This is a genomic window from Marinimicrobium sp. ARAG 43.8 (genome assembly GCF_050113635.1).
Classification (GTDB): Bacteria; Pseudomonadota; Gammaproteobacteria; order Pseudomonadales; family Cellvibrionaceae; genus Marinimicrobium.
This window is the reverse complement of sequence record NZ_JBNJLT010000001.1, coordinates 484,623-542,293: the sequence shown is the minus strand read 5'-3', so window position 1 is coordinate 542,293 and position 57,671 is coordinate 484,623. Positions and strand designations below refer to the sequence as shown.

The window sequence follows — 57,671 nt, the reverse complement described above, 5'->3', positions numbered from 1 at the left end:
GGCGGTGCGCTGGTTTTGCCATTGACTGAACGGCACATAGAAACTGAACAGGCCGACTACAGCGGAAGTGGCCAGCACCGAGACACGCCGACCTTCGGGCTTGCTCCAGAGCGCATAGCCGATAATCAGCGGAACGCTCAGCAACCCGAGGGTGGCGCCCGTTTTCAACAGCAGGAGAGCGGCGGGCCAATCGAGCCAGCCAAGGCGGTAGCCGGGGCCACTTGCAATAATGAGCAACAAGGCCAGAAAACCGCTGGATAACGCAAAAACACCGAGAAACTTTTTCATAGTGATGACTGACGTGATCGGGTGGAACGACAGGGGGTATTGTCGATCACAACGCGGCTCGCGTCTATCGCCGGATAAATAGCGCCCGATGAACCGGGGCAAGAGGCGGGGATAAAAAAGCGGGCTTTGCGTTAGGGGCAACGCAAAGCCCGCCAGGACGATCATGACGGTGGGAGTTACAGTTCCAGGGTCACCAGAGACTTGGCCGGCATCTCCACGATCAACTTGCCATTGTCTACCCGCGCCCCGTTGAACTCGGTGGGGTGCAGCTGGTTTGGCGCATCAAAGGTGTTGCGGGCGTTCATCTCGTTCGCGGTCAGGATACGGCCTGAGCGCACGCCTTCCACATTCAAGTCTTTCAGCGAAATTTCCACGGTGCGCGCCTGGTTGGGATCAATGTTGGTCAGGCTGATGTGCACGCGCTGGTTGTTGTCGACAGAGGCCGTGGCGCTGATCGCAGGCAAGGTGCCGCCGTCATAGCGGTATTTGCCGCGGTTTAGTTTGAACTTGAGCGCGGTGGCATCGCGGTGCACCTTGTACATATCAAACACGTGATAGGTCGGGGTCAGCAGCATGCGCTCGCCATCGGTCAGAATCATCGCCTGCAACACGTTGACGGTTTGTGCGATGTTGGCCATTTTTACGCGGTCCAGATGCTGGTGGAAAATATCCAGCGTCACGGAGGCGGTCAACGCGTCACGCAGCGTATTCTGCTGGTACAGGAAGCCGGGAATGGAGCCTTCTTCCTGTTCGTGCCAGGTGCCCCACTCACCCACGATCAGCCATACCCGCTGCTCCGGGTCGTACTTATCCATAATCTTGATGTGGCGGGTAAGCAGTTCGTCCATTTCCATGGCGCGGTCCATCAGCTCGTACCAGTCGCTTTCATCAAAGTCGACCGCCTGGCCTTTGTGCGTCTCCCAGGAGCCTTGGATGGTGTAATGGTGGAGGTCCAGTGCGTCCAGTTGATCGCCGGCACGCTCCATCATTACTTCTGTCCAATGATAGTCGGCCGCCGCCGCACCTGCGGCAATTCGGAAAGGCTTCACGTTTTCGTAACCGTGCAGGAAGGTGGCGTACTGGCGGTACAGGTCGGCGTAGTATTCCGGGCGCATGTTGCCGCCGCAGCCCCAGCTTTCATTGCCCACGCCCCAGTATTTGACGTTCCAGGGTTCTTCCCGACCATTTTCGGCACGCAATTTGGACATGGGGCTTTCGCCGGGGTGGTTGATGTACTGCCACCAGTTGGCCATTTGCTCCACGGTGCCACTGCCGACATTGCCGACCACGACCGGTTCGGTGTTCAGCTCGTCCACCAGATCCATGAATTCGTGAGTGCCGACCGAGTTGTCTTCGGTCACACCGCCCCACAGGTTGTTGACCACGGTGGGGCGATCCTCTTTGGGACCGATGCCGTGTTCCCAGAAGTAGTAATCGGCGAAACAGCCACCGGGCCAGCGCAGGTTCGGCACGCCCAGCTCATTGAGTGCGTCGATCACATCGTCGCGGATAATGTAATCGCCATTGCTGTCTTTTTTCCACAGGCCGTCGTAGATGCCACGCCCGAGGTGCTCGGCGAAATGCCCATAGATGTGACGGCTGATGGTGCCGTTGCTCTCATCGCCTTCGATGGTCATTTTGTGGGTGGGGGCTGCCAGCGCTGTCGGTGCCGCTATTGCCGCGGATAACAGAAGGGAACTCAGCAATCTCATAGCAGGGGTCCTTTAACGTCTATTATTGGAGGGTGCTCATTTTTTGGAGGAATAAAATATCATACTACAAATGAGGTTGGCGAGTATTTACGCTCTTTTACCCTGCTCGCTGGACGGAAGGCGGCCCGGCTTTTGCTAGGCACCTGTGTATTGATTTGTGGTTGCTGAGGGGTGGTTGCTGAATGTGTCGTTTCGGATGTTAGGGGCTACTGTTAGGGGCCGCTGTTAGGGGCTAGCGAACCTGGATTTGATGACCGACCCGCTCTAGAGCCGACACCGGGCCGCCGGGCACCAGCTTGTAGATCAGCGGTGAAGCATCCTGCGCGGCGGGCTGCTTGAGAGCCACCGACAGACAGTAATCGTCGTCCAGTTCAAAGTAGTGGAACTGCCATTCATCCGGGGCCTCGTTGAGAACCGGGTCAAAGGAGGCGGTGATCAGCCCGTTGTTGTCGATGTCAAAACACGCTTTGTCCAGCCCCTCGGCAATGCCCAGGCCCCGGGCTTTCAGGTAGGCCTCTTTCAGGGTCCAGAGTTGGAAAAAGTAAGCCTCCTGTCGCTCTGCGGGCAAGTCGAGCAAGGTTTGGGCTTCTTCCGGGCTGAAAAAGCGCTCGGCGAGTTCTGTCACAGGCTTGTTGTGATCGCGTCGCTGGAGGTCGACGCCAATCGGCAGGTCCACGCTAACTCCGAGCGCAAGCCAGTCTCCGCTGTGGCTGAGATTAAAGCTCAGTTCGGGAATCGGACCATCACCCGCGACGGCGGGCTTGCCCCGCTCACTGATCTCGAACGCCCAGTGCACGGGCTGCACACTGTCGGAGTATTCGGACAGGGCCGCGCGCACACCGGCTCGCGTAATCAGCTGCTGGTCGCGCAGAGCCGGGCGGGAATAACGTGCTAATTTTTCCCGCTCGTCGTCGCTCAACCACTGCTCGAAGTTGTCGCGCTGATCGTCCAGATCAACGGTTCGATAGTCAATTAGCCACAGGTGGATGCTTTGGTTGGGCAGTAAAATCATAGGCGCCTTTTTCCGGTCGAATTTCGTAAACTCTGGTAAGGTTATAGGTACGTTTGCGGTGAATATCAACCGCTCCTGGAATTATCCAAGGGGTCCGTGTGGCCATCCCCTTGTGAGTTATGTAAGTTATGTAAGTTATGTAGGTTATGTAAGTTATTGGAGGTAAACATGATCAAATCCCGCGCAGCTGTGGCCTGGGGGCCGGGCAAGCCGCTTAGTATCGAAGAAGTGGATGTTATGCCACCCAAGGCGGGCGAAGTGCTGGTTCGGATTGTCGCCACTGGTGTTTGCCACACCGATGCGTTCACGCTCTCCGGGGATGATCCCGAGGGTAACTGGCCCGCCATTCTCGGGCACGAAGGGGGTGGCATCGTGGAGCAGGTCGGCGAAGGCGTAACGGGCCTGGCCGTGGGGGATCACGTGATTCCGCTGTACACGCCCGAGTGCGGCGAGTGCAAATTCTGTCGCTCCGGCAAAACCAACCTGTGTGGAAAAATCCGTGCAACCCAGGGTAAAGGGGTGATGCCCGACGGCACCTCCCGCTTCTATAAAGACGGCCAGCCGATTCATCACTACATGGGGTGTTCCACCTTCTCGGAGTACACGGTGCTGCCCGAAATTTCCTTGGCCAAGGTCAATAAAGAGGCTCCGTTGGAAGAAGTGTGCCTGCTTGGCTGCGGGGTGACCACCGGCATGGGCGCCGTGCTGAACACGGCCAACGTGGAGCCGGGCGCGACGGTGGCGATTTTTGGGCTGGGCGGCATTGGACTGTCGGCCATTATCGGGGCCACCATGGCCAAAGCGGGACGCATTCTGGTGATCGATATTAACGAACGCAAGTTCGACCTGGCGAAAAAGCTCGGCGCTACCGATTGCATCAACCCCAAACATTACGACAAACCGATTCAGGAAGTGATTGTCGATCTGACCGACGGTGGCGTTGACTACTCGTTCGAGTGCATCGGCAATGTCAACGTCATGCGCTCAGCACTGGAGTGCTGCCATAAAGGCTGGGGAGAATCCGTGATCATTGGTGTGGCGGGTGCCGGGCAGGAAATCAGTACGCGCCCGTTCCAGCTGGTGACGGGTCGTGTGTGGCGTGGCACGGCCTTCGGTGGTGTGAAAGGGCGCAGTGAACTGCCGGGTATTGTTGATCAATATCTGCGGGGAGACTTCAAGCTGGATGATTTTATTACCCACACCATGCCGTTGGAGAACATTAACGAAGCCTTTGATTTGATGCACAAGGGTGAAAGTATTCGCAGTGTCGTGCATTTTTAAGGAGGCGTGTAATGTCGCTGGAAATTCAAAACAGCAATCGGTGTTTTGGCGGTTGGCATCGTCAGTACACGCATTTTTCCGAGGTGCTTAATTGCACCATGCGGTTTGCGGTTTACTTGCCGCCGCAGGCGGAAACACGGTCGGTGCCCGTGGTGTACTGGCTCTCGGGGCTGACCTGCACGGATGAGAACTTTATGCAGAAAGCCGGGGCGCAGCGCGTGGCGGCGGAACTGGGGGTGGCGCTGGTCGCCCCCGATACCAGCCCGCGCGGAGAGGGTGTGCCGGATGACCCGGGCGGAGCCTATGACTTTGGTCTGGGTGCCGGTTTTTATGTGAACGCCACCCAGAGCCCCTGGGACACGCACTACCACATGTACGATTATGTGGTGCGTGAGTTACCGCAGCTGATTGAGCGGGAGTTTCCCGTGAACCGGCAGCGGGCCATTGCCGGTCACTCCATGGGCGGGCACGGCGCGCTGGTGATTGGTTTACGCAATGAAGACCTGTACACCTCGGTGTCCGCGTTCAGCCCGATTTGCCACCCTATCGATTGTCCTTGGGGGCAAAAGGCGTTCAGCCATTATCTCGGCGATGATGACCCGGGGCTCTGGCGCGAATATGACGCCAGCGAGCTGTTGCGGGCCAGTCGTTCGGCACCGCCCATTCTGGTGGACCAGGGCGAAGAGGACGGTTTCCTAGAGGAACAATTAAAGCCCGAAACGCTGGAAGCGGCCGCTCAGGCAGCCGGGCGGGATATCACTCTGCGCCGCCAGCCCGGCTACGATCACAGCTATTACTTCATCGCATCGTTCATTGAAGAGCACCTTCGCTTTCATGCTCAACATCTGAACGAGGCCTGAGCGGGTTTTGGCCGATATGCTGTATTTAACAGGCCAGTTCCTCGGGCTGGTCAGTTATGCAATTGGAGTCTACTGTTTTTTCCAGAAAGACGATCGCCAACTGAAAATTTTCATGTTTGTCCTGCAGTTCAATAACTGCCTGCACTTTGCGTTATTAAATGCGCCGACGGCGGTGTTGAGTTCGCTGTTGTCCGTCGTGCGTACAGGACTTTCTTTGAAAACCAGCTCGAAGATTGTGGCCTGGCTGTTCATCGCCCTCAGCGCGGCGTTGGGCCTTTGGCTGGCGGAGCGATGGCTGGATCTGTTGCCAATAGTCGGCTCTTGCATCGGCACCTATGCACTGTTCTGTCTGACCGGTATCCGCATGAGGCTGGCCTTTTTGGTGGGCGCCTGTTTTTGGCTGGCGAACAATATTGTGGTGGGCTCCATCGGTGGAACGCTGCTGGAACTGACCTTAATCTCCGTCAATTCCAGCACGATTTTCCGGATGTGGCGCGGTGGCCAGCGCGCTCAATAAGCGCACGTAATGATGTTGATCGTTATCGTCGGCGCTTATGGCGTCGTCTCTTAGGGATAAAAACGGGACTGCTCTTTAAGCGCTTGTGAAATTACATCAACCGGTAACGATTGTCCTTTCGCCGGTTGCAGCTCAGGCGTCAGGACATCCACACCGCCGCCAGGATACGTCACCATTTGCAAGTGATCGGTTAGCAGCGCCGAGTTCATATAGCTGTGGGCAATACTCCAGGTGCGCTGCGGCTTGGCCAGCAAACCCTCTCCGGTGGCGTAAGTGGAGGGCGTGGTTCCCTCGCAACCCAACAGGCCTGCCATCAGAGTCGGCGCGACATCAAAGTGCTCTGTGGGCGTATCGATGTGGGCTGGTGCCTTGCCGGGCCAGTGAACTACCATCGGTACCTGCAACTGGTACTTGGAGAAGTTGCTGCCATGCCCCCAGTAATTCTGCCCGTTGTCATTGAACTCCTGCCCGTGATCCGAGGTGATCACCACGACGGTGCTGTCCAGTAGCTGGCGCTGCTCCAGATCGGCGAGCACTTGCTGGACTTGCTCGTCGGTAAATCGCACCGTGGTTTTGTACACATTGAAGTAAGGCTCCGGATCGAAATCCTCATCCAGCGCCAGTTGGTTAACGGTCTCCCAGAAGGGCTCAATGCGCGGATAGTCCGGAGGTACATCGTAGGAGTGGGGTGCGTCGTAAAACAGAAAGCCGAAGAAAGGCTTATCACCGTTCCCGGTTTGGGCCTGATGTTGGTCGAGAAATCGGAGCCACTCCGCCGTGATGTTCTGATCCCGTTGCCAGGAGTGTTCCCCTGGCGTTTTCAGGCGCAGGTCAGGAATCGAGGAAAATACGTTGCGGTCAAAGGCCGGGCTGACCAGCGTGGCCGAGCTGAACACGCCCGTGTCGTAGCCGAGCGCTTGCAGGCGCTCGATCAGTACCGGCGGTTGCCGGTGGGCGCTGAACGCGTCCCAATAGCTGGCGGGTAGCCCGTAGAACAGCGTGAAAATACCCGGCTTGGTGGCGTTGCCGTTGCTGTAATGCTGGTTGAACACCAGCGCCTGCTGTTGGGCGAACGTATAGGTATTGGGCATCCAGCGAGGATCGAGCATATCGGCGCGCAGCGCATCCACGGCGATCACCAGTAAATTGTAGGGATGCTCCGGCGTGTGGCATTGCAGCGGTGCCTGCGGATAGTTCAGCGCACCATTGCCGGAGATATTGCCCAGCTTCTGTGCCAGTTGGTTATCGCGCACTTTCTGCGGGTCCACCAGGCCGTGCTCTGCCATAAAGCGCTTGGCCGTGGCGGCGTGGTACAGCGGCAGGTGACGGGCAACACTGGTAATGCGGGTATCGTAATTCGCATCGGCCCAGGCGTTCCAGCCGTGAGCGATGAGTTGGCTGGCGAACAGCACCGTCAGCGGAACCCAGAGCCCGCGCTGCGGCAGGTGACGACGCAGCCGCCGGGCCAGGTCGCGCTGTAGGAGGACGATGGCCAGAATCGCCAACAGGCCCACCGTCCAGGTTAACCAGGAAAAGGAGAATATTTCCGAGCCGGCGCCGAGCAGCAGCTCCAGCACAAAGCCGGATAAATGGAATCGATACTGGTGATATACCACGGTATCCAACAGCAGCAGCGAGATGGCCAGAGTGGCGCCGAGTACGGCAATGGGTAAGAGTACCCGACGTGGCAGAATCAGCGCCAGCAATAGCAGAGGGACTCCTAACAGCCAGGCGAGCAAGGAGAACTGCGCCACGTAGGCGGTGGCGACGTAAACGCCTGTACTGATGTCCGGAACATCGATCCAATGCAGATAACGAATGCCGATCAGCAGCGCGATGAAACTGTTTACGGTGATAAACCAGCCCATCCAGCGGAGCCGCTGGCGGGCAGTCAGGACTTGAGGCACTTGAAGACTCCTTGCGAACACAACGACGGATCTGGCCGACCTTTCTCGTGGCGGAGTGGTCGGTGTCATCATTGAGATCGATTAACCGGCAAGGGCCGGAGGCGCGCCCTTGCCGACGGTATTAAGCGTAGACCTCAGGCGCGCGCAAATGTAACAAAATCGTCAAATGCCGAACGTAAAATTTTGTATAGCGGTTTTGTAGACTGGCGATTGTTATGTCTTGCTATTCGCTCTCGCTTTCTCGTTCGCTTTCCTCCTGCCCATTCCAGCCACCGCCCATGGCTTTGAACAGCGTGGCCGTGGCTGAAAGCCGGTCACTCACCGCCTGGCTGAGAGACAGTTCCGCCTCCAGCAGGCCGCGCCGGGCGTCGAGCAGCTCATAAAAACCGATGCGACCGGCATCGTACTGTAGCTGCGCCAGCTCCACGGTTTCTTCAATGGCGTCGACCTGGCGTCGAATGGCTTCCACGCGACGATCCGAGGTGCGGTATAACGCCAGGGCATCGCGGGCGTCCCGAAACGCACTGGCCACCGCCAACTGATATTCCGCCTCTGCCTGGCCGACCGCCGCTTCGGCGCTCAGCACGGCGGCCCGGGTCCGACCAAAATCCAGAAGCGGAGCGGCCAGGCTGGCACCGACGCTCCAGGTTTCGGCGGCGGCGGTGAACAGATCGTCTGCTTCCAGGGCAGCGCTGCCCCCCATGGCCGTCAGGTTGAAGCTGGGAAAGCGGGAGGCTTCCGCTACACCAATTTGAGCGGTGGCCGCGATCAGTGCGGATTCAGAGGCGCGAATGTCCGGACGGCGTTGCAGCAGCTCGGACGGCAGCACGGTTGGAATCTGATCGGGTAAGCGAATATCGGTTAATTTGCCGTCCCCAAAATCCCATTCGCTCAGCAGCTCCCGTGGGCTGTACCCCACCAGCATCGCGAGTGCACTGCGCAGCTCGTTTACCTGTTGCTCCTGTTGCGGCAGGCGGGCACGAGTGCCCTCAAGTTCCGCGCGGGCCTGTCGCACCTGAAGCGGAGAGCTGGCGCCTCCCTCGGCACGGATCTCCTCCAGTGCCAGCGTTTGCTCACGGGACTCCACGGTTTCGCGAGTGATGGCCAATTGTTGCTCCGCTGCTCGCAGGTTGAAGTACGTGGTCACCACATCGGCAACCAGGTTCAACCGCACGGCTTCGGTGCCGTATTGGGTCTGGGCGAGCAGGGCCACGGCGGCTTCCCGCTGTCGGCGCAACGAACCCCACAAGTCCAGCTCATAGCTGAGTACACCGGACACTGAGAATTGATTGCGAATCTGACCGCCGCCCAGTTCCGGGGGCATGGTCGCGGCGGAGCCCTGCTCACGGGAGGCGTCGGCCTGGGCGCTGAGGGTCGGCCAGCGGTCCGCGTTAATCAGCCCAAGTTCGGCGCGCGCCTGCTCAATGCGCTGGAGTTGCACACGCAGTTCCAGACTGTCGTCCAGAGCCCGCTCCACCAATTGGTTGAGCGTGGGGTCATTGAATCGTGTCCACCACTGCGCCCAGTCTTCCGTATCGGCTTCCTGGGTAAGCCGCTCTTGGTCGGGCCACTGCTCCGGCAGATCGGCGGTTTGCGGGGTGTAATCCGGCCCCATGACGCAGCCGCTCAGCAGCGTCAGGCTGGCGGCCCATAGAGTCAATTTACGCATGCTGATCTCCTCCCTTGCGTTGGCGGTTCCAGGTCACAAAATCCTCCATCACCTTATAGGTCAAGGGCACGAACAGCAGGGCCAACGAACTGGCCAGTACCATGCCACCGACCACCACGGTGCCGATTTCCTGCCGGCTGGCGGCGCCGGCACCCGTGGCGAAGACCAGTGGCAATGAACCAATGATAAAAGTTGCTGCCGTCATAATGATGGCGCGGAAGCGCTGCCGTGCCGCCGTGAGAGCGGCTTCGGTGGAGCTCATGCCCTCGCGCCGGTTTTGCGCGGCAAACTCCACGATCAGAATGGCGTTCTTCGCCGCCAGTCCAATTAGCACGAGCAGCCCCACCTGGAAGTAAATATCATTGGGGTAACCGCGCAGCAACGATGACAGCGCGGCGCCCAGCACACCGAACGGAATGGCAGTGGCGACCGCGATGGGCAGCGTCAGGCGCTCGTATTGCGCGGCCAGAATCAGAAACACCATCAGCAGACCCATGCCGAACGCGGCGGTGCCCGCGCCAGCGGCGGCGTCCAATTGATACGCCTCACCGGTCCAGCCCATTTGAATGTTGCCGTTGTCGCTTTGCTCGGCGACGACGGCCTCCAGCGCGGCTTTGGCCTGCCCGGTGGTGTAACCCGGTGCGGGGTCGGCCATCAGTTTGGCGGCGGGGTAAATGTTGAAGCGGTTGATAATGTCGGCGCCGGCTGTGCGCTCCAGTGTGATCAGCGAACTGAGAGGAATGAGTTCACCGTTGTTGGAACGCACGAACACCTGGCGAAGATCATCGGGGTGATCCCGGTACTCGCCATCGGCCTGCATATTGACGCGCCAGAGGCGGCCCTGATAGGAAAAGTCATTCAGGTATTGCGAGCCAAACGTGGCTTGCAGCGTACTGAACACCTGATTGATGGGCACGTCCATGGCCTTGGCTTTTTCCCGGTCCACTTCGGCGTGAAACCTGGGGATGCCGGTGTCCAGCGTGGTGCGGACATTGGTCAGCTCCGGCCGCTCACTGGCGGCCCCTACGACCCGCTGGGCCATCTCACTAACGTGTTGAGGGTCCGAGCTATCGCGTACCTGCAAGTACCCTTCAACACCGCCAGTGAGTGACAGCCCTTGAATAGGCGGCGGTGTAAACGCCATGACGTTGGCTTCCTGAATGCCCATCCCCATGCCCATCACACGCTGAGCGATGGCGGCGGCACTTTGGCCCTCGCCACCGCGCTCATCCCAGTCGGCGAGGTTGATAAAACCGGCCATCGCGTTACTGCGCAAGGAGCTGGCTACCATATCGAAACCGGCGAACGAGGTGAACTGCTGCACTTCTTCCAGTTCCAGCAGGCGTTTCGCCAGATCATCACGCACGGTTTCGGTTCGGCCCAGCGCCGAGGTGGGCGGCAAATGGGCAATGGCCAACGCGACGCCCTGGTCTTCCTGCGGCACCAGCCCCGAGGGGAGACGGCTGATGGCCAGCACCGTGCCAATACAAAACAATGCCAGCAGCGCCAGCCCGATGATCCAGTGCCGAACCAGTTTGTCCACGACATTAACAAAGCCGCTGGTGAGCGATTCGAACGCGTTGTTGAAAATCCGGAAGGGTTTGCTGACATCGTGCGGGGCTTTATCCAGCAACAGGGCACACATGGCCGGTGTCAGCGTCAGGGCCACGACACCGGACACTACGACCGACACGGCAATGGTGACAGCGAACTGTCGGTAAAGCTCACCGCTCAACCCACCGAGGAAGGCCACCGGCGCAAACACTGCCACCAGTACCAGAGTGGAGGAGACCACCGCGCCGGAGACCTGCTTCATGGTTTCCACTGACGCATCCCGAGCCTTCATGTTCTGCTCGGTGATCAGGCGCTCGACGTTTTCCATCACGATGATCGCGTTGTCCACCACGATACCGATGGCCAGCACCAGGCCGAACAGGGTGAGCATGTTGACCGAGAAACCCAGTGCCTGCATTCCGGCAAAGGTGCCGATCAGTGACACGGGAATAGCGGCCACCGGGATTAACGTGGCGCGGATGTGCTGTAGGAACAGGAAGGTCACCAGTACGACCAGTACCACGGCGACCAGCAAGGTGATAACGACCTCGTTGATCGAGACTTCCACAAACTCCGTGGTGTCGTAGGGCACTTTGTAATCCATGCCGGGCGGGAAACGCTCGGCCATATCCTCCAGCGTTTGGTGGACCAGCTCGGCGGTGCTCAAGGCATTGGCGCCGGGTTGTAGATACACGCCCATCGGTACGGCAGATTCGCCGTTATAGGTCGCCGAGAAATCGTAACGTTCGGAACCCAATTCCACCCGGGCCACGTCTTTCAAGCGCAGACTGCTGCCCTGATTATCGGTCCGGATAATGATTTGTTCGAACGCTTCGGGTTCCGCCAATTGGCCGCGCGTGGTCACGCTGAAGGTAAAGGCCTGATCTTTGGGGGCGGGTTCGGCGCCAATGCGACCAGCGGCGTACTGGGCATTTTGCTCTTGCACGGCGGTCGCGACATCGTTGGGTGTCAGGTCATACTGGGCGAGCTTCGCCGGGTCCAGCCAAATTCGCATGGAATAATCTTGCGCACCAAACAACGACGCATCCCCGACGCCTTCCAGGCGAACGAGTTCATCCAGAACGTTCAGCAGGGCATAGTTACTGATGTCCAGCGTACTTTGGCTGCCGCCAGGTGAGTACAGCACTGGCACCATCAAAATATTGGTCGAGCGGGATTCCACCCGCAAACCCAGATCGCGCACCACTTGCGGCAGGCGCGGAGTAGCGGCTTGCACCCGGTTGTTGACGTTAATGGCCGCCTGGTCGGGGTTGGTGCCCATCGCAAATGAAATGGAAATTTGCAGGGTACCGGCATCGGTGCTGGTGGACTCCATGTAAATCATGTCGTCCACGCCGTTAATTTCCTGCTCCAGTGGCGCGGCCACCGACTCGGCCAGCACTTCCGCGCTGGCGCCGGGGTAAGTCGCGCTCACCACCACTTGCGGCGGCACCACGTTCGGGTACTGCTCAACCGGCAAAACGCGCAGCGAGACAATGCCTGCCAGCATAATGATGACGGAAATGACCGACGCAAAAATAGGGCGGTCAATAAAAAATCGGAACATCCTCAGCCTCCCTGGTTTTCACCGTTGGTGACTTGAACGGGCGCTTCATCGCGGAGAGCGACTTGGCCGTTGATGACCAGTTGGTCGCCTTCATTCAGTCCGTCGAGGATCAGTTGCTGATCGCCGATCATTGGGCCGAGGGTGACCTTTCTGGCTTGCGCGGTGTTGTCGCTGCTGACAGTGAACACTTGCGGCCCTTCGGCGCCTTCACCCACGGCGGTCGGTTGTACCAGAATGGCGTTTTCATAGGTTTTCAGCGTGAGCCGGACACGCACGAACTGCCCGGGAATCAATTCGCCATCGGGGTTGGGGAAGGTCGCACGCATCTGTACGCTGCCGGTCATCGGATCAATGCGGCGGTCGGCAAAATCCACGACGCCGCCCTGTTCGTACTCGCTGCCATCGCGGCGGATGAGGGTGGCTTCCCGCTCGCTATCGGCGTCGTCATCTTTCTGGGCTTTCCGTGCCAGACGCTGAGCAGTGGCATCTTCCTCCGGCAGTGAAAAGTACACCTGCACGGGATCGTGTTGCACCACATGTGTCAGCACGGTGCCCATATCGACAAGGTTGCCTTCGGTGATGGCTTCCATGCTGGTAATGCCGGATACCGGTGCTTCTACACGGGTGTAGCGCAACTCCCGGCGAGCATTGCTGAGCGCGGATTCGGCCGCCTCAAGCCGGGCTACAGCCGCTCGGTGGTCCGCCCGGGCTTGATCCCGCTCGCGTTCGCTGACGGCGTCGCGCTCAAACAGGCCTGAGACGCGCTCCCATTCACGCTCGGTGCGCAGCGTTTGCGCCTGCGCACTGGCCAGCTCCGCTTCGGCGGACTTGACCTGATCCTCGTAGGGGCCGGGCTCGATCTGGAACAGCGTCTGCCCGGCTTCTACCGCGGTGCCCTCTTCGTACTCCCGAGACTCCAGAATGCCGGACACTCGCGCTCGCACGGCCACTTCCGTCGCGCCGTGTAAGCGGCCCGGATACTCCACCCGGTGCGCGGCGCGTTCGGTTTCCACGGTGGCGGTGGTCACCGGGGAGGGCGGGGGAGACTGGTTGCCGCCCTCCTGACCGCAAGCGGCGAGCATCAGGGTAGCGACAGCCAGACCCAGCCCCCGCGCGCTGGCGCGAAAGGCGTGTTGGGAAAGTGCGTATTTCATGGTGAAAGACTCCAGGTTTCAGCAAGATAAAAAGAAAAAAGGGCGTCGTCCGTTCGTTCAGGACGCCATAATGCCGTGCAAATAAATATCGAAGACCGCGTCAAAACGCTGGCTGAGCGGCTTTCGTTCCAGTGGGGTGTGACTGAGCACTACCGCCCCGTGCATCAAATCCCCACAGACATTCATCAATTCCTCGATGTCGATGGTGCGAAACGGATATCGCTCCTGAATGCGTTGAAACATCGCTTCCCATTCCTCGTGGCCGCTCATCATGTAGGAGAAGTAGAGGGAGGACTGGAAGCTGGCGCGAAACTCCGCCCGCTCCTGGACGAACAGCTCGATGAGATCGGGGTTTTCCTCAAAAAAAACCAGATAGGCCCGAAAGGCCTCTTTGAGTTGCTCCAACGGGTCTTCCGGCCGCTGCCGCGCATCCTCAACGGCCTCTTTCAGACGCTCCAGATTGTAGGTCAACGCCTGAGTGAACAGCTCTTCCTTCGTGGGAAAGTAGCGATACACCGTGCCTTTGCCGACGCCGGCCGCATCGGCTACCGCCTGCATATCGGCGACCTGGTAACCGCGCTCGGCGAAAATACGGGTAGCTTCGCGCAGGATTTCGCTGCGACGCTGCTCGGCGGGCTTGTGGACCCGTTTGGATTTTGGCGGTTCGGGATGGGACATGTGTTAGGGCGAACTCCACAGGACGGACCAGTCAGTCCGTTATGGTAAGAGAGTTCAGCCCACCGGAGCAAGGATTGTATCGTCAATAAAGGTTAAGGGAGGTGTTATTGACACCATAAGTTGGCCGCCCGTTGACACCATAGTTTGTCCATTCTTATAACTATTTGATTTTAAAGGAATTTTTTTAGTTTTTCGCCGCATAATTGTCAAAAAATGGCACGCGGTAAAAGTTTGTAAAGTTTGGCGGGTAAGGTTTTTGGAGGGATTAAACAACTACTTCGTAATCATTTCACTGGTGAAAATGAATATTACTTTAATGCGTGAACTTATCGATTTCATCGGATGAGAGAACACTACCGAGGAGGAAGGTTTGGTCGTGTTTGGCAATAGTATCTTGTTCGTCTTTGATGCTTGGGGTTACGTCTGACCGGAAAATGCCGGACCTGAAGGAAATGTTCCCCAAAAAAGAACTACAAGCGGCGGTGCAATCCGCTCTGGGGAAAATGGACGTGGTCACCCGCGAGGAGTTCGATGGCCAAGCGGCCGTGTTGCAACGCACCCGTGAGCGACTGGAAAAACTGGAGCAGCAGTTAACAGAACTGGAGCAACACCAAAAACGCGGGTGAAAAACACCGGCTCCTCCGCGACCCCATCAGCGGTGTAAACCGCCGCATATTTATGACAGTTTTATGGCCCTGCATACGTATTCATCTTGCCAGGGCCACAGCCCCCTCCGTAGACTTTCCTCCAGATCGCCGAATGTGCAGCTCCTGACAACCGCACTCAGATCAAACGCGAGTGCAGTTCTTCCCACACGTAGTATCGGCTCGGGGCCAATGCCCACAACCTAACAATAAAACAGCTGTTACAACATACACCTTTGCGAACCAACACAAGTATCCGTCACGACCGGCAACGGCGTGAACGCAGTTCAAACACGTAAGAAAAAAGCCCTAACGATAATATTTTTACGCGACAAACGGACCATTTATTATGTTCAGCACCCAGAGACTTGTGTTTGACAAGGCGATGGCGTTCTGTATCGGCGCCCTGCTATTTTGCCTGAATGCCCCCGCCCTCTCCCAGCAATGGCCGGAGGCCTATTTTCGCGGCACGCCCAATGACTGGGGGCTCACCCCCATGACCTACGACGTGCAAAGCAGTCAATGGCAAACCACCCAGACCTTTGGCGGCGATAACCCTCGGTTCAAAATCAGTCGTTATCAAAATTGGGATCAAGCTTATCCCGCTGCGGACTACCCGATTGCCGATGGCGCGGGCACCTATCGAATTGCGTTCAATGACACCGACCAGTCCATTACCGTAAGCGCTGCAGATGACGCCCCCGACAACACACCGAAGCAGAACACCCGGGTGTGTTTTGATAACGCCACTGGCTATGCCAATCCTCACCTGTATTTCTGGAACCCTTCGCCCGGCGATGCGCTCAGCAGCAGTCCAGAGTGGCCCGGAGAAGCCATGACCGAACATAACGGCTTCTACTGCCTGGACTTCAGCCAATGGTTAACCGGAAGCACTCTGCCAGATACGCTCAATGTTATTTTCAACGATAACGGCGCACCTCAAACCGCCGATCTTCTGTTTGATGCAGACCCATGCTACGCCAATAACCAATGGCAGAGTCTCGCGGCCTGTGGCTTGGCCGACGACGACAGCGTCCCTGACCCGGTCGGTCAAACTCCAGACGACCCCGAACAGCGCCCGCAACTGGAACAACCCCACGGCTTTCCGGTGGAGGGCAATGTCTCCGAGGGAAACTACCGCTTTGAAATCGCCTACCCCAACCTCATCGATCAGTTTGCCTCGCCTGTGATGATCCAGCCTGATCCAGTCAGCGGTTTGATGATGGTGGTCGACAAAGCCGGACAGATTTTTGCGTTCCCCGATGACCCAACCGTCACCCCAAACCAGGTGCGCACACTGCTGGACATTCAAGGTCGGGTCAAAAATTATCACGAGCAGGGTTTGTTAAGCATGGCGTTCGATCCGGAGTACGCGGATAACGGCTTTGTGTATATTTATTACATTTACGGGACCGACGACAATGAACGGACCCCTGACGGCCAATACGGCGATGCCATTCTTGAACGACGGACCATCGATGATCCGGCCAATCCCTCTGCCGTGCTGGAAGACTCCGCCCGGGAACTGCTGCGCATTGAACAACCCGGCCCGGATCACAAGGGTGGCATGATGCAATTTCATCCCGAGGAAGGTTATCTGTATCTGGGCATCGGTGACGGCGCTTACGGTCACAGCGCCACCACCTCGTTCGCCGAAGATCCGCGTACCAACAACAACGCTCAGGTCACCAGTAATCTGCTCGGCAGCTTCATTCGGATCGAGCCACTGACCGAGCCTGAAAACGGAAAATACTATCGCGTGCCCGATGACAATCCGTTTGTGAATCAGTCCGGTTACCGCCCGGAAATCTGGTCTTACGGGCACCGCAATCCCTGGCGCTGGGCCTTTGACACCGAAGCACCCTACACCTTGTGGGAAACCGAAGTCGGGCAATCCGGTTACGAGGAAGTGAACCGTGTGGAGCCCGGAAAGAATTACGGCTGGCCGGTGTGCGAAGGGTTGAACAACCGGGGCGAACTCGGAGGCGATCCACTCAAGGAGTGCGCCACGGATTTTGAACCGCCCATCGAAGGGTACGAACACCCAACCGGTTACTCCATCATTGGCGGTCTGGTCTATCGGGGCAATCAGTTGCCGGGCCTGAACGGACGCTTTGTGTTCGGTGACTACGTCACCAAAAAAATCTGGGCCATGGCCGACGGTGAAGCCAAAACCCTGGTCAGCGATGCCTTCCCGGAAAACATCGCCTCCTTTGGCACCGACCTGTCCGGCGACGAATTGTTGGTATCCACCTACGGTGTCGAGTTCGGAGGAAACTCCACCATTTATCGGTTAGTGGACGACGACGCCGACAGCGTCGCCTTGCCCGACACGCTATCGGCCACCGGATTGTTTCAGAGTCTTTCGCCCCTGGTACCGGAAAGTGGCGTCATCCCCTATAAGGTCAACACCGACGGCTGGTTCGACGGCGCGACGGTACAACACTTCTTACACATCCCTAACGACGAAACCATCGCCTTCGCCGACACCGAACAGTGGGAACTGCCCACCGGTTCGGTGCTGATCAAACATAAATGCATCACCGACGCTGATGGCGAAGAACGCCCCTTTACCACGGCAATTCTGTTTCGTCAGGCGAACGGCACCTGGCAGGCGGTGAATTATCACTGGAACCCCGAGGGCACTGAGGCCACACGCGTGACCGAAACACAGACCCTCGACAACACCGATGCCGAGGGACGCACTCGCACCGTGCGCGCCTCGGCCGACTGCGGCTCCTGTCATGTGGGCAATGGCAGTCGCGAACCCCTGGCGTTGCACTCCCGTCAGTTAAACCGTTCGTTCAGTGAGCAAGGTGAGAACCAGTTGGATATTTTCAACCGGATCGGGCTGTTCGATACCAACATTGGTGCCGCCGAGCAGTACACCGCCTTTGCGTCTCTGGAAGACGAGAACACATCGCTTGAGGCGCGTGCCAGAGCCTATCTGGATACCAACTGTGCACACTGCCACAACAGCGACTTTATGGACCTGCGCTACGACCAGTCGCTGGACGACATGCGCCTGCTCAACGTCCAGACCACCGGCGGCAAATACCGAATCAAACCCTTCGATCACCGCGAAAGCCTGATTCATCTGTATCAGGTCACCGACGGCAACCGCATGCCCAAAGGCACCCGTTACACCAACCCGGAGGCGGACGCCCTGTTTGCCGAATGGATCGATGCCGTTGACGCTCAACAGACCGCTTTGCGCCTGCTCGGCGACACTCGGGTCAATCCGGACGACACCCTGACACTCAGCGTCGAGGCACGCTACGACAATGGCTTCACCGCACCGGTGTCGAGCATCGACAGCGTCAGCAGCAGTGACGAATCGGTACTTTCGGTAGAGACCATCGAAGGCAATCAGATCACCCTCAGCGCCCTCCGAGCCGGCGCCGCCAACGTCACCCTGAGCAGCGACGGGCAATCGACCAGCCTGGAGATCGAGGTGGTGTCCACCGACACCTCCCTGACCGGATTGGCCATCTCCCCGGAGACCACCGCACTCACCGATCAGCAACAACTGGTGGCCTACGGACTGGGGCCCAACAACACCAAAATTCATGTTCATTCCGAGGTTCAATGGCAGGTAGTCAGTGGCGGCGACGCCGTGTCGGTGTCGGACACCGGCCTGGTGCAACGCCTGGCTCCGGGTGAGGCCACCGTGCGCGCCACTCTGGACGAGTTCAGTGCGCAAACCACCCTCACCGAAGCGAACGCCGCTCTGTCCCTGCGCTACGACAACCCCAACGACTGGGAGACCGTCAATATTTACCTCTGGACCAGCGGTGCGGGAGAGGACCAACCGCTGCACGACTGGCCGGGCGAGCCAATGAACGGGCCGGATGACGGCGGCTGGTGGGTCTACCATCAAGACCCGGACGCCCTGCCAGAGGGCCAGTTGAACGTGATTTTCAACAACGGCGCCGGCGCCCAGAGCGGTGACCTCAACGACATCCAGGAATCCGCCAGCTACAGCGACGGACAGTGGGAACCCTGGAACACCCAGGGTGACACCGGCGGCGAAACCTATCGGCTGTCGGTAATCGGCGGCAGCACCGAGAACGCCGAGCGCGACTTCACCCCCGGCACGGTAGTGACCATCGCCGCCCACGAGCCTCCGCTCGGCACCGAGTTTTCCGGATGGCAGGGCGAAGGCCGCGCCTATGTGGTCGGCAACCCGGCCGCCGCCGACATCGAGCTGGTGATGCCCGCTCACAACGTCTCGATCCAGGCACTGTTTGCCGGTCAGGAAGATGACTACCAGGCTGGCCGGGATTTCTATGGCCAGCACTGCCAGAGCTGTCATGGTGACAACGGCGAAGGCGGCGTGGCCGGTGCCATCAACGCTCTGGACGACACCTGGAATCAGGATCTTCTGGCCAGCTACATCGCCGACTTCATGCCCCTGGACAATCCCGGCGCCTGCGACGGCGAACAGAGCGGTGACTGCGCCTTCGAAATCGCCCGGCTGGTACTTGCCGACGCCTGGCAGCCGTCTCTGTGCACCGACGGCAACTGCGGCGAGGGCACGCTGGACAGCCGAAACCTGCGCCTGCTCACCAAAGCGGAATACCTCAACAGCGTGCGCGATCTGTTCAATATCAACTTCTCGGCGGCGCTGATGGATACCGTCCCCGCCGATGGTCGCTACCGCAACTTCACCACCGCCTCCTATCTCTCCGCGGGCTACGACCGCACCCTGGGCTACCAGTTGGTGGCCAGCGAGATCGCCGAGCAGGCGATCACCCGCTACACCTTTGTGGGACTGGCCGAGTCCTGCGACGATGCGGCCTGTGCCGTCGAGGCGTTCGGCAAGCGACTGTTCCGTCGTCCGCTGACCCAGACCGAAGTGGACAACTACGCCGCCCTGTACGACAACGACGACGGCGGTCGTCGGGCCCTGCAGGCGCTGTTGATGTCACCGCACTTCATGTACCGCTCAGAGCTGGGCACGCCGGACGAGGAAAGCGGTTTCTACACGCTAGACCCCTACGAAATCGTCACGTCGCTGGCGTACATTTTCTGGGTAACCAGTCCGGACGATACCTTGATGGGGATGGCCGACGCGGATACGTTCAACCTGAGTCAGGCGCTGGATTACGTGCTCGCCGACCCCAGAACCGAGCGCGGATTGCGGCGCTTTGTCAGCGGCTGGCTGATCAACAATCAGTACGGTTTTCCCGGCATCCACAACCCGGACCTGGTTGAGGCGCTCAAAGAGGAAACCGTGCGCTTTGTGCTCGCCAATATCGAGTCCAACGCGCCCTACGCCGAACTGCTGCTCGCCCCCTACACCCAGGCCAATGATCTGGTGGCCGAGCACTACGGCCTGCCCGACACCACCAGCGGCGGCTGGTCCGAGCGCGCCTACGACGGTGAGGACCCCCGCCTGGGTGCCGGCCTGCTCGGCCACGCGAGCTTCCTGGCCTCGCGCACCAACACCGTCAACCCCTCGCCTATCAAGCGCGGCGTCTATGTGCGGGAAAGCCTGATGTGTCAGGAGTTTCCGCCACCGGCCGCGGCGGACTTCAACGTCGAATTTGAAGACTCCGACAGCAACCGGGACGCCACCGAGCGGCACACCAATGATCCGGCCTGCGCCGCCTGTCACCAGTTTATCGACGGCGTGGGTTTTGGCTTTGAGCGCTTCGACAGCCAGGGCCTGTACCGGGCCATGGAGACCCTGGGCAACGGTGAGACCGAAGAGATCGACGCCTCCGGTGCCATCAAAAGCCTCTACTCGCCAGAGACGACCCTTGACCCGGACAGCGAAGCGGTGACCTACCACTCGATCCCCGAGCTGGCACAACTGATTGCCGAAAGCGGCCAGGGCGAGGCCTGTTTTGCCCGGCAGTTCTACCGCTACGTGGTGGGCCGGGAAGAATCCGGCGATAGCGACGAGCTCAATATCCAGACTTTCAGTCAGGACCTGCGCAACGGTGGTGGCATGCGCGACATGCTGCGCGACCTGGTGCTGTCCGACAGTTTCATTCAGCGTCGATAAGAGGGAGTGACCACCATGAACACACTGACCAATCGATCGCGTCGCCGGTTTCTGATGTCCCTGGCCAAAGGCGGCCTGTTGTTACCCTTTGCCAGCCAACTGTTCGGACAGAAAGTCCTCGCCGCCGAGGGCCTGGCGCAGCGGGTACTGTTTCTCTACTACCCCAACGGCGTGGTGCCCTATAACTGGCGCCCGACCCAGGGCGAGGGCAGTATCGCCGGCTCCCAGGAACTGAGCTTCGGGTTGGGGCCACTCTCACCCTGGCACCAGAACCTGACCGTGCTGCAGAATCTGACCCTGGACATCGGTCAGGGCGCCGGGGCCCACTACAATGACATGCGCGGCATCCTCACCGGCAACAACCAGATCGGCACCGACAGCGCCAGCATCGACCACCTGATTGCCGAACAGCTCGGCGATGAAGGCGTCCTGAGCCTGGGCGTGCGTACCGGGCCCAAATCCGACATCATGATCTCCAAACCCCGGGGCTACAGCACCACCGAAAGGCCCATTCCCAACAACGACCCGAAAGACGTCGCCGACAAACTGGCACTGCGGGTGGGGGACGGCGGTGGCAGTGAACCGGACCCGCAACTGCAGGCCATGTACGACACCCTGCTGTCGGACTTTGACCAGTTGGAAGACGCCACCCTATCGCAAGCACGACAGGATAAACTTGCTCGCCACCGGGAAGCGCTGGTGCGCCTGAAAAACCTCTCGGCCACGCAACTGGGGGACTGCGCCCTCAGCACCGACAAACCCGCTGACCCCTACGCCATGGCGGAACAGCAATTGTCGGCGGACGAGTGGCAACAGTTTCCAACCCTGTGCCGGGCACAGATCGACAATGTGGTGGGTGCTTTCTCCTGTGGCCTGCACCGAATCGCCACCCTGCAACTGTCCAAGGGCGATGAAAACGGCAACCTGGTCAACTACTCCTTCGACGAGTGCTGGCAGATGGCCCAGCAGGCCATGGACCAGGGCATCAAGGCCACCGAGGACGGCGGTGAGGTCACCCCCATTACCCGCTGGTACAACGAGTTCTCCAGCCACAGCGCCTCCCACCGCCCCGGCGATGTGCCCCACACCGCCCAGGTGCGCTGGTACCACTCCCTGCTGGCTTACACCCTGGAACAACTGGATACGGCTGGCTTGCTGAGCGATACCTTGGTGGTAATGTTTTCCGAGGTGGGCGACGGCTCCAAACACGGCGGCGCCGCCGGTGCGGTAACGCTCGCGGGCGGCGCCGGTGGTGCGCTTTCCACCGGCCGCATCATCAACTGCGGGGACGGCATCAACAACGGCTATCGCCGGTTTGGCACTCACGACCTGTTCGGTGACATTGCCCGGCTGATGGGCGTGGGCAGCCTCCCGGAAGCCCACTGGCGAGGGGGCGTTGTATAGTCCCTCACCCTCTCGACGACGACTGCCCCGGTCGGCTCGGGTGCGCCCCCCGAGTCGCGACCGCCGGTACCCGGCAACAGCTTCCAAAACCAGGAAGCTCTATTTTCCTCAAGCATTCTCGTTATGGGCCATTTACTGGCGGCCCAAAGTATGACCGACGTCACACTGCTAGGCCTCAGGTCGCAAAGGCCTCCGTTGCGTCGGGCGCGTTGTTACCGGTACTCCCTGAGTGGAACGTCTCCAAAGGCACTCTCTATGCGATCAGCCTCGGGGGGCGCGGAGCACCCGCGCGCGTGCGCGCCTTCAGGGAGTTTGTGCGCATGGAACTGGAAAAAGAGGGGGAAAAGGACGGAAGGTAGGAAGAATGGAGACGCCAAACTATAGTGTCAAGAACAAGAGGTAAGCCGGAAAAATAAGATGGTGGGCCCAGCAGGACTTGAACCTGCGACCAATCGATTATGAGTCGACTGCTCTAACCAGCTGAGCTATAGGCCCGACGAGGGAGGCCGCATTATAAAGATATGCCCCGGTTGTGACCAGCCCATCCTCAGGTTTAAGCAACTGTGAGTAGAGGGGAGGCGTATACTATGCTACAAATAACAAAGCACACTGAACTGGCGGCGGTCTCTACCGGTCCAAATCGGTACAGTTGAGTTGCCCTGTATGTTAACGAAGAAGGGTTGGAAGATGGCGAACGACGAGCAGAATACTCCCGAAACCCAGCCGGAACGCCGGCGGCCGACCATCACAATTGCCCTGGTGGCCATTGTAGTGGTTGTGATTGTGGCCTTGAGCCTGTATTTCTTCGGGCGCGGGGGCGAAGAGCCCGAACCGGAGCCTTTGCCAGCGCCGACGCAACCGCCGCAACCGACCCCTGAGCCGGAGCCTGAACCCGAGCCGGCACCGGAGCCTGAGCCGGCCCCCCAGCCGGAACCGGAGCCCGAGCCCGAACCACTGCCTTCGCTGGATCAGAGTGATGAGCCGGTGATCGAATCTCTGGAGGAAACCACCGGTAGTGATCAGGTGGAGCGGGTGCTGGTCAACGACGAGTTGATTCGCAAGGTGGTTCGCGCCGTGGCCGCCGCCCAAGAGGGGAAGGTGGTGCATGAATACCGGCCGCTGGTCTCTCCACCCCCGCCGCTGGCGGTGGCTAAAGTGGGCGATGCCCGGACCGAGGTTGAGCAGGAGTACCGCCTGCTTGAGGAAAACTTCGACCGCTACGATGTGTATGTGAATTTGTTGACGAATACGAACCCTGAGCGTCTGGCGAGCTGGTATGAGCGCCATCGCCCTCTGCTGGAAGAGGCGTTTGACGAACACGGCGTTAGCGATGAGGACTTCCATCAGTTGGTGATGAACACGATTGATGAACTGCTGAGTGCACCGGAGCCGCCAGAGGAGATCCGTCTCCAGCGGCCCAAGGTGTTCTACGAATATCGCGATGATCGCCTGGAGAACCTCTCGGACCTTCAAAAGCTGATGATTCGTATCGGGCCCGAGCATCACCGTAAAGTCAAAGCGTACCTGCGCGAGTTGCGCGATGAGTTGGATGCGTTGCCGGCTGACGAGTGAGCACCGGGCAGGCGATGAGAAACCGGGCGAGGGATTTTCGCCCGGTTTTTTTATGTCTGACGAGGCCCGCAAGGCCGGCATGACGCGCGGCGGGCCGGGATTTGAGGCGGTGACGGACGATTCTTGCGGAAAGGAACGGAAATTTGTTTGACAACGTTGTCTCATGTGGTAGAGTTAAATGACCAGTGCAAGTTTCGCTGGAACTCTCTCATCTTTCGGGGCCGGTGTTTCACCGCCCCGCCTTTTTTGAGAGCCTGGATAAACGGAAAGCAGCGTGTCGGCAGGTGGAGACATCGCGCTGTTTTTGGTGGGCCAGATGGGTGGTTGCCCACTGACAGACAATAATGAGGTTTTCTATGGTCAATATCCCAACCGGTAGCCAACTCTACCTGGGAATTGATGGCGGTGGCAGTAAGTGTCAGGCCAGTCTTGTGGATGAGCAGGGGCAAGTGCTGAGTACCGCGTTGGCGGGGCCGGCCAACCCCCTGCACGGCGTGGAGCGTACCCTGCAGTCGATTGAGAGCGCCGCTCGGCGCGCTTTGAAGGAGGTCGGGCTGGGCGAGGAGTCGCTCGGGCGCCTGGTGGTCGGTGCCGGTTTGGCTGGTGTTAACCTGCCGAGCCTCTATAAAGTGGTCAGCGACTGGCCGCATCCCTTTTCCGAATTGCATTTGACGACCGACTTGCGCATTGCCTGCCTGGGCGCCCATCAGCGTGACGATGGCGCGGTGATTGTTACCGGTACTGGTTCCTGTGGCTATGTGCGGGTGGATGGCAAAGACCGCTTGATCGGCGGCCATGGCTTTCCCTACGGAGACCAGGGCAGTGGTGCCTGGATGGGTATGGAAGCGATTAAAGCGGTGCTGCTGGCGTCCGACGGCCTGGGGCCGCAAACCGCGTTGACCGATAGTGTGGCGGACCTGTTGCAGGCGCGTGGCCTGGCCATTGTGGAGCGCATGTCCGGCCGACCATCCAGCGAGTATGCCAAGCTGGCGCCTCTGGTATTTACCGCCGCCGAGGCGGATGACCCGGTGGCTTTCCGGATTGTGACCGAGGGGGCCGACTATGTGAGCGCGATGGCGGACAAACTTTTGTCGTTTCAGCCGGCACGCCTGTCGCTGATTGGTGGCGTGGCGGAGCGAATTACGCCCTGGCTTTCGCCCCAGGTGGCAGAGCGCCTGGCCGAGCCGTTGGGCCCACCCGAGGACGGCGCCGTCCTGTTCGCCCGGCAGCAGCACGCGCTGGCCAAAACCGCTTAAGCGGACACAAGACATTGATAATAACTTAACTGTCGATTCGAGAGGCTTTTATGAGTCAAGAAACCACCGCCCCCAGCAGCCAGAGCAGCGCACTGGTGCCGATGATTATCATCGGTGTGTTGTTTTTTGTGTTCGGGTTTGTCACCTGGTTAAACGGGGCGCTGATTCCGTTTCTGGAGATCGTTTGTGAGCTGAATGGTTTTCAGGCCCTGTTCGTCACTTTTGCGTTTTATATTGCCTACACCGTGATGGCGCTACCAGCGGCTCTGGTGCTGCGGCGCACTGGCTATAAAACCGGGATGGTGCTTGGGCTGGCGGTGATGGCGGTGGGCTCCCTGATTTTCATTCCCGCCGCACAGGCCAGTAACTACGCGATTTTCCTGGTAGCACTGTTCGTGTTGGGCACCGGCCTGACGCTGCTGCAAACCGCATCCAACCCGTACATTGTTCACATTGGCCCGCACGAAAGCGCGGCGATGCGCATGAGCATTATGGGCCTGCTGAACAAGGGAGCAGGTGTGGTAGCGCCCGTGGTGTTCACCGTTTGGGTGCTGACCGGTATGGACCAGTTTCATGAAGACGTCCTGGCGACCTTGACCGCCGATGAGCGCGCCGCCCGGCTGGCGGAGCTGTCCAACCGGCTGGTGGTGCCCTACCTGTATATGGCCGGTGCGCTGGTGGTGCTGATGTTGTTTGTGCATTTCTCGGCGTTGCCTGAATTGAAAACCACAGAGGACGAACCGAGCGAAGACGCCGCGACTGATCGTTTTGGCATTCTGCAGTATCCGCAGGCGGTGCTCGGTGCGCTGGCGTTGTTTACCTACGTGGGTGTGGAAGTGATTGCTGGTGATACGATCGGTTTGTATGGCCGTCGAATGGATGTTGAACACTTTGGGTCTCTCACCTCGTACACCATGACCTTCATGGTGATTGGTTACCTGATCGGTGTGGCCTGTATCCCCCGTTACCTCAGCCAACCCAAAGCGCTGCTTGGCTCAGCCGTGTTCGGTATCCTGTTCTCGGTGGGCGTGTTGTTCGGCTCGGCCGAGAGTGAGTGGATTTCAGAAATGGTGTACGGCTGGACCGGCCTGTTCCCCACAGTGCCGAATACCGTGATGTTTGTTGCTCTGCTGGGCTTGGCTAACGCGTTGTGCTGGCCGGCGATCTGGCCGCTTGCGCTGGCTGATCTTGGCAAATACACCAGTGTCGGCGCAGCGCTGCTGATCATGGGGATTGCCGGTGGTGCGGTGATTCCGCTGGCTTACGGACACTTTGCCGAAACCACAAGCCATCAATCGGCTTACTGGGTCATGTTGCCTTGCTACGCCTACATACTGTTCTACGCCCTCAAAGGGCACAAGATGCGGCACTGGAAAAAGCCCTGACGCTTAACCACTGCTTTCCTCTGCTTGGCCGGTGTGCGCGCCACCCGGCCTTTTTTGTATTTCTTGAGGTATCGGGATCATGTCTTCCAAACAACGCTTTCTGTCGCTGGATGTGATGCGCGGGCTGACGCTCGCGTTGATGATTTTAGTGAATACACCGGGCTCGTGGAGCGCCGTGTATGCGCCGCTGTTGCATGCCGACTGGCACGGTGCCACGCCGACGGATTTCGTTTTTCCGTTCTTTCTGTTTATCGTCGGATCGGCCCTGTTTTTTTCCAGTCGGTCACGCACCACCATGAGCACGTCTGCCCGTTTGATGAAAATTGTTTGGCGCAGTGCGATCATTTTTCTGATTGGTGTTTTGCTGAACTGGTTTCCGTTCACCAGCAGCCTGGCCGAGTTGAGAATTCCCGGTGTTCTCCAGCGGATTGCTCTGGCTTACCTGCTGGCGGCGCCCATCGCGCTGTTTGTGCCCGGGACGATTCGCCTGGTCGTTATGGCCGGGTTGCTGTTGGGCTATTGGGCGCTGCTGCAATTGGGGCAAGATCCCTACAGCGTGACTGGCTCGGTCGTTCGGCAGGTCGACCTTTGGGTGTTTGGTGCTGATCATGTCTGGCAGGGCAAAGGGGTCGCGTTTGATCCGGAAGGGCTGCTATCCACGCTGCCGGCGGTGGTGACCGCGCTGTTGGGCTTTGAGGCGACCCGCCTGCTGGTGACGGCGGAGTCGCGTCGCAAAGGTCTGATGCAACTGGGGATTCTCGGGGCGGTGCTGGTGGTGTTGAGCCTGATCTGGCACCCCTTCTTCCCGATCAATAAATACCTCTGGACCAGTTCTTTTGTGTTACTGACCGGTGGCGCGGCAACACTAGTGCTGGTGGGGCTGGTGCTGCTGGAACCCTGGCGGGGGATTCAACCGGTGTATCGTGCGTTTGCGATGCTCGGGCAGAACCCGCTGTTTATTTATGTGTTGTCAATTCTGTGGGCCAAAGTTTTGTACATGATCCCTGTGGGAGATGTGTCGGCCTACCAGTGGATCTACCTGCAGTTCAGTGAGTTGCTCAGCCCTAAAAATGCGTCTTTATTGTTTGCGTTGTTGAGCGTGGCAGTAATGTGGCTGGTTGCCTGGTGGCTGGCGCGGAAGCGCATTGTGATTTCTATTTAGTCACGGTTTTAACTAGGGTCAGGAACCCGGGTGGGAACACCCGGGTTTTTTTATGGCTAAAAACCGATAAACGTATCAAGCGCTTAACAGTTGGCCATCGATCCAGCTATGGTGAAGGTGCAATTGTTCGTCCACGGCCAGCAGGTTTGCCCTATAGCCGGAAGCGAGTCGACCCAATTCATTGCCCCGGCCGATCATTTGCGCCGGGTACAAGCTGGCCATGCGCAGAGCTTCCGCCAGCGGCAGTCCGACACTCTCCACCGTATTGCGAACGGCGCTGAGCATGTCCAAATCCGAGCCTGCCAGGGTGCCATCAGCAGAGGCGCAGCGACCGTTTTCGGCGCGAATTTCTTCGCCCTTGAGTACAAACCGTTTGTCTTCGGCGCCGACGGTTGGCATGGCATCGGTCACCAGAATCATCTTGCCGGGCGCTTTGGCGGCGACGGCGACTTTCAGCGTGGTGGCGTGTACGTGGTAGCCGTCTACGATGAGTCCGCACCAGCTTTCTGGGTCTTCCAGTGCGGCGCCCACGACGCCGGGCTCGCGACTGCTCATCGGCGTCATGGCGTTGAACAAGTGGGTGAAGCTGCGCACGCCGGCGTTCAGTGCGGTACGGGTTTGCTCATAGTCGGCGGCGGTATGGCCAGCGGCCACCATGGCACCACGGCTGACCAGTTCGCGGATCAATTCGGGCGTAGTGCGCTCCGGTGCCAGGGTTACCAGCGTAAAACCGTTGTCCAGGCTGCTCATCAGCTTGACCGTGTCCGGTGTCAGTCGCTGGAATTTGGTTTCGTCGTGAACCCCTTTGCGGGCCGGGTTGAGAAACGGGCCTTCCAGGTGAATACCGAGAATACCCGGGACTTGCTCTTCGATAGCCTGGCGCACGGCGGCCACGGCTTTTTCCACCACGCTCAGATCATCACTGATCAGCGTGGGCAGCAGGCCCGTGGTGCCGTAGGCCCGGTGTGCCTCGCCGATGGTTCTTAAGGCTTCGACGGTGGGGGCATCATTGAACAGTACACCGCCACCACCATTCACCTGAGTGTCGATCAGCCCAGGGACCAGTTTTAAGCCGGCGAGGTCGCGAGGGGTATATTCCGTAGGCACATCACGGTTGGGCACGATAGCTGTTATACGCTCTCCATCCAGCAGCAGAGCCTGATCATTCAGCCATTCTTCGCCGGTAAAAAGGGTGGCGTTCAGCAAAGCCTGTTTCATTCGCGAGTTCTCCGGCTACACCGTTTCGGTGACTTTGTTCAGGTGAGGGGGCTCATCCGGATGATACCCGCGAGCGATGGACAATGCATTGGCCATGCGGTAGAAACTCTGGATCGCCAGAATGGGTGCGACGAGAGGATGGCTGCTTGGCACGACGGGCAACTGGTCGCTGGAGGAGGCTTCGCTGGCCATCATGACCCGGGCGCCGCGCTGGCGAAATTCCTCGGCCAGGCTCTCCATGCCCTGCAGGGTTTCATCGGGCTGACTGATGACCAGTACCGGAAAGTCGCGATCGACGATGGCCATGGGGCCGTGTTTGACTTCGGCGGAGCTGAACGCCTCGGCATGCAGCCCGCAGGTTTCCTTGAGTTTCAGCGCTGCTTCCTGGGCGATGCCAAACCCGATACCACGGCCAATCACGAACAGGTTGCGCACCGGCGTGAGCGTTTCCACAGCGGTGGACCAGTCCAGCTCCCATGCCTGGGCCAACGCGTCCGGCAGGGTGCCGACGACAGCTTTGAGCCGCTCGCTGTCACTCCACTCGGTGACCAGTTGCAACAGTGCGGCCAGGCTGGCGATGTAGGATTTAGTGGCTGCCACGCTCAGTTCTGGACCCGCGTGCAAGGGCAACACCAGGTCGGCGAGTTCGGCGAGGGGGGAGTCTTCCACATTGACCAGCGCCAGCGTCAGGGCACCGGCGGCTTTGGCGCGCTCGACGTTGGCGAGCAGGTCCGGGCTTTTCCCGGACTGGGAAATTGCAATGTACAAAACACCGTCCAGTTGTTGTGGGCGCTGGTAGACGGAGCCCACTGACGGTGCGGCAGAAGCCGTGATCAAGCCAATTTGCGTCTCGATCAGGTATTTGGCGTAGGTGCAGGCATGATCGGAGCTGCCGCGGGCGCAGGTGACCACGGCGCGGGGTTTGTATTCGCGGATCTTCCCGGCGGCTTCCCGAACCCGTTCGGCATTGGCGGCAAATTGCCGGCGTACTACGCTGGCGGCTTCCGCGGCCTCCTTGAACATGCGGGTGTCTTCGGGTTTCGGGGCCGTTTGGGGGCGCTGGGTAGTCATGGATTCTCCTGTGGCATGCGGGCCTTGAAGTAAAGCTTGTTGTTGCCGATAAGACAACGTTGTCTGTTTGATATTGTGCGCTTTCTGCGCACCAAAGTAAAGCGTCAGGCGTCGGAGCGGCGCCCCGCAGGGGGGCAGGAGGAGTCGCGCACGATTAACTGGGGGTAGAACCCTTCACTTTCCGCCGGTTTATCGCCTTTGCGATGTCGAATCTGGGAGATCAGGAGGCGAGTGGCGGTGCGGGCAATCTCGGCATTGGGCTGCTGGGCGGTGGTCAGGTTGGGCCAGGACTGCCGGGAAAACGGGCTGTCCTCGAAGCCCACGATGGAGAGATCCCGCGGGACATCCACGCCGCTGAGGCGGGCGGCAAACAGGGTGCCGGCCGCAATTTCGTCATTACAGGCGAACACCGCCGTGGGTGTGGGCGAGAGGGACAGTAACTGGCGTGTGCGTTTGACGCCGGACTCGAACGCGTACTCGCCTTCAATAATCAGCTTCTTTTTCACCTTGAGGTGATTTTCCTGTAACGCTTGCTGATAACCGGCCAGCCGTTCGCTGCTGGATTTGTGTTCTTCCTCGCCTCCGAGAAAGGCGATTTCGGTATGTCCGAGATCAATCAGGTATTGAGTGATTTTGTAGGCCGCCGTGCGGTCGTCGATGAACACGCAGGGAGAATGATCGTCGGGTGGCTCGGATCCCGACAGAATGCGCACAAACCGAACGTTGCGCTCACTCAGGGCGGAGAGTACCTCGGGCATTTCCGACATGGGCGGTGTCAGTACCAGTCCGCCCACCCGGCTGCGATCCACCATGCCGAAAATCTCATCGAGCAGGGTGGGCGATTTGGCATCGCAGGGGTGAATCACTAATTCATAGTCCTGGCGGCGGCACTCTTCGAGAATCCCGCGTTGCATCTCGATCACGTAGTTGCTGTTCGGGTTGTCATAAATGTAACCGATGGAAGAGGCCGCGCCCCGCAATACCCGCGCGGAAAGGTTAGGCTGGTAATTCAGGGCCTTGATGGACTTCCAGACCTTGTCCTGCAGTTCCTGGCCAACGGTACTTTCCCGGTTGATGACCCGGGACACTGTTTTGAAGGAAACGCCGGCGTGCTTGGCAACGTCTTTGATGGTGGGCTTCATCGCGTGCTGGACTCGTTATTGAGTGTCTGATTTTATGATGGGCGGTTTGGACTTTGAGCGCGTGTACTATAGCACAATCACGTCCGACCAACGGTGCTAGCCTGACTTGGCAGCCCAGCGAAGAGTGAACCGGGCACCGCCCTGCGGGGAGGAGCCCACTTCCACCCTTCCTCGGTGCCACTGCATGACGCGCTGGACAATTGCCAGCCCCAGCCCGAATCCCGCGGTCTGATGTTCGGGATCTTCCCGAAGCCTCACAAATGACTCGAATACACGATGTCGGTCTTCGGGGGGAATACCGGGCCCGTCATCCTCCACGCTGAGGACGAACTCGCCATTGGCAGCGTGCAGGGTAACGTCAATGCGTGTTCTGGTGTAGCGCAGGGCATTTTGCAGTAGGTTGTGCAGTACCCGCTCCAACAGCGGCCAGTCACACACCACGGGTTCTCCAATGGCGCCCATATGAAGATGAAGGGCCGGTGGGTGAGGCTGGTGATCCGTCAAGCGCTCCCACAGGTCTTTCACCAGCCCCGGCATATCGCCGGAGGTGAAATACAGGGTGGGCTCCTGATCGTAGCGGGCGTAGTTCAGTAGTTGGGTGACCAGTTGGTCCATTTCCGTCACGTCGGCTTTCAGGCTTTGCAGCTTACCGTGCAGGTTGTCCGGGTCGCGGCTGGCTTCGGCCATCTCCAAAGCGAATTTCATGCGGGCCAGCGGCGTGCGCAGCTCATGGGACACCGCATGGGTCATCTCGCGCTGGGAGCGCAGCAGGCCACGGACGCGCTCGGCCATGCGGTTGAATGTCTGGCCCAGTCGGCGGGCCGCAGAGTAACCGCTCAGGCTCACCAGGGGGGCTTCCGGGTTGCGTCCCAGTTCTTCGGCGTGGTTGGCCAGCACGTCCAGATCGCGGCTCAGTGGCCAGAGCCAGAAGAAAATCACGGCGGCCAGTGCGCCGTAAAACAGCAGGCCGAGCAAGGCTTCCAAGCGCCGTGAACTTTCCGTTGTCACCTCGCTGATCACAATGACTTGAGGCGCATTGAGCAGCTTGCGGTAGTGGTAAAGGTTGCCGTCATCGTCTTCGAAGGAGAGGTATTCGCCGGCCTGCAAGCGCTCTTTGATGGGATCGCCGGAAATGGTTTCCAGTGGCACCAGACGCACGTCGGCCAGGCCCTGGCTGGCAAGCTGGTGGATTAACTCACGGGTTTGCTCCAGGGGACGATTCGTAGCGGCCAGTTGCAGGGTTTCCGACAGGACGGCCCCTGGCGGCGTGCTGGGGTGCTCCGACTGGTAGGCACTCCACAGTTGATCCAACGTCCACCCCAGTCCGAGTATGGCCAGAACCAGCAGCAGATAAAGCGAGAGAAAGGCGCGTTTCAAGCGTCGCCCCAGGCTTCGGCAATAAACAGGTACCCTCGGCCCCAGATGGTTTTAATACGCTCGGGGTTGTCCGGGTTGTCGCCCAGCTTTTTGCGCAACTGCGACACGCGAACGTCAATCGTCCGGTCCATGCCATCATAGGGGCGGCCATACAGCTCTCGAAACAGGAAGTCTCGGCCAATGACCTCTCCGGCACGCTGCGCCAGCAGCCACAGCAAATCGAATTCGTGGCTGGAGAGTTTCACGGGCTGGCCGTTGAACTGGACGCTGCGCGAGCCACCGTGGATATCAAGGCCTCCGAAGGAGAGTGTCTGGGAGGCGCTGGCCCCGCCGGACTCCACGCGACGCAACAAGGCTCGAATACGTGCGAGCAGGATGCGGGGTTCGGCGGGTTTGATGACGTAGTCGTCAGCGCCGAATTCCAGCCCCAGGATTTGGTCGGCATCCTCGTTGCGGGCGGTCAGCATCATAATGGGGCCGTGAAAGCCTTGCCGCAATTCGCGGCACAACGTCAGCCCGTCCTTGCCGGGGAGCATGATGTCGAGGATCAGCAGGTCGGGACGAAGCTGCCGCACCTGTTCGGGAACGCGGTCTCCACGGCCTTCCAGGGTAACGCGAAAGCCGTTATCGGAGAGATAGTCCCGTACCAGAGAGGCGAGTCGGTGGTCATCTTCAGCGAGCAGAATGTGTTGCATGATCGGTCCGGTGCTGGTCGTGGGTCGATGGATCAAAAGAAATTCCAGGGTTTCCGTCGTCTCGACCGAAAGTCGGTGTATTCGCGGATCACCTTGAAAAATTCGCTGGCCAGTAGCTCGTCGGAGTGTTCGCCGCGCAGTTGAAAAATCAGGCTGTCGGCGGTAACGGCGCGGTACCGGTAGTGGCCGCTGTCGGCATTTTGCCAGCATGCCAGCGGCCGTGTCTCGGCCTCCACAAACAGGCACAGGGCCCGGCTGGTGTCAGCGCGCCAGTTGATGTCAATTTGCTCCTCACAGTGCGACTGGTCTTCAGAGAGCGCGCACACAGTGGGGGTCAGCGTCAATGCAGTCTCCGCGCGGATACCGGAGGCCAATAGCCAGCAGCCCAGGAAAATGATTGCCCGGGCTGCCAGAAAACTATGTGGGTGGTGATACCTCAGTTGCCCGAGTCTAGAAATGGTAAACGCCCCCGACAAAAATTTGCAGGATCTCGTCCCGGTCGATGAGGGGGCTGTGGCGCATGGCTTCGCTGAGGTATTCGTATTGTACGCTGCCAAGCCAGTGCCATCGCTCATTGACCGGTCGACTCCAGCTCAGGCGCAGGAACGGTGACGTACCGCTGCTTGGGCGATAGGTGGGGCGGCCGGTCGTAGCTTCCCCCTCTGTAACGCCGTAATAGTATTCCATTATCTCGGCGCTTTTCCAGTTGAAACCGGTTGAAAGGCCGAGTTTTCCGTTGAGCGCCGAGGTGGAGGAACTTACCGCGAAACGGGCGGTTTGGCCGTCGTGGACGCCGCTGATGTCAGACAGCAATTGCAGCTGCCATTGCAGGGGGCCGATATCGCCAGACGTTTCCAGTCCGCCCAGCGCGGCCACGTGGCGGTCACTGAGCGCGGGCGCCTCCAGGCGGGCGGGCGGCAGGCGGGATGGGCTGAGCGGATTCTTGTCGGTTTGCGGACCCTGATCGCCCTCTCTTTCGGCGTGCTCCGGAGTGGCCACCAGGTCGGGGGAGAATGCCTGGTTCGTGGTGGCTGTCAGTCCGCCGTCAACGAAGAAGCGGCCCCAGTCATCCTGGAAAAAGTAGAGCCCGTCGGTATCTGCGGTGGCCAAGAGGTTCAGCATCCAGTTGGGGCGATCAACCAGCGTGTAGCCGAGGTCGAAGTTGTCCCAGAAGAAACGCTTGCCGTAGTAGGAAATCTGGGGCAGCAGAATCAGCGGGATGTTGTCCGCCCCGATGACCGGATTGGTCCGAAGCCCCGCACCCAGCGCTAATTTGAACTCCCAGGTGCCTGGCGCGACACAGTCTTTGAGCGTCGGATCGCAGGCGGCGGATGTGGGGGCCCAGGGCGCGGCGATGATAAAGGGCAGGCAAAGCGCCACCTTGCGCAGGGTTTCGCGGTAGCGGCTCAATGGGCTTTGGGCGCACGTCATAGTGGTGGTGCTCTGTTAAAGGTGTTGCAGTAAGGGCGGGGCTGTGGGCGAATTACACCTTGCCGACAACCCAGTGCTTTTATTGTGACGTTTCGCCAACCGAAAAGCCGTCAACGCTTTGTGAGAGTCTGTAAAAAGCTGTAAGCCCGCCGGGAGCTTTGGGCTGTCTCGCCAGATTGCCTGACCGGTTATCAGCGTAGGTTACACAAAATTACACTCTTTCGCAGTTGTGCAACAGAAACCGGGCGGGCGGATCGCTACAGTGGAGTGGCAGGTTTGAGCGGTTGCTCCTGGCTGGCAGAGAGTGTGATGGAGTTCTCCAATCACACAATTGCTCGCTCTGACGGCGGGAACCCGCACCGGATAAGTGGTCTAAGGATAACAATTCTCGCAAGGACGGCAAGCTGACGTTCGTGGTGTGGCGCCAAGTTGAGAACGGCCTGCTATTTGCTTTGGATTTGCTCTGAAGGGGGCAATTGAATCTTCACTCCATACGCAAAAGAGGGCGAGCTCGCAGAATCGTTCAGTTTATGAGTCAAGGAGTTGCGGCAATGCAAACTTTTATGGTGTCAATGAACATCGTGTCGAACGGGTGCTCTGCGGCCCCGGAAGCGTTGCGGGAGCTGCGCCAGGATATTAGCGCGATGAACCTTGATGGCTCTCGGGCGGAGTTGGCTTATCATCGCCAGCTATGGCGCTTGAGTGGGTTTGGCACGTACCAGTTTACGCTGATCCGCCGGGGAAGTGGTCCCAGGGGCGGAGACATTCGTGTGCGAGTAAAGGATGGTGTGCTGGCCTCCGCCTTGCGTCTGGATGAGCGTGGCCTGGAGGCAGAGCCGATCCCGGTATCGGGACCTGAAGTGGGGACGATCGACGATTATTTCCAGCGCATTGATCAGGAGCTTTGTCATGCCAAGTTGGGGGTGAATGTCTATTATCATCCGCAGTACGGTTATCCCATGAGCTTCCGGATGTCTGAGCGTTTCCCTGTGCAAGGTGAGCGCTTCCCCGCCCAAGTAGAAGCCCGCCAGCTGGCATGACCCATTTGCTATAATTTGGGGCACACTTTGCCGGACCGCGCTATTTTGGTGTCGTGGTCCTTGGTGGGAGATGAGTCCATGCGTCTGGGGGCCTGCCTTGCCGTTTTATTCTTGTGCGGCTGTGCATCCGTTGAGCCGCTGCCGAAGTGGATCACTCCACCCTCCGATCAGGACCGCGAAGCGTTACTCTCCGGCGAGCAGGTGCCCGGTGTTGGGGAAAATGATCGCCCAGCGCGGTATGATTTGATGGCGTTGTCTCCCCCCATGCGCACGCTGGCGCAAGAATTAATGCGACAGCATCGCCGCCCTGATGAACGGGCGGAGGCGCTGCATCGGGCGCTGTTGGCTGCGCCGCTCTATGGCGGCCAAGGCATGCGCTACACCGCACTGAATACTTCCACCGCTCAAGACGCTTTCCGCACCCGTTCGGTAAATTGTCTCAGTTTTACCTTGATTTACGTCGCCATGGCTCGTGAAATGGGGCTGGATGTTCGGGTGAATGATGTGCGTGTCCCCCCGACCTGGGAGTGGCGTGAGGGAGAGCCGTTTGTGTTGTTTCGTCACGTTAATGCAAAAGTGATGTTGCGCGGGGGCGAGCAACTGGTCGTGGATCTGGAGATGCAGCGCTACAGCCCTGCGTATTCGCAGGAGCTGATCGGTGATCGGTTGGTGGCGGCACAGTTCTATAATAATCGCGGTATGGAGCTCGTAGCAGAGGGTGAGCTGGCGGACGGTTTTTTACATCTTCGCCAGGCCTTGGCGTTAGATGATCAACAAAGTTATATTTGGAATAATCTCGGCACTTTATATAACCGTCTGGAAGAGGGAAGGTTGGCGGAGCTGGCGTATCTTCAGGGGTTGTCGCTGGATCTGACCGACCTCACGCTGATGAGTAATCTCGACAGCCTTTACCGGCAGCGCGGAGACAGGGAAAAGGCCGCGTACTTTAGTCAGCGTCGCAGACTCACCGCAATAACAACCCGTACTATTTGTATGCCCTGGCGAAGCAACATCTGGAGCAGAATGACCTGGCACTGGCGCAGCACTATCTGAAAGAAGCGCTGCGGCGGGAATCCCGGGAGCCGAGGTTTTATCAATTACAGGCAGAGCTTGCGGAGCGGCGCGATGAGCCGGAGCGCGCCGAGCGGCTCCGTCTCAGCCCTTAAAAATGGTAGGCAATGGAGAACTTCACGTTGCGTGGCAGGATGTATCGCCCGTTGGCGGACACCCCGGCGGAGCGTGGGTCGCTCTCCGTCAAGGCCATTTCATCGGTCAGGTTATCGGCGACCAGTTGCAGCTCCAGGTTGTCGATATTGACGATCACGCCAAGGTCAAGTTTCTCATAACTGTCCAGTTTATTGATGTTGGCGTTGTCACCGTAGCGATCGCCGATCAAGCTGGCGGTGCCATAGATAATGGCGTCCACCCCGTTGGCAAACTGTAGATTGTAGCTGGGGGAAAGGCGCACTTGTGAGTCGGGCTGGCGCTGCACTTTATTGCCGCTGTCATCACCGCTTTTAATTTCCGTGTTCTGGAAAGTGCCGTTCAGGGATAGTTCAAAATTGCCCCAGAAGAGGCTGCCGTCAAGCTCTACCCCCATGGCTTCGGTTTCCAGTCGTGCGAAATCGTTGAGCGCGACGTTGCCAAATGGCTGGCCTTTGGTTTCATTGTAGAAACCGGTGGCGTACAGCGAGTAATTCGCTTTTGACAGTTTGTAGCCCAGCTCATATTGAGTAACGTCAATGATCAGGTCCGACCCCGCTAGGAAGTCGCCTCGGAAGTCCCGGTATGCATCGAAGTCCGGGAATTTTACGCCGTCGTTAATGCGCACGAATACGCCGGAATCCTCGGTCAGGGACAAGTTGGCAGCGGCCGTGTAGGTGACTTTGTCCTCTTTGGTGTCGAGCACCAGGTCGGCAATACCGTCGCGCTCGCCATCGTCCACCGAGTAATGGGTTTCGCGAGTAACCGCGCGGACCCCGGCGTCCAGAGTGACCGGACCGAGGTAAGTTTCGGCGGCCATGTAAAAGGCGTTTTCCCGGGCGTCGCCTACGGCGTCCACGTCGTATTTGAAACCACAGGTCGCCTGATCAAAGTCCTGGCAGGCGTCGGCGACGCTATCGGGGCTGATCATTTGTCCGTTGTGGCGAAGCTCGTAGTATTTGGCGTTGCCAATGGACCACATCTCATCCACTTCCCAGGAGGAGGCGTAGTAGCCGAGGGTGAGCTTATAGCTGTCCCACTGCTTGGCCAGGCTCAAATCGTTGCTGAACGCTTCCACATCTTTTTCCACGACCCAGGGGCCGATGCGCTGAACGAGAGCGTTGGCAGCGACCGCGTCACCGCTGATATTGGTGCCTGCGCTACCGCCGTTCAGACTGCCCATGGTTTGAGCCGGACCGTCAGGTACAAAACCGTAGGTATTGGCAGCACCGCTGGTGAGGCTGAAACGGTCGGTCAGGGTCCAGCCGTGGTTCAGGTCAAGCTCGACCGAACCGCCGGTAATGCTGCCATCCCAGCCACGGCCTTTGCCCATGTCATAGGACTCAAACGTGGTTTGGGAGCCGCCCATGCCATCGGGGCCGGTGATCGGAACCAGTACGTTGCGGTTGGCGGCGCCGACCTGGGTGTATTCGGCATCAATGCCCGTTGGATTGCCCCCGGTATCCTGTAACGCCACGGGCAAATACCAGGTGCCGTGGTCGTCGGTCGCCCGGTGAAAGAGGTTGATTTTGCCGTTGTCCAGAATTTTGGTTAGGTTGATGGTGAATTGATTGCCTTCTTCGGCATCAAACCCGGCCTGTCTTACACCTTCCGAGCTGCTGATGTACCCGCCGATCATGTAGTAAAAGTCGTCGGCCAGCTCGCCGCTGACCATACCATCGATGCGTTGTAGGCCAAAGTCAGAGGTGGAGTACTTGATGACACCCTCGGTCTCGGGGCCGCCCTCTTTCAGAATGAAGTTGGTGGTCAGCCCCACTTGCCCGTTTGAGTAAACAGGGTTTGGGCCGCCGCGTAGACCTTCCATGCGCTCGATAGTCTCGTCCACTCGGAACAGGGTGGAGTTTTCGAGAAAGGACAAGGTAGGTGGGGGATATACGGCCAGACCGTTCAGCGCGACGGTCACAAAGTCAGCGTCGCCACCGCTGGGGAAGCCGCGCACAAAAATATTGGCACCGGAGACGCCGCCGGAACTTTCCACCCAAACGCCAGGCACGGTCTTGAGCAGGTCGGCCGTGCTGGAGGGAGCTTTGCGTTTGATATCTTCGGCGCTGACGGTGGAGATGGCAAAGCTGGCATCCAGTTTACGCATGGCAGCACCGCCGGGGGTACCGGTGACTACCACCTCTTCGATGGCTCTCTGGGGAGCGGCGTTCTGCGCCAGCGCGGGCGCCTGCAGCGCAACGGCCGCCAGCGAACCGGTGAGCCAGAGCCCACGGCGAACACCACGGGTGCGAATGGCTTGCGCCAGGGGTTTGAGGGTCATCATCGTTATTCTCCTTCCCGCTTTGGCGGGTCGTTATTGTCGGTGTTGTGAGCGGTCACAGCGGCAGGCTTGCACCGAAAAGCGGGGATGTCAGGCCTGGAAGTCATGCTCTTAATTTTAAGCTTAGATGAGCTAAATTCGATTTGCAATCGATTGCAAATTATTTTTACAAACGATTTCATAATAAAACCAAAATTCTTTATGCGGTCTTGCTATGGCTGTTTTGCTATGGCTGTGTTGTTATGAAAGTCTCGTTGTTTTTAAGAACGCTAAGAGTTTGGCGTGTTTGCTTGAGTTAACGGCGTGCCCTGAAGTAAGGTTCTGGGTCGAAATGTGTTAAATCGCTCACCACGTAATCGGCCTCGCAAAGTATCTGAGCGTCTCCCACGCCGATGGCGTACATGCCCGCACGGTGAATGGCGGTGATGCCTGCGGCGGCGTCTTCAATGCCCACACAGACCTCTGGTGGCACTCCCAGGCCTTCGGCGGCCAGCAGGAAGATATCGGGTGCCGGTTTCGGCTGGCTCACGGCGGCGGCATCGGCAATAAAATCAAAGCACTCCGCAATGTCCAGCCCCTCGATAACCTCTCTCGCATTGCGGCTGGCCGAGGCCAGCGCGACAGGAACCTGCCAGCTGGTGAGGCGCTTGAGAAGGGCATCGGCGCCCGGCAACAGGTCTCGCGGGGTGATCGTACCCAGTTGCTCTCGGTAATAGCGGTTTTTCCGGTCCGCCAGCGCCGTGCGCTCCGCCTCTGAATACACGTGGGTTGTCCCTTCCAGAGCGATGGTCAAAGACGCCATTCGGTCAACACCTTTAAGGCGCTCGTGGGTGTCCGGGGGCAGTTCGAAGCCCTCCTCCCGGGCCAAGCGTTGCCAGGCGGCCAGATGCAACCGTGCGGTGTCCGCGAGTACACCATCCAAATCAAATATAGCAGCTCTGGCCAGAGTCATCGTGCGGCTCCGTGTGGCGAAGGGGTGGCTGTCGTTGCCAACGGAAAAGAGGCTTCAGGTTGATCACGGGTCAGTGAGACACTGTCTCCTTCGTGGCGCAATCGAAGATTGTCGCCTGATACCAGGCGGTATTGAACCTGTCGTTCATCCACGCGAACGGAAAGTTGTTGCCCGCGCACCTGAATTTGAAAACGGTAACCACTCAGGCCAGATGGCAGACGGGGCCGGAAGCTCAGGCCCTGGGGGTGGCGTTGCCGCATGCCGGCAAACCCCTGAACCATGCACAACCATGTGCCGCCCATACAGGCGGTGTGTATACCGTGCTGGGTGTTGCGGTGGTGATTGTCCAGATCCATTCGGGCTACCTGCTCAAAATAGGCGCTTGCTTTATCCGTGTAGCCGATCTCGTTGGCGATAATGCTATGGGCGCAAGCGGACAGCGTTGAGTCGTGAGTGGTCAGCGGTTCATAAAAATCGAAATCGCGGCGTTTTTGCTCCGTGGAGAACTGCTCGCCCAATAAAAACAGGGCGAGCACAGTGTCGGCCTGTTTGCATACCTGATGCCGATAGATCGTTAACGGATGATAGTGCAGCAATAAGGGGTAATGCTCGGCGGGTGTATGCTCAAAATCCCAACGGGGCTTGTCCAGAAAGCTGTCGTCCTGAAGATGGATGCCCTGAGTAGCGTCAAAGGGCAAAAACATGGCGTCAGCGGCGTGTTGCCATTGGGCGACTTCGGCGGGCTTCAAAGACAGTTTCCGGTACAGGGTGCGAGCCTGTTCCGGGAAATGGTTTTGTAGCCAGTCGAATACCGTAGCGGCGTAGTGCAAATGGCGTTGTGCCATCGCATTGGTAAAGAAATTATTGTTGACCAGAGCGGTATATTCATCCGGGCCGGTGACTTCGTTGATACAGAACTGCCCGTCGCGGTGCGGGTTGAAATGGCCGATGGCGGGCCACAACCGGGCGGTTTCAAATACGATTTCCGCGCCGATATCGCGCAGGAATTCATCGTCCCCGGTGGCTTCGTGGTACTGGCGGACGGCGTAGGCAATATCGGCATTAATATGAAACTGCGCGGTGCCTGCCGGGTAATAGGCGGAACACTCTTCTCCGCCTATTGTGCGCCAGGGGTAAAGTGCCCCTTTAGGTATGGCCAGCTCTCGGGCGCGGGCGCGGGCTGAGTCGAGAATGCGGTGGCGGTACAGCAACAGGTTACGCGCCAGCTGCGGTTGGGTGTAGAGGAAGAAGGGCAGGATGTAAATTTCACTGTCCCAAAAGTAATGGCCATCATACCCATGCCCTGTCAGCCCCTTGGCGGCGATGTTGGTATCCGGGGTCCGGCCCAGAGATTGAAACAAATGGAACAGATTGAAACGCAGCCCCTGCTGAAGTCTGGGCGCGCCGTCAATTTCAATGTCGGCGGTTTGCCAAAACTGTTGCATTTGCCGGGTTTGCGCTCTTGCGTAGTCTGCGAAACGATGGCGGCGGCATTCTTTTAAGCGATTGTCCAGCGCAACGGGTTCGCCACGGCTGTGATCAAATAACGCGTATTTTGTCAGAGTAACAGACGTCTGGTCTGTCAGCGCAAAACGGTAGTGACTGGTGGCGCGAAATGGTTCACTGGCGTGGCGAATGAATTGAACCGGTGCCCCGTCAAAGTGGTGTGCGGCGGCACTGCTCAGGGTAAAGCCGCTGCTAAGCAGGTGGTGGCTCAAGGCGAGCGTTTCCTCGCTGGCGTGGCTGTAGCGCGAGACGAGATCCTCTTTGTGAATGCCGGCACCGACACGCGGATCATCACTGTCGGTCATCACGCCCGGCACGGCGTTCAGTGAGGAGGCGAGCTCTATGTCGGCGATGCCGGACTCCAGGGAGAAGTGGTATTCGGTGGCGATCAGATGACGCTCTGTGAGCGACACCAGGCGTCGGCTCTCAAGTACCAATACTGGCCCGTTGGGCGCACGCCATCGCAGTCGGCGGTACAGAAGCCCTTCATCCATACGCAATTCACGACGGTGCTCCAAGATCTCGCCACAGCGCAGGTCTACCCTCTGGCCATCCAGTGCGAGCGTTAACTCATGAGGCAGGGCCGCGGCCGCGATGCGTTGATTGTGGCGGGCGTAGCCGTACGCTTTTTCGCCGTAGCGTATGGGTTCGGCGTAGTAAACGCCGTTGAGGTAGCAGCCCGCGTCGCTTTCCGCCCCCAGAAGCCCCTCATCAAAAGTGCCGCGCAAGCCGATGTACCCGTTTCCCAGGGCGAACAGTGTGGCGTTAAGGCTGTAGTCGACCGCATTGAAGCCGGTTTCCACGATACGCCAGGGGTGGTCTCCCAGGCGGCTTGGGGGATAAAGCGTGTGTTGCATGACGAATAAGCTCTCAAGGTTGGTGCCGGATGTTATCCGGGGAATTGCCCCGATTTTCTTTCAGTCTAGCAGTGCTGCAATCGATTGCAATTGAAAGGTTTCCTGCTAGTATGAAAAAAGCAGGCGGCGCTTACGGCGGTTGTGAGTGATGGGGGCGCCCTCGATAGGCCCACGATAAGGTCAATAACAATGAATAAGCGCCTGATCATTCTGGTGTTGATGCTCAACTACTTTCTGTTTGGTTTGCTGCTCAACAGTGTAGGAGTGGTGATTCTTCAATCCATCAATAGCTTCGGGGTTTCGAAGGAAGGGGCTGCCGTGCTGGAGGGGTTCAAAGACATCCCCATTGCTGTCGTTTCTTTTCTGGTGGCATCGTTTCTGCCCAGGTTGGGTTATCGGCGAGCCATGATGCTCGGGGTAGCGGTGGTCGGGCTGGCGTGCGTTTCCATGCCTTTGCTGAGCAGCTTCTGGGCGACCAAGTTACTGTTTCTTTCTATCGGCGCCTCTTTTGCGTTGATTAAAGTGTCGGTCTACGCCTCCATTGGCCTACTGGCACCGGGAAAACAGAAGCATGCCAGCTTGATGAATGCCATTGAAGGGGTGTTCATGTTGGGGGTATTGTCGGGGTATTGGGTCTTCAGCCTGTTTATGGATTCCGACCAGCCGGAAAGTATGGAGTGGCTCAATACGTATTGGTTGTTGGCAGGGGTTTGCCTGTTCAATTTTCTGGTAATGGTGTTTATACGATTTGAAGAGGCGCCTCTGGCGTCCTCTGCAAAAGGCGTTGTGCAGGACTTTGTCGCCATGCTGCGGCTGTCGACCCGCCCTCTGGTGTATATTTTTGTGGCCTCGGTGTTCCTGTATGTCCTGATTGAGCAGGGCATCGGAACCTGGTTGCCCACGTTCAATAATCAGGTGCTCAATTTGCCCAGTGCCATCAGTGTGCAAGTAACGAGTATTTTCGCTTTATGTCTGGCCGTCGGCCGCCTGGGGGCAGGCCTCGTGCTGCAGCGAGTGCACTGGTATGTGCTGCTCAGTGTGTGTGTTCTGGCCATGGGGTTGTTGGTGGTTCTGACATTGCCGCTCTCTCATGATGTGCTCGTCCCGGAGGATGTGCACTGGTTTAATATGCCATTGGCCGCCTACATATTTCCGCTGATTGGGCTCTTCATGGCTCCGATCTATCCGGCGATTAACTCGGTGGTGCTCAGTGCGTTGCCGCTTTACCAGCAGTCCTCCATGGCGGGGCTGATCATTATTTTTTCGGCGCTGGGGGGGACTACCGGCTCCATGCTGACGGGGCTGGTATTCGGGCAGTTCAGTGGGCAGGTGGCGTTCTATATGGCACTGGTGCCTATGGCTGTGATTTTGGGGCTGTTGTGGATGCTCAAGCGTGAAAGTGATCGGGTCAGTGTCGCAGAATGATTTCCTGAGCGCGGGTATACAAATGTGAGTGCGGTGCTTAAGATGGCTTTCTAAGATCCATTAATTGAGCTCGGTGTGTTTGCATCACCGCCGCAGCGGACAACGCCAATGGCCCCTTTACCGAAAGAACCTGTCTCCATTGCTGATATCGCCCGCCGCGCGGGGGTGTCGGAGTCCACGGTTTCCCGTGCACTGAATAATAACCCGGCTGTGAATATTAAAACCCGGGAAAAAATTCAGACGTTGGCTCGGGAGATGAACTACAAAGTGAATACCGGCGCTCGCAATCTGCGATTGCAGCGCAGCCACACGATTGCTCTGGTCATCAACGCAGAAAGCATCGACGGTCAAACCTTTTCCGACCCGTTTATGATGGACATGATTGGTGCGATTGCCGATGAACTCAATGAGCATCAGTACAGCCTGTTGTTTTCCAGCAGTGCGGTGCGTCCCGAGGAGTGGCACGCACATTTGCTGGGGTCGCGCCGCGCCGATGGTGTGATTGTCATCGGGCAGGGAAGGAACGATGCTCCACTGCGCTTTCTGCAGAAATCCGCTGACCCAATGGTGGTGTGGGGTGCTCGTGAGCCCCGGGCTAATTACTGCATTGTCGGCAGTGATAACTATATGGGAGGGCAGCTGGCCACTCGGCACCTGATCCAGCGGGGGCGCTCCCGCATGTTATTTCTAGGGGATATCGGCCACCCGGAAATCGAAGGGCGGTTTCGCGGGTATTACGATGCATTGACAGAAGTGGGCCTTTCCTCCCACGAACACCATGTGCAAGCGGCATTCTCCATTGAATCGGGCTATCGGCATGTGGTGGAGCTGCTGGCTGAGGGCTTGGACTTTGATGGCATCTTTGCGGCCAGCGATAACATTGCCATGGGGGCCATTAAGGCCTTACAGGAAAAGGGCTTTGAGGTGCCGGGTGATGTGTCGGTGGTGGGATTTGATGATATCCCAGTGGCCGGTTATTTTAATCCGCCGTTAACCACGGTTCGCCAGGACGTGCATCGCGGTGGAAAGCTGTTGGTGGAGAAAGTACTGGCGCTGGTGAAGGGGCAGGCAGTGACTTCGGAAGTGTTGAAAACGGAGCTGGTGATTCGCGGCTCATCCTAGGTTGTCTTTATGAATACGGCATAAAAAAACGGCGCTCTGGTGGGAGCGCCGTTTTTTTGGTTTCAAGACCAGTGTGAGAGCTTAGTTCAGCTCCACGCGACGGTTTTTGGACCAGGAACGCTCGTTGCTGCCTTGCACAGCCGGGCGCTCTTCACCGTAACTGACGGTTTCGATGCGGCTGGCAGGCACGCCTTGCAGTACCAGGAAGTCGCGCACGGCTTTTGCACGACGCTCGCCCAGACCCATGTTGTACTCACGAGAACCGCGTTCATCGGCGTGACCTTCCACGCGCACACGATCACCGCTGTCTTTCAGGCGCTCAGCGTGAGCTACCAAAGTGGAACGGGCAGCGGGCTTGAGGGTGGATTTGTCAAAGTCGAAGTAGAAAACGGTGTCCAGCTCGGGTTCCGGTTCCGGTTGGGGCTCGGGCTCCGGTGCCGGCTCGGTCACAGTGGGCTCCGGTGCTTCTTCCTGGGTGGATGTGGAGCTACAGCCCACGAGCAGGCCGGTTACAGCAATCAGAATCAGAAAGCTCTTCAAAAGTTGGTTCATCGTTATCTCCCGATTTGGTGGACAGTGGTACATTCCGTAAAACTAAAGTTCTGTGAGACGAATACAATCTGTAAAAACCTCTTCGTTCCCAACAGCGATTCCCGAGGGTCGACGGGTCGGGTCGGATTTTCGTCCGGCCAAGTGAACCCAGCGCCCCAAGAATTGAGGAACCTGCCCCAAGATTAAGCGCTACTTGGCGCCTAGGCAAGCCCCTCAATGAAAAATTGTGGGGTGGTTAACTTTCAGTCGTGTCGCATCAAGCCTCCCACCGGTTGTTTTACAATGTTTTGAAAACGTTGCGAGCCGCATTGAGCGTTTGTTCAATATCCTCCTCGGTATGGGCGGCCGACATAAAGCCCGCTTCGTAAGAGGCCGGGGCAAGGTAAACGCCTTGTTCGAGCATACCGTGGAAAAATCGATTGAAGCGTTCGGTGTTGCAGGCCATGACTTGCTCGTAACGGCTCACTTGCCGTGCGTCGGTGAAGAAAATACCGAACATGCTGCCGCAACGGTTGGTGGTTAGAGGAATATTCGCCTCATTCGCAATGGATTGCAGTCCGTCCATCAAGTGCTGAGTGTGGGTGCTTACTGACTCGTACAGGCCCTCCCGGGTTAATGCTTGCAATGTAGCTACCCCGGCTGCGGTGGCCAGGGGGTTGCCGGATAAAGTGCCCGCCTGATAAACCGGCCCGGTGGGTGCGATTTTTTCCATAATGTCGCGCTTACCGCCAAAGGCACCGACGGGCATGCCGCCGCCGATCACTTTACCCAGCGTTATCAGGTCAGCGTCCACGTTGAAATGGCCTTGTGCGCCTTTGGGGCCTACCCGGAAACCGGTCATGACTTCGTCGAAGATAAGCACCGCGCCGGATGCGTCGCAGACACTGCGAAGCGTTTCCAGAAAACCTGGCGATGGTGGGATGCAGTTCATATTGCCTGCGACCGGCTCCACAATGATGCAGGCGATCTCATTGCCAAGGCTTTGGAAGACCTCGCGAACCTGGTCGGCATCGTTATAGGTCAACGTAATGGTATGTTCGGCCAGCGCTTTGGGAACGCCGGGGGAACTGGGGACACCGAAGGTGAGGGCGCCCGATCCGGCTTTGATCAGTAATGAGTCGGAGTGGCCGTGGTAACAGCCTTCAAATTTAATGATTTTGTCGCGCCCGGTGTGTGCACGAGCCAGCCGGATGGCGCTCATGGTGGCTTCGGTGCCGGAGTTGACCAGCCGAACCAGGTCCATATTGGGCACGCGCTCGCACAGAAGGTCTGCCAGCTCGGTTTCCCGCTCGGTGGGGGCGCCGAAGCTGAGACCATTGCGTGCCGCGGCGATGACCGCCTCGGTGACGGGTTCGTAGCCGTGGCCGAGAATCATCGGTCCCCAGGATTGCACATAGTCGATGTACCGCTGGCCGTCCGCGTCCCACACGTAAGCGCCCTGGGCGCGTTCGATAAAGCGGGGTGTGCCTCCCACGGCCTTGAAGGCACGCACGGGTGAATTGACCCCGCCGGGTATGTGTTGTTGGGCCTGGCGGAACAAGGTTTCGGATCGACTCATGTATTGCAACCTCTGTGAGTAGTGGAGACACCGTTGGATGTCCGATCAGTGTGAATCAGCGCATTTTCTCACGACTCGGGGTCAGCGCGCCAAATGCTCGGGCGCGGTGCTCGGTGTCGCCCGTTTGAAATAAGTCGTGACTGACAGCCAGTCGACAGGCGCCGGCATCGAGCAGCTGTTGCCCCCGCTCAAGCGTAATGCCGCCAATTGCCACGATGGACAGGGTCGGCATAGCGCGCCGTGCTCGCTGTAGCAATGAAATGGGGGCCGGCGGTGCTTCAGGTTTTGTCCTGGACGCGAAGAAGCGTCCGAACGCCACGTAGTCGGCTCCGGCCCGCTGGGCCTGGCGCGCCAGATCCAGAGAATCGTGGCAGGTAACGCCAATAAGAGATGTTGGCCCCAGTTGTCGACGGGCGTCTGCCGGGTCGCCATCGGTTTGTCCCAGGTGTACACCGGCACCTATCTCACCGGCCAACGTGACATCATCGTTGATAATCAATTGCGCACCGTAGCGCTGACACAGTCCGGCTAATGCCTGGGCCTCAGCTTTTCGGCGTATTGAATTGTTACTTTTATCCCGGTATTGCAGCCACGGCACTCCACCTCGCAGCGCCGCTTCGGAGGCCGTAAGCAGTGACTCGCCCAGGGATTTGGAATCGGCGATGGCGTAGAGGGGGTGAGGGGGCATGTTGAGGTCCAAAGGTAAATCAACACCCTGTCGTTATCCGCTTGTTGGACAGGCGAAACCGGGATGATCAGTCATCAAGATTCAAGCGGGCAGTGTACCGGTAAAATGGAATGGACCCAACTGTGAAGAACGTTTGCTATGTGTTGGATCAGCAGCCGCCACCGGGTCCGCGTTTATGACCCAGATTGCGGTCCGCCCAGAACAAACGGTGCGGTATGCTGTGTCCCATGCCGAGCCTGCGGCTCGCGGACAGGGTATGCCATGTGAAGTTTTGCCCTTGCTCAATGGCGTCCATTAATCGTAGCCCGTGAGCCAGATAGGCGCTGATACTGGCGGACAATGTGGCACCGCCTCCGTGGCTGAACACACTGAGCCGTTGCCAGCGATAGGCGCGGATCATGCCTTGCGGGTTGTATAGGCGGTTTTCGTAATGCTGTTGAGTGCGGCGGGTGCCAGTAATCAGCGTGTAGCCTCCGCCGCATTCGAGAATTTCCTGGGCGCAGGCATCCAGCGTATCGGCCTGTTGTGCCAGTTCGTAAGCTTCTACCAGATCAGGAGTCGCCAGTGTGCTCAGTGGAAGAAGAAGGTTCTTTATCGCTTCGCGCAGCGCCTCGGCGCCGGCCGCTGAGCCGTTGGCGAGTTGGGTGACCGGCTCGACGACCACCGGAAGGTCGGGGTAGTCGCGGAGTATGGTATGAATGGCTTCAATATGACTGGTTTGGGCCAGAAAGCCCAGCTTCACTGCTTTGACCGGCAGGTCCTCCAAAATGGCACGCACCTGTTCGATCAGAAAACTGGTGGGTACAGATCGAAGATCCTTGATGTCGCACGTATCACGCGCGCACAGAGAGGTGATCACCGGCGTGCAATGACAGCCGAGGCTGGCGCAAGTCTCGATGTCGGCCTGGATACCGGTGCACCCGGAGGGGTCGTGACTGGCGAGAGCCAGAACCACCGGGACCTGTTCCGAATTGGACGTCATGCGAGCCTCCTGGGCGATAATTGCCATTGGCTGTCAGTGGAGGGGTTTTACCACCACAAGAATTACAATTCCCACCAGCAAAAACACCGGAAATTCATTGAACCACCGGAAAAACACATGCCCGTGCTGGCAACGGTCATCACGGAACTGGCGAATGAAATGACCGCAGATGAAATGATAGACCACTAAAACGGCCACGAGTGTCATTTTCAGCCAGTACCACAGGCTGCTGGCGTAATAATCCCATTGCCCATGACTGAGCCACAGGCCCAGCAGTACGGTCGCGACCAGGCTCGGTGTGCCAATACCTCTATAGAGCTTGCGCTCCATGATTTTGAAGCGCTCGCGACTGGGGCGGTCGTCGCTCATGGCGTGGTAGACGAACAGTCTGGGTAAGTAGAACAGTGCGGCGAACCAACAGATAATGGCGATGATGTGGAAAGCTTTGACCCAGAGCATAAAAACTCCAATGATGGTTTGGTTATAGCCGGTAGTAAGACTCTATCTGATCGCGGGCGACCAGACCCGCGATGCCGCCTCCGGGGGCGCGTACAAAGAGCGCATCCACCTGGGCTTTGTTCAAGGTTTGCAGCGCCTCGTAGAGGTTGGCGTTGGGTGAGATTTCCACCATTTCCAGTCGCCGCGCCGGCATGTCGAGCAAATCCAATTCGTTCGCCTGTTCGGTGGCTTTTGGGGCGGCGGCTTCCTCGAGAGATTCCAGATGCCTGGCAAGCGCGGCGGGCTCGATGAGGAGCTGTTTTTCTTGCAGTACCAGCCATTCCGGCTGCAACTTCAGCAGGGCGCGTGCCTGGGTAGGGCTTAGCAGGCGTTGAGTAATGCAAAAGCGCCGGTGCATTAAACTGCGAACCCCTGTTCGGCTCAGCAACTGCTGCATCATTTGTGGCTGGTTACTTTTGCCTTCCAGCGACAGCAGCGTGGCAAAAAGGCCATCGCAGCGAAACAACCACCGGGTGCTCAGACAGGCGATGACCACCACGAGCATGCCCGGGAACAAAATGCCCGGATTGTAGGTTAATTCGAGGATGGCGATAATGGCGGCCAGCGGAGCGTTGAGGACCGCCGCCATCATGGCGCTCATGCCAACAATGGCGTACACGCCGGGTTCACTGACCTCCAGCGGCAGCCATTGTGCGATGTAACCGGCGGCGCCGCCGAGGCAGGCTCCCATGACCAGAGTTGGGCCAATGACGCCGCCGGGGACCCCAAGGCCGAGCACCAGCGCGGTGAACAACAGTTTTCCAATGAGAATCACCACCAGCACAGGGGCTGCCAGTTCGCCCGTCATTGCTTGATTGATGGTGTCATACCCCATGCCCATGACGGGAGGGATCAGCCAGCCGCCCGCCCCAGCGATCAGTCCCGCAAGGGGAAGCTTCAACCATAGTGGCCAGGATTGCGTGTGCTGCACGCAACGGCTGTGCATCCAGATGTAGACGGCGGCGGCCACGGCAATTAAAAGCCCCATGCCCGCCATAGCCGGAAATTCGCCGAGGTGGCCAGTGAGCTGTTGGCCATCGACAAAGGCGAAATCCGGGCCGAACACGAGCTGGGTAAAGGTTGTGCCCACCACAGCGGCGAGAATGACGGGAATAAAGCCCGCTATGGTGTACTCCATCAACACCACTTCCATCGCAAAGATAACGCCCGCCATGGGCGTATTGAATGAGGCCGCAATCGCTGCGGCCACGCCACAGGCGATCAACGGACGCAGGCTGTTATTGGGCAGGCGCAACCACTGGCCGAGCTTGCTGGCGCTGGCCGCCCCGAGGTGGACGGCGGGCCCCTCTCGCCCGGCGGAGTGTCCCGAGATCAGTGCAATGGCACCGCCAACAAACTGAACGACCGCATTGCGCAGCGGCAGATAACCCTGGTGATTGTGAAGACGGTCCAGCACATGGCTGACGCCAGTAGGCCGGTGGCGTGCTGAAAAGGCGTAAATCAAGCCTGTAAGCACCAGTCCGCCCGCCACAGGCAAAGCGAACCTGAGCCAGGGTGGCAGGGCTTCAAAATTTTCCGCACCGCCTGGCAGAGCCCAGCTCAGTGAGCCTTCCACCAGCAGCCGGAAACTGACGATGACACCGCTGGCAAAAAGCCCGCACAGAACACCGAGAAGGGTTAACTGAGGTAAGGCGTCCACTTGGGCGAGGCGGTTTCGCCATTGCTCAGCCAGAGATTGCTGGCGATTGCGAAAGCGCTTCAGCGGATCAGGAGCCTGTGGCATGTAAATCCTTTCGAGCGTTAGACTTTCGATTTCATCATAAGGCCCGTATTATAGGCTGTTTCCGGGAGCGACCCGCAAGCGGGCGTCAAGACTAACGTGTTCCGGCAAAGGGTCGGGCCAACGGGAGCAGAGGTTTATTGTGATTAATGTGGGGATTGTCGGCGGTACTGGCTATACCGGCGTCGAACTGTTGCGTTTGCTGGTGAAGCATCCTGAAGTTCAGGTGGCAGTGATTACATCGCGTGCGGAAGCTGGAACACCCATTGCTGATCTTTATCCCAACCTGCGTGGCCATACCGACTTGGCGTTTACTGAGCCCGATGTGAAGCAGCTGGGGCAGTGTGATGTGGTTTTCTTTGCCACGCCTCATGGTGTGGCCCAAAACCTGATGCCCGCCTTATTGGCAACGGGCACCCGGGTGATTGACCTTTCCGCTGATTTTCGCTTGCGTGACACAGCGCTGTGGGGGCAATGGTATGGCCAGTCTCACGGTTGCCCGGAGTTGGTGAGGGAAGCCGTTTACGGGCTGCCCGAGGTGAACCGAGAGGCGATTCGGGGCGCACGGCTGGTGGCCTGCCCCGGCTGTTATCCCACGGCCGCTCAACTGGGGTTCTTGCCGCTGCTGGAGCAGGGACTCGTGGTGCCTGAGAGCTTGATAGTCAGTGCGGCCAGCGGTGCTACCGGCGCGGGTCGTCAAGCCAAAGTGGATACGCTGCTCACCGAAGTCAGTGACAGCTTTAAAGCCTATGCTGCCGCTGGTCACCGCCATCTACCGGAGATCGAACAAGGGTTGAATGACGTGCAGGCTGACGGCAGTGTGCCAGCTCGGGTGACGTTTGTTCCGCATTTATTGCCAATGATCCGCGGCATTCATGCAACGCTGTACAGCCAGGCCCGGGTGCCGGAAGAGCTTCCAGATCTGCAGGCGCTGTTTGAGCAACGTTATGCGCATGAGCCGTTTGTGGATGTGTTGCCTGCGGGACAGCACCCTCAAACCCGATCGGTGAAAGGCTCCAATGTTTGCCGTATTTCCGTTTTTCGCCCCCAGGACCGTGATACGCTCGTGGTGCTGTCCGTCATCGATAATCTGACCAAGGGCGCCTCCGGACAGGCCGTCCAGAATATGAATATTATGTTCGGCTTCGAGGAGACTGCCGGGCTGGATGTCGTGGCACTGCTCCCCTGACGAAGCGGCGCTGGATTGTGAGTAAAGAGGACTGGAGCCTATGACGGCAGTAAAAGGCAGCAAGCAGTGCCGCATGGTGGTCGTACGTTATCGCCCCTGGCGACCTGTGTTCTGGACACTGTTTGTGCTGGTGGTGATGGCCGCAGGGGTGGCCGCGAGTTTTTACTGGGGGCACTACAAAGGCGTGATCGAGCAGGCGGATGCCGTCGCGGAGCGGGATCGTTTGCGTATTGAAGTGGCAGACCTGTCGCGTGAAACGGAACAGTTGCGCCAGCAGGTGGCCAATCTTCGTCTTGGCACGCAGGTGGACCAGCAGGCCAGCGAGGAGATGCGTAATCAGGTCATTGCCTTAAAGGAAGAGGTGGCTGCGCTCGAGGAGGATATAACCTTCTATCGCGGCCTGATGTCGCCGGGTGAGAATAACTCCGGTTTGACGATAGGCTCATTAAATGTGCTGGCAACCGATAACCCCAGACAATTCGAATACAAGCTGGTGATTCAGCAATTGGCGACAGACCATCAGGTTTTGTCTGGGCAACTGAATTTCAATATTGTAGGGCGCCAGGAAGGGGCCCTGGAAACGCTCTCCCTCTACCAGCTCTCCGAGCAGGTAGAGGGAGAGGATATTCGTCTGCGGTTTCGCTACTTTCAGAATATTGAAGGTCGCCTGACGTTACCCGAAGGGTTCGAGCCCGAACGTATCGAATTGGTGGCGGCCTCCTCCGGCCGCAATGCGGAGACGGTCGAAAAGAAGTTCGGCTGGTTGGTGCAGGAACTGTAAATTAGGCTGGCTAAGTAGAGTAAATGGGCAAGGTTATGGCATTTTCAAACAATCACACCCTGATTTCCCGCGGTACTAAAGTGGTGGGCGACCTGCACTTTACCGGTGACTTGCAAATAGAAGGCACCGTGGTGGGTAATATTATTGCGGATAATGGTAACGACGCTAAGCTGGTGGTGGCTGAACGAGGTTCAGTCGAGGGCGAAATTCGCGTTCCGGTTGTTATTATCAATGGTAATGTAAACGGCAACGTCTTCTCAGGCAAACATGTTGAGCTCGCGGCCAAAGCCGTAGTGGAAGGTAATGTTCACTATCAGTTGATCGAGATGGTAAAAGGCTCTCAAGTCAACGGCAGCCTGGTGTTCAGCGGTGCGGAGAAGGGACGCAAGCCCTCGCGTGAAGAGGCGCCTGCGGTCGCCGACAAGGGCATTGCGGCGGTGGCGAATACTTGACTGTTTTCCTCGGGTAAGGCGTATAATGCGCAGCTCAGCCATGATTGGAGTTTGCGATGTCAGCCCCTGAAGTCTTTGTTCCCGGTGCAATGCTGGAAGTGACCCCCAGCGCAGTGGCCAAGGTGCGTAGCCTGGTTGAGGAAGAGGGCAATCCGGACCTGAAGTTACGAGTGTATATTACCGGTGGCGGCTGTTCGGGCTTTCAGTACGGCTTTGCCTTTGACGAGGTGGCCACTGACGATGATGCGGTAGTTGAGCAAGAAGGTGTCAGCATTCTGGTAGATGCCATGAGTTACCCCTACCTGATGGGCGCCAAAGTCGATTATCGCGAAGATTTGCAGGGTTCTAAATTTGTGGTTGAGAACCCCAACGCCGCCAGTACATGCGGTTGCGGCTCCTCATTTTCCATCTAATCCAGCGCTTGTTGTTAATCTGAACATCCTGCCTCTCAGGCGGGGTAGATGGCGCCCAGCACTTGCGCTGCCCGGGCGCCGGTAACGGCGGGCAGGTTGCCGGGCAGCCCCTTTAGCGTTTGTCGTGCAAGCCAGGCAAACGCCACGGCTTCTACCCAGTCTGGATCTAATCCCAAAGCCCCGGTATCCAATACGGTGGCGTGCGGTAACAGTCCGGAGAGAGTGGTGCGCAAGGCGTTATTGTGAGCCCCTCCACCACATAAGTAGACTTGCAGAGTCTGTTTCGTTCTTGGCAGCTTCTGCAGGCAATCGCTTAATGTATGTGCCGTTAACATCCGTAACGTGGCCTGGACATCCTCAGGTTTATAAAGGCGACTTCCGGCGCTGAGAATGGCATCCAGCCAACCAATGTGGAACGCTTCTGGTCCAGTGCTTTTTGGGAACGGCTGGGCGAAGTAGGGGTGTGCCAGCAGGGAGGCCAGCAGTGCTTCCTGAACTTGTCCGCTGGCACCCCAAAGCCCTTGATTATCGAATGTTTTGCCCTGTACGCGATGAATCCAGGCGTCCTGAAGATTGTTCCCAGGGCCGGTATCGAAGCCGATGACATCGCCATGAGCTGGCAGCCAGGTAATATTGGCAATTCCCCCGACATTAACGATGGCACGGTCTTGATCAGGGTGATGAAACAGTGCCTGATGCAGCGCGGGCACCAGAGGTGCGCCTTCGCCACCGGCGGCCATATCCCTTCGACGGAAGTCAGCAATCGTCGTAATGCCGGTTCGGTAGACAATCTGATTTGGGTCGGCTACCTGCAGGGAAAAGGCACGCTCCGAAGCAGGATCTCCAGGGGGGCGATGCCTCAATGTTTGTCCGTGGCTGCCTATTGCTGTGATATCGGCGGGGCTTAAGCCGCTGTTGCTGATCACTTCAAGGGCGGCGGCAGCGAATGCTTCCCCTAGCAATTGGTCCAGTTCCCCCATTCGGTCAATTTCGTTCGAACCGGGCTGGGCCAGACTGTGAATGGTGGCGCGAACCGCGGGGCTTAGAGGATGGCTGTGAGTAGCTAGTACGCGGGGCTGGTCTTCGTTGAAATCCACCAGCACCGCATCAATAGCGTCGGCGCTGGTGCCGGAAATTAGGCCAATAAACCGTTCTGGCACAGGCATCGCAGTCATTAATTGACGGTCAAGTCGCTGCCCAGGCTGGCCAGTTGAGTCTCCTGGTGATATTGCTCCAGCTCAGCCATGATGGGTTGCACCTGTGATTTAAAGCGCGCCATTTCCGAGTTGGGTACAGATTCAGCCTGAGGGAGCTCTACGGTCACCGGGTTGCGCACCGAGCCATTGACGTAAAATTCGTAATGAAGGTGCGGGCCCGTGGCCAAGCCGGTCGAGCCAACATACGCGATAATCTGACCCTGCTTGACGCGGGTACCAGAGCGTATATTGCGATGGAAAGCGTTCAAGTGGGCGTACAAGGTTTCGTATGTTTGGCCGTGCTGAATAATGACGGTGTTGCCATAGCCGCCTTTGCGTCCAGCAAATTTTATCCGCCCATCGCCGGACGCTTTCACCGGTGTTCCTGTTGGAGCGGCATAATCCGTGCCTTTATGCGCCCGAATGGTGTTCAGCACAGGGTGGCGGCGATTGGGGTTGAAAGGCGAACTGATGCGTGTGAACTCCACGGGGGTGCGCAGGAACGCACGGCGCACGCTGCGACCTTCGGGGGTGAAATAGTTGGCTTCGCCCTCGGCATTCGTGTAGCGCACTGCTCGGAATGTTTTTCCCCGGTTGGTAAATTCGGCGGCCAGAATGGCGCCATTCCCAATTTTTTCTCCGTCCAGAAATTGTTCTTCGAAAAGCACGCTAAAAGTGTCGCCACGGCGAATGTCTAGGATAAAGTCGATATCCCAGCCAAAAATACCGGCCAGCTCCATGGTAAGGTTATCGGTCATTCCGGCCTGCTGGCCTGCCATAAACAAAGAGCTGTTAATGGTCGCCCGACGGTACGCCATCTGAATGTCCGGTGTGCGCTCAAGCTCTTCAGCCTGAAAGGTCTTGTCGTCACTAAGGGAGAAGCGCAGGCTGCGCAGCCTGTCCCGCTGGTAAAGCAGCTCCTGAAGTTGCCCCTGCTCATCGAGCGCAAAAGTGATTTCGTGGCCGGGCATGATGCGACGCAGGGCGCGGGCCTCAGGGGCCTGGTCAATTAATTGGTAGAGATCCCGGTCCGTCAACCCGGCGCGTTTGAAAAGCAGGGAGAGACTGTCACCCGATTTGACGGTGAATGTGCGAAGTTGTAATTCTGGCTCAGCTTGCGGGGCGGGTGCCGCGATTGGCGTGCTTTGCGTACCGATTGGCGTTGTGGTGGCGTCGAATGGCGCGGGCTTCGCGTTATCATGACCTTGAGATAAGGACAGCAGCTCATTTGTACCCGGTAGAGGTAAACTCACAGGGTGTGTTGTCCGAACGCTCTCATCGGAGCCTCGCTGAGAGCTCTCGTGGATCTTAGGGTTCTCTTTGACGCCCTTAGGGGAAGAGAGCGCCAGAGCCATCCCCAGTCCGACAATCAACGCACCCGCTGCGACGACGTGACCGCGAGGGTATTGGCGGAGCAAGGCCAGGATCGATTTTTTGTACGTGTTTTCAGAGGGTTCCATGGAAAACTTAAACCCGTATGCAAAATGTGGTCGTTATCGCGTGTTATAACAGAAAACCCAGGCTGTGGCACCCCGTAAGTCGCCTGAATGGCTTGTTTTGGCGCCAAAATAACCGCCGCTCTTGTTTTTAATGACGGATTCGGTATCTTGACTGCCCTTTTTCGCGGCCATATCGGCCTACCGTTCATCTGTATACTTAGAGAAGGTAAAAATGTCAGCTGTGGACCCCGGTTTGCTTCAAGACCTCCAAAGTCGTGGTTTAGTTTCACAGACATCCGGAGGGGATGCCCTGAAAGAGTATTTGGCCGGTGGCAGCCGAGTGTTGTATAGCGGCTTTGATCCTACAGCAGACAGTCTTCATATTGGTCATCTAGTGCCATTGCTGGCGCTCAAGCGCTTTCAGCAGGCCGGGCACAAGCCGATTGCGCTGGTGGGTGGCGCGACTGGCCTGGTGGGAGATCCCAGCTTTAAAGCCCAGGAGCGCAAGCTCAACACGCCGGACATAGTCGCGAACTGGACGGATAAGCTGAAAGGTCAGGTCAGCCGGTTCATTGACTTTGGCGAGGGAGAGACTTCGGCGGAGGTGGTGAATAATCTGGACTGGGTGGGCCAGATGTCTGTGCTGGATTTTCTGCGCGATGTCGGCAAGCACTTTGCCGTTAACAATATGATCGCAAAGGAATCGGTGCGTCAGCGTATCGAGCGTGAGGGGGAGGGCATCTCCTTCACCGAATTTACCTATATGCTGCTGCAATCCCTGGATTTCGCGGAACTGTATAACCGTTATAACTGCACGCTGCAGATTGGTGGGAGTGATCAGTGGGGCAATATCACCGGCGGGATTGATTTGACCCGGCGTTTGCATGGTGGTCAGGTTTACGGGTTGACGCTGCCTCTGGTTACCAAGGCGGACGGTACGAAGTTTGGCAAAACCGAAAGCGGTACCATCTGGCTGGACCCGGCCAAGACGTCTCCGTACGCGTTTTATCAGTTCTGGCTGGGGGCGGCCGATGCTGATGTTTATAAGTTTTTGCGTTACTTCACCTTTCTGTCTCTTGGGGACATTGAGCAAATCGAGCGTGAGGATCGTGAGCGGGAGGGACGGCCCGAAGCTCAGGCCGTTCTGGCTCGGGAGATGACTGGCCTGATTCACGGCTCAGACGGGCTTAAGGCGGCGGAGCGTATTACTGAAGCACTGTTCAG

General features: G+C 58.3%; 45 protein-coding genes and 1 tRNA gene (2 of these 46 cut by a window edge). 19 read left to right on the top strand and 27 right to left on the bottom strand.

What is annotated here, in order from left to right:
* The 3 genes from ACQCLF_RS02245 to ACQCLF_RS02235 all read right to left on the bottom strand — a co-directional run.
* A protein-coding gene (locus tag ACQCLF_RS02245; RefSeq protein ID WP_426984686.1) for a fused DSP-PTPase phosphatase/NAD kinase-like protein crosses the window boundary here: on the bottom strand, window positions 1–288 show its 5' portion. Its footprint begins 747 nt before the window's first position; 288 of the gene's 1,035 nt are visible here — the first part of the coding sequence; it begins with the start codon at window positions 286–288; its stop codon lies beyond the left edge, outside the window.
* 176 nt (window positions 289–464) lie between these two features.
* Window positions 465–2,000, bottom strand: a complete 1,536-nt coding sequence (locus ACQCLF_RS02240) for an alpha-N-arabinofuranosidase (RefSeq protein ID WP_426984684.1) — start codon at window positions 1,998–2,000, stop codon at window positions 465–467.
* Between the two features lie 232 nt (window positions 2,001–2,232).
* On the bottom strand, window positions 2,233–3,012 hold the full coding sequence (locus ACQCLF_RS02235; protein ID WP_426984683.1) for a 4'-phosphopantetheinyl transferase family protein: 780 nt from the start codon (window positions 3,010–3,012) through the stop codon (window positions 2,233–2,235).
* A 168-nt stretch (window positions 3,013–3,180) separates the two neighbouring features.
* On the opposite strand from ACQCLF_RS02235, the gene ACQCLF_RS02230 reads away from it, so the two are divergent.
* From ACQCLF_RS02230 to ACQCLF_RS02220, 3 genes are read left to right on the top strand one after another with little or no spacing between them, the layout of a single operon-like run.
* Window positions 3,181–4,293, top strand: coding sequence for an S-(hydroxymethyl)glutathione dehydrogenase/class III alcohol dehydrogenase (locus ACQCLF_RS02230; protein ID WP_426984681.1), 1,113 nt, complete (start codon window positions 3,181–3,183; stop codon window positions 4,291–4,293).
* A gap of 11 nt (window positions 4,294–4,304) precedes the next feature.
* Entirely contained in the window at window positions 4,305–5,153 is an 849-nt protein-coding gene (fghA, locus tag ACQCLF_RS02225; protein ID WP_426984680.1) for an S-formylglutathione hydrolase, read from the top strand.
* Window positions 5,154–5,169: 16 nt separating this feature from the next.
* The gene (locus ACQCLF_RS02220; RefSeq protein ID WP_426984679.1) at window positions 5,170–5,670 is read left to right on the top strand and encodes a YgjV family protein; all 501 of its coding nucleotides are present in this window, start codon (window positions 5,170–5,172) and stop codon (window positions 5,668–5,670) included.
* 50 nt (window positions 5,671–5,720) lie between these two features.
* Here ACQCLF_RS02220 and ACQCLF_RS02215 read toward each other — a convergent pair whose 3' ends face one another.
* From ACQCLF_RS02215 to ACQCLF_RS02195, 5 genes are all read right to left on the bottom strand, one after another.
* Entirely contained in the window at window positions 5,721–7,577 is a 1,857-nt protein-coding gene (locus ACQCLF_RS02215) for a DUF3413 domain-containing protein (protein ID WP_426984677.1), read from the bottom strand.
* A 223-nt stretch (window positions 7,578–7,800) separates the two neighbouring features.
* A complete protein-coding gene (locus ACQCLF_RS02210; RefSeq protein ID WP_426984675.1) occupies window positions 7,801–9,246 on the bottom strand; it encodes an efflux transporter outer membrane subunit in 1,446 nt (481 codons plus the stop codon).
* Window positions 9,239–12,367, bottom strand: coding sequence for an efflux RND transporter permease subunit (locus ACQCLF_RS02205; protein ID WP_426984673.1), 3,129 nt, complete (start codon window positions 12,365–12,367; stop codon window positions 9,239–9,241). Before ACQCLF_RS02205 ends, ACQCLF_RS02210 begins: the two co-directional genes overlap by 8 nt.
* 2 nt (window positions 12,368–12,369) lie before the next feature.
* Window positions 12,370–13,521, bottom strand: coding sequence for an efflux RND transporter periplasmic adaptor subunit (locus tag ACQCLF_RS02200; RefSeq protein WP_426984671.1), 1,152 nt, complete (start codon window positions 13,519–13,521; stop codon window positions 12,370–12,372).
* Window positions 13,522–13,578: 57 nt separating this feature from the next.
* The gene (locus tag ACQCLF_RS02195; RefSeq protein WP_426984670.1) at window positions 13,579–14,199 is read right to left on the bottom strand and encodes a TetR/AcrR family transcriptional regulator; all 621 of its coding nucleotides are present in this window, start codon (window positions 14,197–14,199) and stop codon (window positions 13,579–13,581) included.
* A 452-nt stretch (window positions 14,200–14,651) separates the two neighbouring features.
* Here ACQCLF_RS02195 and ACQCLF_RS02190 point away from each other — a divergent pair, with 452 nt between their 5' ends.
* The 3 genes from ACQCLF_RS02190 (at window position 14,652) to ACQCLF_RS02180 (ending at window position 22,260) form a co-directional block, all read left to right on the top strand.
* Window positions 14,652–14,825 carry an accessory factor UbiK family protein gene (locus tag ACQCLF_RS02190; RefSeq protein ID WP_426984669.1) on the top strand — a complete coding sequence of 58 codons (174 nt, stop codon included), beginning with the start codon at window positions 14,652–14,654 and terminating at the stop codon, window positions 14,823–14,825.
* 367 nt (window positions 14,826–15,192) lie between these two features.
* The gene (locus tag ACQCLF_RS02185; RefSeq protein ID WP_426984667.1) at window positions 15,193–20,856 is read left to right on the top strand and encodes a PQQ-dependent sugar dehydrogenase; all 5,664 of its coding nucleotides are present in this window, start codon (window positions 15,193–15,195) and stop codon (window positions 20,854–20,856) included.
* Window positions 20,857–20,871: 15 nt separating this feature from the next.
* On the top strand, window positions 20,872–22,260 hold the full coding sequence (locus tag ACQCLF_RS02180; RefSeq protein ID WP_426984665.1) for a DUF1552 domain-containing protein: 1,389 nt from the start codon (window positions 20,872–20,874) through the stop codon (window positions 22,258–22,260).
* Between the two features lie 418 nt (window positions 22,261–22,678).
* Here ACQCLF_RS02180 and ACQCLF_RS02175 read toward each other — a convergent pair.
* Window positions 22,679–22,755: transfer RNA gene (locus ACQCLF_RS02175), tRNA-Ile, on the bottom strand.
* A 168-nt stretch (window positions 22,756–22,923) separates the two neighbouring features.
* On the opposite strand from ACQCLF_RS02175, the gene ACQCLF_RS02170 reads away from it, so the two are divergent.
* The 4 genes from ACQCLF_RS02170 (at window position 22,924) to ACQCLF_RS02155 (ending at window position 27,635) form a co-directional block, all read left to right on the top strand.
* Window positions 22,924–23,832: a DUF3014 domain-containing protein gene (locus ACQCLF_RS02170; protein WP_426984664.1), complete on the top strand. Its 909-nt coding sequence runs from the start codon at window positions 22,924–22,926 to the stop codon at window positions 23,830–23,832.
* Window positions 23,833–24,188: 356 nt separating this feature from the next.
* The gene (gene nagK / locus ACQCLF_RS02165; protein WP_426984662.1) at window positions 24,189–25,088 is read left to right on the top strand and encodes an N-acetylglucosamine kinase; all 900 of its coding nucleotides are present in this window, start codon (window positions 24,189–24,191) and stop codon (window positions 25,086–25,088) included.
* Between the two features lie 50 nt (window positions 25,089–25,138).
* Entirely contained in the window at window positions 25,139–26,473 is a 1,335-nt protein-coding gene (locus ACQCLF_RS02160) for a sugar MFS transporter (RefSeq protein ID WP_426984661.1), read from the top strand.
* A gap of 79 nt (window positions 26,474–26,552) precedes the next feature.
* Entirely contained in the window at window positions 26,553–27,635 is a 1,083-nt protein-coding gene (locus ACQCLF_RS02155; RefSeq protein ID WP_426984659.1) for an acyltransferase family protein, read from the top strand.
* Window positions 27,636–27,710: 75 nt separating this feature from the next.
* Here the strand turns inward: ACQCLF_RS02155 and nagA are convergent, their stop codons facing one another.
* The 7 genes from nagA to ACQCLF_RS02120 form a co-directional block, all read right to left on the bottom strand.
* A complete protein-coding gene (gene nagA / locus ACQCLF_RS02150; protein ID WP_426984658.1) occupies window positions 27,711–28,853 on the bottom strand; it encodes an N-acetylglucosamine-6-phosphate deacetylase in 1,143 nt (380 codons plus the stop codon).
* Window positions 28,854–28,868: 15 nt separating this feature from the next.
* A complete protein-coding gene (locus ACQCLF_RS02145) occupies window positions 28,869–29,924 on the bottom strand; it encodes an SIS domain-containing protein (protein ID WP_426984657.1) in 1,056 nt (351 codons plus the stop codon).
* 104 nt (window positions 29,925–30,028) lie between these two features.
* Window positions 30,029–31,066 carry a LacI family DNA-binding transcriptional regulator gene (locus ACQCLF_RS02140; protein WP_426984656.1) on the bottom strand — a complete coding sequence of 346 codons (1,038 nt, stop codon included), beginning with the start codon at window positions 31,064–31,066 and terminating at the stop codon, window positions 30,029–30,031.
* A gap of 96 nt (window positions 31,067–31,162) precedes the next feature.
* Window positions 31,163–32,443, bottom strand: coding sequence for an ATP-binding protein (locus tag ACQCLF_RS02135; protein ID WP_426984654.1), 1,281 nt, complete (start codon window positions 32,441–32,443; stop codon window positions 31,163–31,165).
* Window positions 32,440–33,138 (bottom strand): winged helix-turn-helix domain-containing protein, encoded by a 699-nt coding sequence (locus ACQCLF_RS02130; protein WP_426985220.1) that lies wholly within the window; start codon window positions 33,136–33,138, stop codon window positions 32,440–32,442. Before ACQCLF_RS02130 ends, ACQCLF_RS02135 begins: the two co-directional genes overlap by 4 nt.
* A gap of 32 nt (window positions 33,139–33,170) precedes the next feature.
* The gene (locus ACQCLF_RS02125; protein WP_426984652.1) at window positions 33,171–33,482 is read right to left on the bottom strand and encodes a DUF3019 domain-containing protein; all 312 of its coding nucleotides are present in this window, start codon (window positions 33,480–33,482) and stop codon (window positions 33,171–33,173) included.
* A 106-nt stretch (window positions 33,483–33,588) separates the two neighbouring features.
* On the bottom strand, window positions 33,589–34,569 hold the full coding sequence (locus ACQCLF_RS02120; RefSeq protein ID WP_426984650.1) for a MipA/OmpV family protein: 981 nt from the start codon (window positions 34,567–34,569) through the stop codon (window positions 33,589–33,591).
* A 551-nt stretch (window positions 34,570–35,120) separates the two neighbouring features.
* Between ACQCLF_RS02120 and ACQCLF_RS02115 the strand changes: the two genes are divergently transcribed.
* On the top strand, window positions 35,121–35,609 hold the full coding sequence (locus ACQCLF_RS02115) for a DUF6174 domain-containing protein (RefSeq protein ID WP_426984648.1): 489 nt from the start codon (window positions 35,121–35,123) through the stop codon (window positions 35,607–35,609).
* A gap of 78 nt (window positions 35,610–35,687) precedes the next feature.
* Window positions 35,688–36,662 carry a hypothetical protein gene (locus ACQCLF_RS02110; protein WP_426984646.1) on the top strand — a complete coding sequence of 325 codons (975 nt, stop codon included), beginning with the start codon at window positions 35,688–35,690 and terminating at the stop codon, window positions 36,660–36,662.
* A gap of 109 nt (window positions 36,663–36,771) precedes the next feature.
* On the opposite strand, the gene ACQCLF_RS02105 is transcribed toward ACQCLF_RS02110, so the two are convergent.
* The 3 genes from ACQCLF_RS02105 to ACQCLF_RS02095 all read right to left on the bottom strand — a co-directional run bounded on the left by ACQCLF_RS02105 (window position 36,772) and on the right by ACQCLF_RS02095 (window position 42,411).
* Entirely contained in the window at window positions 36,772–39,099 is a 2,328-nt protein-coding gene (locus ACQCLF_RS02105) for a TonB-dependent receptor (RefSeq protein ID WP_426984644.1), read from the bottom strand.
* Between the two features lie 292 nt (window positions 39,100–39,391).
* Window positions 39,392–40,048: a beta-phosphoglucomutase gene (pgmB, locus tag ACQCLF_RS02100; RefSeq protein WP_426984643.1), complete on the bottom strand. Its 657-nt coding sequence runs from the start codon at window positions 40,046–40,048 to the stop codon at window positions 39,392–39,394.
* A complete protein-coding gene (locus ACQCLF_RS02095) occupies window positions 40,045–42,411 on the bottom strand; it encodes a glycoside hydrolase family 65 protein (protein ID WP_426984642.1) in 2,367 nt (788 codons plus the stop codon). The genes pgmB and ACQCLF_RS02095 overlap by 4 nt, the downstream gene beginning before the upstream one ends.
* A 189-nt stretch (window positions 42,412–42,600) precedes the next feature.
* Between ACQCLF_RS02095 and ACQCLF_RS02090 the strand changes: the two genes are divergently transcribed.
* Both ACQCLF_RS02090 and ACQCLF_RS02085 read left to right on the top strand, forming a co-directional pair.
* Window positions 42,601–43,836 (top strand): MFS transporter, encoded by a 1,236-nt coding sequence (locus tag ACQCLF_RS02090; RefSeq protein ID WP_426984641.1) that lies wholly within the window; start codon window positions 42,601–42,603, stop codon window positions 43,834–43,836.
* A gap of 108 nt (window positions 43,837–43,944) precedes the next feature.
* Window positions 43,945–44,958: a LacI family DNA-binding transcriptional regulator gene (locus ACQCLF_RS02085; RefSeq protein ID WP_426984639.1), complete on the top strand. Its 1,014-nt coding sequence runs from the start codon at window positions 43,945–43,947 to the stop codon at window positions 44,956–44,958.
* An 81-nt stretch (window positions 44,959–45,039) separates the two neighbouring features.
* Here the strand turns inward: ACQCLF_RS02085 and pal are convergent, their stop codons facing one another.
* The 6 genes from pal to ACQCLF_RS02055 all read right to left on the bottom strand — a co-directional run bounded on the left by pal (window position 45,040) and on the right by ACQCLF_RS02055 (window position 50,980).
* Window positions 45,040–45,510, bottom strand: a complete 471-nt coding sequence (gene pal, locus ACQCLF_RS02080) for a peptidoglycan-associated lipoprotein Pal (RefSeq protein ID WP_426984637.1) — start codon at window positions 45,508–45,510, stop codon at window positions 45,040–45,042.
* 277 nt (window positions 45,511–45,787) lie between these two features.
* Window positions 45,788–47,068, bottom strand: coding sequence for a glutamate-1-semialdehyde 2,1-aminomutase (gene hemL, locus ACQCLF_RS02075; protein ID WP_426984636.1), 1,281 nt, complete (start codon window positions 47,066–47,068; stop codon window positions 45,788–45,790).
* A 55-nt stretch (window positions 47,069–47,123) separates the two neighbouring features.
* Window positions 47,124–47,756, bottom strand: coding sequence for a thiamine phosphate synthase (gene thiE / locus ACQCLF_RS02070; RefSeq protein ID WP_426984635.1), 633 nt, complete (start codon window positions 47,754–47,756; stop codon window positions 47,124–47,126).
* 148 nt (window positions 47,757–47,904) lie between these two features.
* Complete coding sequence (gene thiD, locus ACQCLF_RS02065; protein ID WP_426984633.1) at window positions 47,905–48,738, bottom strand: bifunctional hydroxymethylpyrimidine kinase/phosphomethylpyrimidine kinase; 834 nt, start codon at window positions 48,736–48,738, stop codon at window positions 47,905–47,907.
* 33 nt (window positions 48,739–48,771) lie between these two features.
* Window positions 48,772–49,197, bottom strand: a complete 426-nt coding sequence (gene hemJ / locus ACQCLF_RS02060; RefSeq protein ID WP_426984632.1) for a protoporphyrinogen oxidase HemJ — start codon at window positions 49,195–49,197, stop codon at window positions 48,772–48,774.
* A 22-nt stretch (window positions 49,198–49,219) separates the two neighbouring features.
* Window positions 49,220–50,980, bottom strand: coding sequence for a chloride channel protein (locus ACQCLF_RS02055; RefSeq protein ID WP_426984630.1), 1,761 nt, complete (start codon window positions 50,978–50,980; stop codon window positions 49,220–49,222).
* A gap of 139 nt (window positions 50,981–51,119) precedes the next feature.
* Between ACQCLF_RS02055 and argC the strand changes: the two genes are divergently transcribed.
* Genes argC through erpA form a run of 4 tightly spaced genes read left to right on the top strand, consistent with a single transcriptional unit; the run spans window position 51,120 to window position 53,812 of the window.
* A complete protein-coding gene (gene argC / locus ACQCLF_RS02050; RefSeq protein WP_426984628.1) occupies window positions 51,120–52,166 on the top strand; it encodes an N-acetyl-gamma-glutamyl-phosphate reductase in 1,047 nt (348 codons plus the stop codon).
* A 40-nt stretch (window positions 52,167–52,206) separates the two neighbouring features.
* Window positions 52,207–52,947: a DUF6776 family protein gene (locus ACQCLF_RS02045; protein ID WP_426984627.1), complete on the top strand. Its 741-nt coding sequence runs from the start codon at window positions 52,207–52,209 to the stop codon at window positions 52,945–52,947.
* 35 nt (window positions 52,948–52,982) lie between these two features.
* A complete protein-coding gene (locus ACQCLF_RS02040) occupies window positions 52,983–53,399 on the top strand; it encodes a bactofilin family protein (protein ID WP_426984626.1) in 417 nt (138 codons plus the stop codon).
* A gap of 56 nt (window positions 53,400–53,455) precedes the next feature.
* Window positions 53,456–53,812 carry an iron-sulfur cluster insertion protein ErpA gene (gene erpA / locus ACQCLF_RS02035; RefSeq protein ID WP_426984624.1) on the top strand — a complete coding sequence of 119 codons (357 nt, stop codon included), beginning with the start codon at window positions 53,456–53,458 and terminating at the stop codon, window positions 53,810–53,812.
* 35 nt (window positions 53,813–53,847) lie between these two features.
* Here the strand turns inward: erpA and ACQCLF_RS02030 are convergent, their stop codons facing one another.
* The gene (locus ACQCLF_RS02030; protein WP_426984623.1) at window positions 53,848–54,987 is read right to left on the bottom strand and encodes an anhydro-N-acetylmuramic acid kinase; all 1,140 of its coding nucleotides are present in this window, start codon (window positions 54,985–54,987) and stop codon (window positions 53,848–53,850) included.
* Window positions 54,987–56,468, bottom strand: coding sequence for a peptidoglycan DD-metalloendopeptidase family protein (locus tag ACQCLF_RS02025; protein WP_426984621.1), 1,482 nt, complete (start codon window positions 56,466–56,468; stop codon window positions 54,987–54,989). The genes ACQCLF_RS02030 and ACQCLF_RS02025 overlap by 1 nt, the downstream gene beginning before the upstream one ends.
* 211 nt (window positions 56,469–56,679) lie before the next feature.
* Between ACQCLF_RS02025 and tyrS the strand changes: the two genes are divergently transcribed.
* A protein-coding gene (gene tyrS / locus ACQCLF_RS02020) for a tyrosine--tRNA ligase (protein WP_426984620.1) crosses the window boundary here: on the top strand, window positions 56,680–57,671 show its 5' portion. 316 nt of this gene lie beyond the right edge of the window; the window shows 992 of its 1,308 coding nt (coding positions 1–992); it begins with the start codon at window positions 56,680–56,682; its stop codon lies off the right edge, out of view.

What these genes read in the sequence shown, in the direction of transcription:
- ACQCLF_RS02240 (WP_426984684.1), bottom strand. Translation starts at nt 2,000, where the DNA reads ATGAGATTGCTGAGTTCCCTTCTGTTATCCGCGGCAATAGCGGCACCG.
- ACQCLF_RS02235 (WP_426984683.1), bottom strand. Translation starts at nt 3,012, where the DNA reads ATGATTTTACTGCCCAACCAAAGCATCCACCTGTGGCTAATTGACTAT.
- ACQCLF_RS02230 (WP_426984681.1), top strand. Translation starts at nt 3,181, where the DNA reads ATGATCAAATCCCGCGCAGCTGTGGCCTGGGGGCCGGGCAAGCCGCTT.
- fghA (WP_426984680.1), top strand. Translation starts at nt 4,305, where the DNA reads ATGTCGCTGGAAATTCAAAACAGCAATCGGTGTTTTGGCGGTTGGCAT.
- ACQCLF_RS02220 (WP_426984679.1), top strand. Translation starts at nt 5,170, where the DNA reads ATGCTGTATTTAACAGGCCAGTTCCTCGGGCTGGTCAGTTATGCAATT.
- ACQCLF_RS02210 (WP_426984675.1), bottom strand. Translation starts at nt 9,246, where the DNA reads ATGCGTAAATTGACTCTATGGGCCGCCAGCCTGACGCTGCTGAGCGGC.
- ACQCLF_RS02205 (WP_426984673.1), bottom strand. Translation starts at nt 12,367, where the DNA reads ATGTTCCGATTTTTTATTGACCGCCCTATTTTTGCGTCGGTCATTTCC.
- ACQCLF_RS02200 (WP_426984671.1), bottom strand. Translation starts at nt 13,521, where the DNA reads ATGAAATACGCACTTTCCCAACACGCCTTTCGCGCCAGCGCGCGGGGG.
- ACQCLF_RS02195 (WP_426984670.1), bottom strand. Translation starts at nt 14,199, where the DNA reads ATGTCCCATCCCGAACCGCCAAAATCCAAACGGGTCCACAAGCCCGCC.
- ACQCLF_RS02190 (WP_426984669.1), top strand. Translation starts at nt 14,652, where the DNA reads ATGTTCCCCAAAAAAGAACTACAAGCGGCGGTGCAATCCGCTCTGGGG.
- ACQCLF_RS02185 (WP_426984667.1), top strand. Translation starts at nt 15,193, where the DNA reads ATGTTCAGCACCCAGAGACTTGTGTTTGACAAGGCGATGGCGTTCTGT.
- ACQCLF_RS02180 (WP_426984665.1), top strand. Translation starts at nt 20,872, where the DNA reads ATGAACACACTGACCAATCGATCGCGTCGCCGGTTTCTGATGTCCCTG.
- ACQCLF_RS02170 (WP_426984664.1), top strand. Translation starts at nt 22,924, where the DNA reads ATGTTAACGAAGAAGGGTTGGAAGATGGCGAACGACGAGCAGAATACT.
- nagK (WP_426984662.1), top strand. Translation starts at nt 24,189, where the DNA reads ATGGTCAATATCCCAACCGGTAGCCAACTCTACCTGGGAATTGATGGC.
- ACQCLF_RS02160 (WP_426984661.1), top strand. Translation starts at nt 25,139, where the DNA reads ATGAGTCAAGAAACCACCGCCCCCAGCAGCCAGAGCAGCGCACTGGTG.
- ACQCLF_RS02155 (WP_426984659.1), top strand. Translation starts at nt 26,553, where the DNA reads ATGTCTTCCAAACAACGCTTTCTGTCGCTGGATGTGATGCGCGGGCTG.
- nagA (WP_426984658.1), bottom strand. Translation starts at nt 28,853, where the DNA reads ATGAAACAGGCTTTGCTGAACGCCACCCTTTTTACCGGCGAAGAATGG.
- ACQCLF_RS02145 (WP_426984657.1), bottom strand. Translation starts at nt 29,924, where the DNA reads ATGACTACCCAGCGCCCCCAAACGGCCCCGAAACCCGAAGACACCCGC.
- ACQCLF_RS02140 (WP_426984656.1), bottom strand. Translation starts at nt 31,066, where the DNA reads ATGAAGCCCACCATCAAAGACGTTGCCAAGCACGCCGGCGTTTCCTTC.
- ACQCLF_RS02130 (WP_426985220.1), bottom strand. Translation starts at nt 33,138, where the DNA reads ATGCAACACATTCTGCTCGCTGAAGATGACCACCGACTCGCCTCTCTG.
- ACQCLF_RS02120 (WP_426984650.1), bottom strand. Translation starts at nt 34,569, where the DNA reads ATGACGTGCGCCCAAAGCCCATTGAGCCGCTACCGCGAAACCCTGCGC.
- ACQCLF_RS02115 (WP_426984648.1), top strand. Translation starts at nt 35,121, where the DNA reads ATGCAAACTTTTATGGTGTCAATGAACATCGTGTCGAACGGGTGCTCT.
- ACQCLF_RS02110 (WP_426984646.1), top strand. Translation starts at nt 35,688, where the DNA reads ATGCGTCTGGGGGCCTGCCTTGCCGTTTTATTCTTGTGCGGCTGTGCA.
- ACQCLF_RS02105 (WP_426984644.1), bottom strand. Translation starts at nt 39,099, where the DNA reads ATGATGACCCTCAAACCCCTGGCGCAAGCCATTCGCACCCGTGGTGTT.
- pgmB (WP_426984643.1), bottom strand. Translation starts at nt 40,048, where the DNA reads ATGACTCTGGCCAGAGCTGCTATATTTGATTTGGATGGTGTACTCGCG.
- ACQCLF_RS02095 (WP_426984642.1), bottom strand. Translation starts at nt 42,411, where the DNA reads ATGCAACACACGCTTTATCCCCCAAGCCGCCTGGGAGACCACCCCTGG.
- ACQCLF_RS02090 (WP_426984641.1), top strand. Translation starts at nt 42,601, where the DNA reads ATGAATAAGCGCCTGATCATTCTGGTGTTGATGCTCAACTACTTTCTG.
- ACQCLF_RS02085 (WP_426984639.1), top strand. Translation starts at nt 43,945, where the DNA reads ATGGCCCCTTTACCGAAAGAACCTGTCTCCATTGCTGATATCGCCCGC.
- pal (WP_426984637.1), bottom strand. Translation starts at nt 45,510, where the DNA reads ATGAACCAACTTTTGAAGAGCTTTCTGATTCTGATTGCTGTAACCGGC.
- hemL (WP_426984636.1), bottom strand. Translation starts at nt 47,068, where the DNA reads ATGAGTCGATCCGAAACCTTGTTCCGCCAGGCCCAACAACACATACCC.
- thiE (WP_426984635.1), bottom strand. Translation starts at nt 47,756, where the DNA reads ATGCCCCCTCACCCCCTCTACGCCATCGCCGATTCCAAATCCCTGGGC.
- thiD (WP_426984633.1), bottom strand. Translation starts at nt 48,738, where the DNA reads ATGACGTCCAATTCGGAACAGGTCCCGGTGGTTCTGGCTCTCGCCAGT.
- hemJ (WP_426984632.1), bottom strand. Translation starts at nt 49,197, where the DNA reads ATGCTCTGGGTCAAAGCTTTCCACATCATCGCCATTATCTGTTGGTTC.
- ACQCLF_RS02055 (WP_426984630.1), bottom strand. Translation starts at nt 50,980, where the DNA reads ATGCCACAGGCTCCTGATCCGCTGAAGCGCTTTCGCAATCGCCAGCAA.
- ACQCLF_RS02045 (WP_426984627.1), top strand. Translation starts at nt 52,207, where the DNA reads ATGACGGCAGTAAAAGGCAGCAAGCAGTGCCGCATGGTGGTCGTACGT.
- ACQCLF_RS02040 (WP_426984626.1), top strand. Translation starts at nt 52,983, where the DNA reads ATGGCATTTTCAAACAATCACACCCTGATTTCCCGCGGTACTAAAGTG.
- erpA (WP_426984624.1), top strand. Translation starts at nt 53,456, where the DNA reads ATGTCAGCCCCTGAAGTCTTTGTTCCCGGTGCAATGCTGGAAGTGACC.
- ACQCLF_RS02030 (WP_426984623.1), bottom strand. Translation starts at nt 54,987, where the DNA reads ATGACTGCGATGCCTGTGCCAGAACGGTTTATTGGCCTAATTTCCGGC.
- ACQCLF_RS02025 (WP_426984621.1), bottom strand. Translation starts at nt 56,468, where the DNA reads ATGGAACCCTCTGAAAACACGTACAAAAAATCGATCCTGGCCTTGCTC.